This is a genomic window from Corallococcus terminator (genome assembly GCF_049194865.1).
GTDB classification, from domain to species: Bacteria; Myxococcota; Myxococcia; order Myxococcales; family Myxococcaceae; genus Myxococcus; species Myxococcus terminator_A.
This window is the reverse complement of record NZ_JBLZWL010000029.1, coordinates 1-57671: the sequence shown is the minus strand read 5'-3', so window position 1 is coordinate 57671 and position 57671 is coordinate 1. Positions and strand designations below refer to the sequence as shown.

The 57671-nt window shown below is 69.5% G+C and carries 47 protein-coding genes and 1 pseudogene (2 of these 48 only partly in view); 20 read left to right on the top strand and 28 right to left on the bottom strand.

The window, feature by feature from the left end; all coding sequences use genetic code 11:
• A protein-coding gene (locus ACN469_RS11500; protein ID WP_498767293.1) for a FecR domain-containing protein crosses the window boundary here: on the top strand, position 1 shows a 1-nt sliver of it. Its footprint begins 449 nt before the window's first position; a 1-nt sliver of its 450-nt coding sequence is all that appears in the window; the start codon falls outside the window, past its left edge; its stop codon straddles the left edge of the window (only 1 of its three bases is visible, at position 1).
• A protein-coding gene (locus ACN469_RS11495) for a peptidoglycan-binding protein LysM (RefSeq protein ID WP_498767097.1) crosses the window boundary here: on the top strand, positions 1–897 show its 3' portion. It extends 3 nt beyond the left edge of the window; only the last 897 of its 900 coding nucleotides appear in the window; its start codon lies beyond the left edge, outside the window; it ends in the stop codon at positions 895–897. Before ACN469_RS11500 ends, ACN469_RS11495 begins: the two co-directional genes overlap by 4 nt.
• A 19-nt stretch (positions 898–916) precedes the next feature.
• Positions 917–2623: an HD domain-containing phosphohydrolase gene (locus ACN469_RS11490; protein ID WP_498767095.1), complete on the top strand. Its 1707-nt coding sequence runs from the start codon at positions 917–919 to the stop codon at positions 2621–2623.
• Positions 2624–2692: 69 nt separating this feature from the next.
• Complete coding sequence (locus tag ACN469_RS11485) at positions 2693–3034, top strand: DUF971 domain-containing protein (protein ID WP_498767093.1); 342 nt, start codon at positions 2693–2695, stop codon at positions 3032–3034.
• Positions 3035–3060: 26 nt separating this feature from the next.
• Positions 3061–4923 carry a serine/threonine-protein kinase gene (locus ACN469_RS11480; RefSeq protein WP_498767091.1) on the top strand — a complete coding sequence of 621 codons (1863 nt, stop codon included), beginning with the start codon at positions 3061–3063 and terminating at the stop codon, positions 4921–4923.
• Between the two features lie 43 nt (positions 4924–4966).
• On the opposite strand, the gene ACN469_RS11475 is transcribed toward ACN469_RS11480, so the two are convergent.
• The 5 genes from ACN469_RS11475 to ACN469_RS11455 all read right to left on the bottom strand — a co-directional run bounded on the left by ACN469_RS11475 (position 4967) and on the right by ACN469_RS11455 (position 8635).
• Entirely contained in the window at positions 4967–5500 is a 534-nt protein-coding gene (locus tag ACN469_RS11475) for a ClpXP protease specificity-enhancing factor SspB (protein ID WP_498767089.1), read from the bottom strand.
• Positions 5501–5533: 33 nt separating this feature from the next.
• The gene (gene smpB, locus ACN469_RS11470) at positions 5534–6025 is read right to left on the bottom strand and encodes an SsrA-binding protein SmpB (RefSeq protein ID WP_498767087.1); all 492 of its coding nucleotides are present in this window, start codon (positions 6023–6025) and stop codon (positions 5534–5536) included.
• A 16-nt stretch (positions 6026–6041) separates the two neighbouring features.
• Positions 6042–6896 carry a pantoate--beta-alanine ligase gene (gene panC, locus ACN469_RS11465; RefSeq protein WP_498767085.1) on the bottom strand — a complete coding sequence of 285 codons (855 nt, stop codon included), beginning with the start codon at positions 6894–6896 and terminating at the stop codon, positions 6042–6044.
• Positions 6897–6898: 2 nt separating this feature from the next.
• On the bottom strand, positions 6899–7825 hold the full coding sequence (gene panB / locus ACN469_RS11460) for a 3-methyl-2-oxobutanoate hydroxymethyltransferase (RefSeq protein ID WP_498767083.1): 927 nt from the start codon (positions 7823–7825) through the stop codon (positions 6899–6901).
• Between the two features lie 165 nt (positions 7826–7990).
• Positions 7991–8635: a deoxynucleoside kinase gene (locus tag ACN469_RS11455; RefSeq protein WP_141647302.1), complete on the bottom strand. Its 645-nt coding sequence runs from the start codon at positions 8633–8635 to the stop codon at positions 7991–7993.
• 227 nt (positions 8636–8862) lie between these two features.
• Here ACN469_RS11455 and ACN469_RS11450 point away from each other — a divergent pair, with 227 nt between their 5' ends.
• Positions 8863–9144: a hypothetical protein gene (locus ACN469_RS11450; RefSeq protein WP_498767080.1), complete on the top strand. Its 282-nt coding sequence runs from the start codon at positions 8863–8865 to the stop codon at positions 9142–9144.
• A 36-nt stretch (positions 9145–9180) separates the two neighbouring features.
• On the opposite strand, the gene rsmA is transcribed toward ACN469_RS11450, so the two are convergent.
• From rsmA to ACN469_RS11425, 5 genes are all read right to left on the bottom strand, one after another.
• Positions 9181–10062: a 16S rRNA (adenine(1518)-N(6)/adenine(1519)-N(6))-dimethyltransferase RsmA gene (rsmA, locus tag ACN469_RS11445; protein WP_498767078.1), complete on the bottom strand. Its 882-nt coding sequence runs from the start codon at positions 10060–10062 to the stop codon at positions 9181–9183.
• 14 nt (positions 10063–10076) lie between these two features.
• Entirely contained in the window at positions 10077–11072 is a 996-nt protein-coding gene (gene tsaD / locus ACN469_RS11440; protein WP_498767076.1) for a tRNA (adenosine(37)-N6)-threonylcarbamoyltransferase complex transferase subunit TsaD, read from the bottom strand.
• Positions 11073–11129: 57 nt separating this feature from the next.
• Positions 11130–13805, bottom strand: coding sequence for a response regulator (locus ACN469_RS11435; protein ID WP_498767074.1), 2676 nt, complete (start codon positions 13803–13805; stop codon positions 11130–11132).
• Positions 13806–14023: 218 nt separating this feature from the next.
• The gene (locus tag ACN469_RS11430; RefSeq protein ID WP_498767072.1) at positions 14024–20002 is read right to left on the bottom strand and encodes a J domain-containing protein; all 5979 of its coding nucleotides are present in this window, start codon (positions 20000–20002) and stop codon (positions 14024–14026) included.
• A 33-nt stretch (positions 20003–20035) separates the two neighbouring features.
• Positions 20036–20539, bottom strand: a complete 504-nt coding sequence (locus tag ACN469_RS11425) for a tRNA (cytidine(34)-2'-O)-methyltransferase (protein WP_163866861.1) — start codon at positions 20537–20539, stop codon at positions 20036–20038.
• Positions 20540–20556: 17 nt separating this feature from the next.
• Between ACN469_RS11425 and ACN469_RS11420 the strand changes: the two genes are divergently transcribed.
• Together ACN469_RS11420 and ACN469_RS11415 are read left to right on the top strand one after the other, a co-directional pair.
• Positions 20557–20934 carry a DUF192 domain-containing protein gene (locus ACN469_RS11420; RefSeq protein WP_498767070.1) on the top strand — a complete coding sequence of 126 codons (378 nt, stop codon included), beginning with the start codon at positions 20557–20559 and terminating at the stop codon, positions 20932–20934.
• A 90-nt stretch (positions 20935–21024) separates the two neighbouring features.
• Complete coding sequence (locus tag ACN469_RS11415; RefSeq protein ID WP_498767069.1) at positions 21025–21789, top strand: Stp1/IreP family PP2C-type Ser/Thr phosphatase; 765 nt, start codon at positions 21025–21027, stop codon at positions 21787–21789.
• 9 nt (positions 21790–21798) lie between these two features.
• Here the strand turns inward: ACN469_RS11415 and ACN469_RS11410 are convergent, their stop codons facing one another.
• The 4 genes from ACN469_RS11410 to ACN469_RS11395 form a co-directional block, all read right to left on the bottom strand.
• Positions 21799–23817, bottom strand: a complete 2019-nt coding sequence (locus ACN469_RS11410; protein ID WP_498767067.1) for an amylo-alpha-1,6-glucosidase — start codon at positions 23815–23817, stop codon at positions 21799–21801.
• Positions 23814–25718, bottom strand: coding sequence for a malto-oligosyltrehalose trehalohydrolase (gene treZ, locus ACN469_RS11405; protein ID WP_498767065.1), 1905 nt, complete (start codon positions 25716–25718; stop codon positions 23814–23816). Before treZ ends, ACN469_RS11410 begins: the two co-directional genes overlap by 4 nt.
• Before the next feature lie 180 nt (positions 25719–25898).
• Entirely contained in the window at positions 25899–26930 is a 1032-nt protein-coding gene (locus tag ACN469_RS11400; protein ID WP_498767063.1) for a nucleotidyltransferase family protein, read from the bottom strand.
• Positions 26931–26961: 31 nt separating this feature from the next.
• A complete protein-coding gene (locus ACN469_RS11395; RefSeq protein WP_498767061.1) occupies positions 26962–28002 on the bottom strand; it encodes an aminoglycoside phosphotransferase family protein in 1041 nt (346 codons plus the stop codon).
• A gap of 363 nt (positions 28003–28365) precedes the next feature.
• Between ACN469_RS11395 and ACN469_RS11390 the strand changes: the two genes are divergently transcribed.
• Positions 28366–29733, top strand: coding sequence for a pyridoxal-phosphate dependent enzyme (locus ACN469_RS11390; RefSeq protein WP_498767059.1), 1368 nt, complete (start codon positions 28366–28368; stop codon positions 29731–29733).
• Positions 29734–29854: 121 nt separating this feature from the next.
• Here ACN469_RS11390 and ACN469_RS11385 read toward each other — a convergent pair whose 3' ends face one another.
• Both ACN469_RS11385 and ACN469_RS11380 read right to left on the bottom strand, forming a co-directional pair.
• Complete coding sequence (locus tag ACN469_RS11385; protein ID WP_498767057.1) at positions 29855–30613, bottom strand: DUF5953 family protein; 759 nt, start codon at positions 30611–30613, stop codon at positions 29855–29857.
• Positions 30610–31146: a DUF6310 domain-containing protein gene (locus ACN469_RS11380; protein ID WP_498767291.1), complete on the bottom strand. Its 537-nt coding sequence runs from the start codon at positions 31144–31146 to the stop codon at positions 30610–30612. The genes ACN469_RS11385 and ACN469_RS11380 overlap by 4 nt, the downstream gene beginning before the upstream one ends.
• A gap of 595 nt (positions 31147–31741) precedes the next feature.
• Here ACN469_RS11380 and ACN469_RS11375 point away from each other — a divergent pair.
• The 3 genes from ACN469_RS11375 to ACN469_RS11365 are packed head-to-tail and all read left to right on the top strand — an operon-like array spanning position 31742 to position 34651.
• Positions 31742–33250: an AlkA N-terminal domain-containing protein gene (locus tag ACN469_RS11375; RefSeq protein WP_498767055.1), complete on the top strand. Its 1509-nt coding sequence runs from the start codon at positions 31742–31744 to the stop codon at positions 33248–33250.
• Complete coding sequence (gene ogt, locus ACN469_RS11370) at positions 33243–33779, top strand: methylated-DNA--[protein]-cysteine S-methyltransferase (RefSeq protein ID WP_498767053.1); 537 nt, start codon at positions 33243–33245, stop codon at positions 33777–33779. The genes ACN469_RS11375 and ogt overlap by 8 nt, the downstream gene beginning before the upstream one ends.
• Positions 33780–33835: 56 nt before the next feature.
• Positions 33836–34651: an isocitrate lyase/PEP mutase family protein gene (locus ACN469_RS11365; protein WP_498767051.1), complete on the top strand. Its 816-nt coding sequence runs from the start codon at positions 33836–33838 to the stop codon at positions 34649–34651.
• A gap of 57 nt (positions 34652–34708) precedes the next feature.
• On the opposite strand, the gene ACN469_RS11360 is transcribed toward ACN469_RS11365, so the two are convergent.
• Positions 34709–35167, bottom strand: coding sequence for a MaoC family dehydratase (locus ACN469_RS11360; RefSeq protein WP_498767049.1), 459 nt, complete (start codon positions 35165–35167; stop codon positions 34709–34711).
• A gap of 189 nt (positions 35168–35356) precedes the next feature.
• Between ACN469_RS11360 and ACN469_RS11355 the strand changes: the two genes are divergently transcribed.
• Complete coding sequence (locus ACN469_RS11355) at positions 35357–35620, top strand: hypothetical protein (protein WP_498767047.1); 264 nt, start codon at positions 35357–35359, stop codon at positions 35618–35620.
• 314 nt (positions 35621–35934) lie between these two features.
• Here ACN469_RS11355 and ACN469_RS11350 read toward each other — a convergent pair whose 3' ends face one another.
• The 4 genes from ACN469_RS11350 to ACN469_RS11335 all read right to left on the bottom strand — a co-directional run bounded on the left by ACN469_RS11350 (position 35935) and on the right by ACN469_RS11335 (position 40025).
• A complete protein-coding gene (locus ACN469_RS11350) occupies positions 35935–36954 on the bottom strand; it encodes a hypothetical protein (protein ID WP_498767045.1) in 1020 nt (339 codons plus the stop codon).
• 160 nt (positions 36955–37114) lie between these two features.
• Entirely contained in the window at positions 37115–38710 is a 1596-nt protein-coding gene (locus ACN469_RS11345) for a caspase family protein (protein ID WP_498767043.1), read from the bottom strand.
• Positions 38707–39477: a hypothetical protein gene (locus ACN469_RS11340; RefSeq protein WP_498767041.1), complete on the bottom strand. Its 771-nt coding sequence runs from the start codon at positions 39475–39477 to the stop codon at positions 38707–38709. The genes ACN469_RS11345 and ACN469_RS11340 overlap by 4 nt, the downstream gene beginning before the upstream one ends.
• Entirely contained in the window at positions 39474–40025 is a 552-nt protein-coding gene (locus ACN469_RS11335; protein ID WP_498767039.1) for an RNA polymerase sigma factor, read from the bottom strand. The genes ACN469_RS11340 and ACN469_RS11335 overlap by 4 nt, the downstream gene beginning before the upstream one ends.
• A 343-nt stretch (positions 40026–40368) precedes the next feature.
• Here ACN469_RS11335 and ACN469_RS11330 point away from each other — a divergent pair, with 343 nt between their 5' ends.
• Both ACN469_RS11330 and ACN469_RS11325 read left to right on the top strand, forming a co-directional pair.
• Complete coding sequence (locus ACN469_RS11330; protein ID WP_498767037.1) at positions 40369–41562, top strand: nucleoside phosphorylase-I family protein; 1194 nt, start codon at positions 40369–40371, stop codon at positions 41560–41562.
• Positions 41563–41636: 74 nt separating this feature from the next.
• Positions 41637–43151, top strand: coding sequence for a tail fiber domain-containing protein (locus ACN469_RS11325; protein WP_498767035.1), 1515 nt, complete (start codon positions 41637–41639; stop codon positions 43149–43151).
• Positions 43152–43225: 74 nt separating this feature from the next.
• Here ACN469_RS11325 and ACN469_RS11320 read toward each other — a convergent pair whose 3' ends face one another.
• The 3 genes from ACN469_RS11320 to ACN469_RS11310 form a co-directional block, all read right to left on the bottom strand.
• Positions 43226–45091 carry a metallophosphoesterase gene (locus tag ACN469_RS11320; RefSeq protein ID WP_498767033.1) on the bottom strand — a complete coding sequence of 622 codons (1866 nt, stop codon included), beginning with the start codon at positions 45089–45091 and terminating at the stop codon, positions 43226–43228.
• Between the two features lie 191 nt (positions 45092–45282).
• A complete protein-coding gene (locus tag ACN469_RS11315; protein WP_498767031.1) occupies positions 45283–46428 on the bottom strand; it encodes a cystathionine gamma-synthase in 1146 nt (381 codons plus the stop codon).
• 47 nt (positions 46429–46475) lie between these two features.
• The gene (locus tag ACN469_RS11310; RefSeq protein ID WP_498767030.1) at positions 46476–47237 is read right to left on the bottom strand and encodes a crotonase/enoyl-CoA hydratase family protein; all 762 of its coding nucleotides are present in this window, start codon (positions 47235–47237) and stop codon (positions 46476–46478) included.
• Positions 47238–47369: 132 nt separating this feature from the next.
• On the opposite strand from ACN469_RS11310, the gene ACN469_RS11305 reads away from it, so the two are divergent.
• Positions 47370–48362, top strand: a complete 993-nt coding sequence (locus ACN469_RS11305; RefSeq protein WP_498767028.1) for a class I SAM-dependent methyltransferase — start codon at positions 47370–47372, stop codon at positions 48360–48362.
• A 30-nt stretch (positions 48363–48392) separates the two neighbouring features.
• Here ACN469_RS11305 and ACN469_RS11300 read toward each other — a convergent pair whose 3' ends face one another.
• Positions 48393–49583 carry a DUF7107 domain-containing protein gene (locus ACN469_RS11300; RefSeq protein ID WP_498767026.1) on the bottom strand — a complete coding sequence of 397 codons (1191 nt, stop codon included), beginning with the start codon at positions 49581–49583 and terminating at the stop codon, positions 48393–48395.
• Positions 49584–49818: 235 nt separating this feature from the next.
• Between ACN469_RS11300 and ACN469_RS11295 the strand changes: the two genes are divergently transcribed.
• Positions 49819–50487 carry an RNA polymerase sigma factor gene (locus tag ACN469_RS11295; RefSeq protein ID WP_498767024.1) on the top strand — a complete coding sequence of 223 codons (669 nt, stop codon included), beginning with the start codon at positions 49819–49821 and terminating at the stop codon, positions 50485–50487.
• Positions 50474–52180, top strand: a complete 1707-nt coding sequence (locus ACN469_RS11290) for a FecR domain-containing protein (protein ID WP_498767022.1) — start codon at positions 50474–50476, stop codon at positions 52178–52180. The genes ACN469_RS11295 and ACN469_RS11290 overlap by 14 nt, the downstream gene beginning before the upstream one ends.
• Positions 52181–52214: 34 nt before the next feature.
• On the opposite strand, the gene ACN469_RS11285 is transcribed toward ACN469_RS11290, so the two are convergent.
• Complete coding sequence (locus ACN469_RS11285; protein ID WP_498767020.1) at positions 52215–53408, bottom strand: tRNA-uridine aminocarboxypropyltransferase; 1194 nt, start codon at positions 53406–53408, stop codon at positions 52215–52217.
• Positions 53409–53555: 147 nt separating this feature from the next.
• Between ACN469_RS11285 and ACN469_RS11280 the strand changes: the two genes are divergently transcribed.
• Entirely contained in the window at positions 53556–54320 is a 765-nt protein-coding gene (locus ACN469_RS11280) for a 16S rRNA (uracil(1498)-N(3))-methyltransferase (RefSeq protein ID WP_498767018.1), read from the top strand.
• A gap of 33 nt (positions 54321–54353) precedes the next feature.
• Complete coding sequence (locus tag ACN469_RS11275; protein ID WP_498767016.1) at positions 54354–55970, top strand: aminopeptidase P family protein; 1617 nt, start codon at positions 54354–54356, stop codon at positions 55968–55970.
• A 65-nt stretch (positions 55971–56035) separates the two neighbouring features.
• On the opposite strand, the gene ACN469_RS11270 is transcribed toward ACN469_RS11275, so the two are convergent.
• Both ACN469_RS11270 and ACN469_RS11265 read right to left on the bottom strand, forming a co-directional pair.
• Complete coding sequence (locus tag ACN469_RS11270) at positions 56036–57343, bottom strand: winged helix DNA-binding domain-containing protein (RefSeq protein ID WP_498767014.1); 1308 nt, start codon at positions 57341–57343, stop codon at positions 56036–56038.
• A gap of 139 nt (positions 57344–57482) precedes the next feature.
• Positions 57483–57671: pseudogene (locus ACN469_RS11265) on the bottom strand (hypothetical protein); the annotation flags it as partial.

The following is a 57671-nucleotide window of genomic DNA, read 5'->3' as shown; positions in this document are numbered from 1 at the left end:
AGGATGGCCCTGTTCCTGCTCGCGTGGTTGAGCGCATCCCCCCCGGACACCACGGTGGTGGGCCCCCGGGAGTCCCTGCGGGAAGTGGCGGAGCGCGTCCTCGGAGACGCGAGCGCCACGGCCGAGCTGCGCGCGCTCAATGACCTGCCCTCGGATGCCGTCGCCCCCGGCACGCGCCTGAAGCTGCCGGGGCAGGAGCGGGCCCTTGCGCTCAAGGCGCTCGAGACGGCGCGCACCCTCGTCGCCCAGGCGAAGGGCGCGGGAGTCCTCCCGGAAGCCGAGGCACGGCTGAGCGAGGCGGAGGTCCACTTCCGCACCGCGCGTTATGCGCAGGCGTCCGAGGCGGCCAACGCGGCCGGGACGCTGGTGTCCGCCGGACGCGCCCCCCACCCCTCCTCATTCAGCGTGCACGTGGAGCCGGACGCGGGCACCACCACCGTCAGCGTCACCCGAGGCCCCCCCGTGCGCGTGGAGGCCGAGGGCGTCACGCGGCCCGTCGCCCCTGGAGAAACCGTCCTCGTGGAGAAGGGCCGACCTCCCGTCGCGCCCCCCCCGCCCCTGGCGGTGCCCCAGCCCGAGCAGCCTAGAAACGGCGCGGTGCTGAAGCTGCGCGCGGACAAGCATGACCAACTGGGGCCGGTGAAGTTGACCTGGGCGGCGGTGCCCGGAGTGGAGCGTTATGAAGTCGAGGTCGCCCGGGATTCGGCGGGCGCGACCGTCGTCACGCAGACGACCACGACGCCCGAGGTGACGCTGCCCGTGCTGCCCGCCGGACGTTACTGGTGGACGGTGCGAGCGGTGGGCGCGTCGGGTCGCTCCGAGCCGTCGGCCGTCCGCCGGTTCGAGCTCGTCCCCGCGCGACTCTCAATCAACGTCAAGAAGGGCCCGTGGCAGTAGTCCATGGAGGAGCCGCCCCGTGCGCCTGTTCAAAGCCATCCTCCTGTTGATGCTCGTCGTCAGCATCGTCCCCACGCTGATGGTGGGGTGGTTGTCCGTCTCCCACACGCGAGAGCTCCTGGTGCGCGACGCGCAGGAGCTGGCACAGGAGCGGGTGAAGCAGCTTCGGCTCAAGGCCGAAATCTTCCTGGGTGAGCCCACCGAGGCCGTCCTGAGCCTGGCCCGCGTGCCGAACTTCTTCGCCCTGCCCATTGAGGCGCAGCAGACGCATCTGGCGTCGGTGCTCTCACAGCGCCGCGAGGTGCTGGCCATCACCGTCTTCGGTCCGGACGGCAAGCGCCTCCCCGGGCTCCAGGCCTTCTCGCGTCACGATGTGCCCCCCACCGCGCTCGCGTCGCATGAGGAGCGCGGTCGCGCGTTGCTCGATGGCCGCAGGGAAGGTCGGCTCTACTCCGACGTGGTCGCCACCGGAAACGGTGGACCGGTGCTGACGATGGCCTTCCCCGTGGGCGAGCCCGTGAAGGGCTTCATCGCCGCGGACCTGTCGCTGGCGGGCCTGCGGCAGATGCTGGAGCAGGAGCGCGTGGGCAGCACCGGCTTCGCGTACCTGTCGGACAACCGGGGTCACCTCGTCGTCGGAGGCGGCGGCGTGGCGGCGCTGGGCGGGGACGTCTCGCAGCGCAGCCCGGTGGCGCACCTGCTGCGGCAGCTGGCCAGCACGCCCGACGCGGAGTTGTTCCACGTCGGCAACTTCGGCGATGGCCGCGACGCGGTGGTGGCCGCGTACACGGTGCTGCCCGAGACAGGTTGGGCCATCGTCTCCGAGCAGCCGGTGGAGCACGCCTATCGCCAGGTGGAGACGATGGAGCGACGCATCCTCATGGGCCTGGGCGCGGCCATCCTCGTCGCGCTGGTGCTGGCGGCCCTCTTCTCGCGCAACCTCACCCGCCCCCTCAAGGTCTTCACCGACGGGGCCCTGGAGCTGGCACGCGGGAAGTTCGGCGTGGAGGTGAAGATTCCGCAGAAGAACGAAGTGGGCGAGCTGGCCCAGACGTTCAACTACATGAGCAAGCAACTGCTCGCATACGACATGGAGAACCGCGGCCTCTACGAGAGCCTGGAGAAGGGATATCTGGAGACCATCGTCGCGCTGGCCAACTCCATCGACTCCAAGGACGCGTACACGCGCGGTCACAGCCAGCGGGTGGGCGACTTGTCGGTGGAGATTGGCCGGGAGCTGAACCTCACCGAGCGCGAGCTGCGCCAGCTCCAGTACGGCGGCATCCTCCACGACATCGGCAAGATTGGCATCGTCGAGTCCATCCTCTGCAAGCAGACGAAGCTGACGGACCAGGAGATGGCCATCATGCGCGAGCACCCGGCCATCGGTGACGCCATCATCGGCCCGGTGAGCTTCCTGGGCGCGGTGCGCGCGTGCGTGCGCCACCACCACGAGCGGTGGGACGGCACCGGCTATCCCGACAAGCTCCGGGGCGAGGACATCCCCATGCTGGCCCGCATCGTCGGGTGCGCGGACACCTTCGACGCCTGCACCTCCACGCGCCCGTACCAGAAGGCCATGCCGCTGGAGAAGGCGATGGAGATTCTCGACAGCCTCACTGGCGCGCAGTTGGACCCTCAGGTGGTGGCGGCCCTGCGCCGGGTGGTGGCCAAGAAGGGCGTGCGGCTGGAAGGCCACCGGCTGCCCGTCAAGCTGGCCTCGTGAGGCGCGCGCCCCCGCCCGGAAGGATGCTAGGGAGGGCGCATCGCTGTTGAGCTTTCGAAAGGTGCAACGTTGAGCTTCTGGGACCGCATCAAGCCCTCGACTCCCTCCGCCACCGCGACGGATGCCCGCCTGTCCCCCGACGGTTCCCAACTGGAGCTGACGTGGGATGACGGTCTGAAGTCGGGCGCCTCCGCGCAGGCGCTCCGCCAGCAGTGCCCCTGCGCAGGCTGCGTGGACGAGTGGACGAACCAGCGCACGCTGGACCAGACGAAGGTGCCCGCGGACCTGCGCGTCAAGCAGGTCCACCCGGTGGGCAACTACGCGCTGACCTTCGCCTTCAGCGACGGCCACACCACCGGCATCTATCCCTGGAAGCTGCTGCGCGACATCACCCAGTCCCCCACCGCCTGAAGAACAGCTGCCCGGAGGGCCCCACCTTGAACGAACGCTATCGGCTCGTCAGGCCCCTGGCCTCCGGAGGCATGGCGGAGCTGTTCCTCGGCGTGGCCCGGGGCGCGGAGGGCTTCGAGCGCACCGTCGCCATCAAGCGCATCCTCCCGCACCTGGCCCAGGAGCCTGAAATCGCGAGGATGTTCCTGGCCGAGGCCCGGCTGGCCACGCAGCTCCAGCACCAGAACATCGCCACCGTGTTCGACGTGGGCGAGAGCCCCTCGGGCCTCTTCCTGGTCATGGAGCTGGTGGACGGGTGGGACCTGGGCGTGCTGCTGCGCCTGGCCGCGAAGCATCGTCAGCGCTTTCCTCCACACCTGGCCGCGTTCGTCACGCTCCAGGCGCTCGCGGGCCTTCACCACGCCTACCGCAAGCTCCACGAGGGACGTCCGCTGCTCGTGGCCCACCGGGACGTGTCTCCGTCCAACATCCTCGTGTCCCGTGAGGGCGAGGTGAAGGTGACGGACTTCGGCATCGCGCTGCTGAGCGGTGCGTCCTTCACCGCGCCGGGACTCTTCAAGGGCAAGGAAGCCTACAGCGCCCCCGAGGTCCTCCAGGGCGCTCCCGCCACCGCGCTGAGCGACCAGTTCTCCCTGGGCATCGTCTTCCACGAGCTGCTCACCGGCGCACATCCCTTCGCGTCCACGATGCAACCGGGCTCTCTCGCCGTGGCCATCGTCTCGCGAGATGTCCCGCCGCTGCCTCCGGAGGTGCCCGCGCCCCTCGCCGCCGTGGTTCAGCGCATGCTGGCTCGCGCGCCCGAAGCTCGCTTCGCTTCACCGGAAGCCGTCGCCGAGGTGCTCGCGCGGTGGCTTGCCCAGTCAGGTGAACCCGCGAGCGCGCACGCCCTCACCGCCTTCCTGACGACGCTCTCCCTGCCTCCCACGCTGAAGGAGCAGGGCGAGACGGTGAGCGGCGCGACTGCGGGAGGAAGCAACCCGTCGGCCCCCGCGTCGTCGTCGGCACTCTCCTTCTCGCCAGGCATGGACGAGCCCGCGGAGGTGGCGGGCATCGAGATGAGCTCGAGTGGACGGCTCATCCACCGCTGCGTTCGCTGCGGCTCGCCGTTGTCCGCGCCTCGCGCGCCCTGCTCCGTCTGTGCCGCCCAGCTCGCGCCTCCGGCCCCGGGGGCCTTCGCGGCGTCGGAGGAGCATGCGTCCCCGTTCCTCGCGGCGGGTGCGTTCCCTTCTTTCGAGGACGACTCCTCGTTCCAGGGAGCGCCCGTCGGGAACGGTGCCTCGACTTCTTCCGGGACGCCCCACGCACCGAAGACGAAGCCCTTCGGTGCGACACCTCCTGGCCCTCAGCGCGGCGCGCCGGCCATCGCACGTCGTCCTCCAGCGATGGAGGCGGCGACGTCCGCCACCCAGTCCATCGCCGACAGCATCGAAGGCACACCGCGCAGGCCCTCGGCGCCGAGCGTGTCTCTCGCGGGCCCCGAGGCCCTCGAGTTGGAGGAACGCGCCCCTCATCCGGAGAGCACCTTCGACCAGGTTCCCGCCTCGCGTGCCCCCAGACGATGGGGCCGACGCATCATCGCGCTCCTGGGTGTCGCGGCGGCGGCGGGCGGCAGCGTGTGGCTCTGGCCTCAACGCGACCAGGTCTCCGGGCGACTCATGGCCAGCATGGATAAACCCATGGCCGCGCCCGTGCTCATGCTCATGAGCGAGCCCTCGGGCGCGACGGTGCTCGTGGACGACAAGCCCGTGGGGACGACGCCGCTGGCGCTCGACAACGTGTATCCGGAAGGCCCTGTCTCCGTGCAGGTGCGCCGCAAGGGCTACCGCACGTGGAAGGGCACCTTCCCGGGAGCCAAGGCGGCCCAGCTCGAAGTGAAGCTCCAGCGCTGAGCACCGAGCGGCGAGGCCACGGCTTCGTGGTCCTCGCGCTTCGTCACTTCACCAGACGCAGGTGCCCCCGACGCGGCGGAGGCGAGTCATCCTTCGGCCCTTCGGGCGGCGGGATTTCCGGAGGAGGCGGTGGCGCCACCTCTTCCAGGGGCTCGGTGGGCACTTCGCGCAGGAAGGTGCGCGGACGCTCGGCGGCAACGGGCACGGGCGCCGGGAGCGGCTGCGGCGGAGGACGCGCCACGGCGGACTGCTGCAGCAGCTCCGGCGGCATGTCCTCCATGAACATCCACGACTCCTTCGTCACATGACTGGCGATGGCGAACAGCGCCGACCACGGCACCGCCACCGTGAAGCGTGAGCCCGAGAAGCTCAGCGTGCAGCGCACCCCCCACTCGGTCACCGTGAGGTCCGGTGGGTCGAAGCGGTACGACAGGTTGAGGCGCAGATGGGCCTCTCCCCGGAGTGCTGCGGGAACGAGCACGCCCGGCCTTCGCGCGTCCAGGTGGATCATCACCATCCCCTGGTCCAGCGAGGCGAGCAGCCGCTCCTTCTTGTCCAAATCCTTCGTGTCTTCCATCCGGTGGTACGGCGGTAAGAACTGCGGTCGCGCTCAACGGCGGCGCACGGCCCGGTCCATCTCCCGCTTCGTCTCCCGTTCCTTGATGTCGTGGCGCCTGTCTTCGTGTGTCTTGCCCCGACAGAGCCCCAGCTCCACCTTGGCGCGCCCCTGCTTGAAATACAGCACAAGCGGGATGATGGAATAACCACGCTCCCGCACCTTGGTGGTCCAACGGTCAATCTCGGTCCGGTGCATCAGCAGCTTCCGACCGCGCGTGGGAAAATGGTCGAACACGCTGGCGGACTTGTAGGAACCGATGTGCGCATTGAGCAAGAACAGCTCACTGCCCTTGGGCAGGGCGTACGCGTCCGAGAGGTTCGCCTCCCCTTGTCGCAGTGACTTCACCTCGCTTCCCGTCAGCTCCAGGCCGGCTTCCACCTTTTCGTCCACGGTGTAGTCGAAGCGCGCACGCCGGTTCTCGGCGACGACCTTGATGCCCTGCTCGCCGCCTACCGGCCCCTTCGACTTTCCACCCGATGCCATACGTGTCCTGGGTCTCCTAACCGCCAAGCGCCATGTTGTCGATGAGGCGTGTATTGCCGCTGAAGGCCGCCACGAGCAAGCGGGCGGCCTGTCCGGGTACCACCGAGGTGAGCGACGTGAGGCGCTCGGCGTCCACCAGCTCCACGTAGTCCTCCCGCAGCCCCGCGGAGGTCAATTCGTGCCGGACGGCGCCCGTCAGCGCCTGGGCGTCCCGCGTGCCGCCCTGCAGCAGCGTCAGCGCGGCCCGGAGTCCTCGCGACAGGGACAGCGCTCGCTGCCGCTCCTCGGAGGACAGGTAGGCATTTCGGCTGCTCATCGCCAGCCCGTCGGTCTCACGAACCGTCGGCATCCCGACGATGTCCGCGCCCAGGTGCAGGTCCCGGTTGAGCGCCCGGATGACCTGGAGTTGCTGGTAGTCCTTCTCCCCGAAGAGGGCCACGTCGGGCCGGAAGAGGGACAGCAACTGGGTGACGATGGTGGCCACGCCCCGGAAATGTCCCGGACGGCGGGCGCCACACAGCCCCTGGCTCACCTCCGTCACCTCGACGTAGGTCTCATAGCCGGGCGGATACATGGCCTCGGGCACCGGCGCGAAGACGACGTCGGCGCCTGCTTCGCCACACCTGGCCAGGTCGCCCTCGAAGTCGCGCGGATAGCGCGAGAGGTCCTCGCGGGGACCGAACTGGGTGGGATTGACGAAGATGGAGACGGCCACCACGTCGGCCCGACGGCGCCCCTCGCGGATGAGCGAGAGGTGCCCTTCGTGCAAGAAGCCCATGGTGGGCACCAGCGCGAGCCGGCGCCCCTCACGGCGCAGCCCCGCCGCCCACGTCTTCACTTCAGCCACGGTGCGTAGGACGGCGGGCGCCATGGCTAGACCGGAATCCCGTAGACGGGGCCGACCTTCTCCTCACCCTCGGCGGGAGCAGCGACTTCGCCCTCCGGAAGCAAGCCCGCGCCCACGGCCGCGGGGGCCACGAGGCGGATGCTCTTGGTCGCCTTGAACGAGTGGTCCTCGTCCGGGAACGCGCCCTGCCGGACCTCCGTGAAGAACGCGCCCGCGGCCTCGGTGATGGAGCCGTGCAGGTTCGCGTAGCGCTTGACGAACTTGGGCTTGAAGTCCGGATTCATTCCCAAGAGGTCGTAACAGACGAGCACCTGTCCGTCGCAATAACGTCCCGCGCCGATGCCGATGGTGGGGATGGACAGGCTCTGCGTAATCGTGCGCGCCAGCTCCAGCGGCACGCCCTCCAGCACCAGCGCGTAGGCACCGGCGGCCTCCAGGGCGAGCGCGTCGTCGAGAATCTTGCGCGCCTGCTCCTCGTCGCGGCCCTGGACGACATAGCCGCCCATCTTGTGGACCGACTGCGGCGTCAGCCCCAGGTGCCCCATGACGGGGATGCTGGCGCGGACGATGGCGCGGACGGTGTCGGCGAATTCGACGCCACCCTCGAGCTTCACGCTGCCCACGCCGCCTTCCGTCACCAGCCGGCCCGCGTTGCGGACCGCCTCGTGCGCGGAGACCTGGTAGCTCAAGAAGGGCATGTCTCCCACCACGTGCGCCCGCTTCGCGCCCCGGGTGACGGCCGCCGAGTGGTAGACCATCTGGTCCATCGTCACGGGCAGCGTGGAGTCATGGCCCTGGATGACCATGCCCAGCGAGTCACCGACGAGCAATACGTCCGCACCCGATTGGTCCAGGATGTGGGCGAACGTGGCGTCATAAGCGGTGACCATGCAGATCTTCTGGCCGATCTGCTTGAAGCGCTTCAGCGAATGGATGGTGACCTTGTCCTTCACGGTTCACCTCCTGATGGGTGAGGGTGGATACGGCTGAAGCCGCCTCGCTGCCCCTCGCCGTCCCAACATGGGATCGCCGGAGGCCGCGAAGTCGGCCCCAGCAGTCTAACGCCCCCTGGGCGCCCGTGGGACTTCATCAGCGGCCAACCCGACAGGAGCCCGGAATCAGGGCCGCCGGGAGGCCTTGGGGAGGTAATGCTGCGTCCCCGGCTTCGCCTTCCGGATGGCGGCGAGCAAGTCTTCCCGGTCCGCCTCGTTATTCACGAAATCAATATCCGAGGTGTCCACCACGAGGAGCGGAGTCTCCGTGTAGTGGAAGAAGAAGTTGTTGTACGCGTGGACCAGGCCCTCCAGGTAGGTGGAGTCGAACTTGCGCTCGAACTCGCGGCCCCGCTTCTTGATGCGCTGGAGCAGCACGTCGAGGCGGGCCTGGAGGTAGACGACGACGTCGGGCTTGGTGACGCGGGGCCCGAGCGCCTCGAAGACGCGCTCGTAGAGGGCCAGCTCGTGCGCATCCAGGTTGAGGTGCGCGAAGATGCGGTCCTTGGCGAACAGGTAGTCGCTGACCGTGACGGAGCGGAAGAGGTCCTGCTGGAACAGCTCCTGCTGCTGCCGGAAGCGCGACAGGAGGAAGAAGATCTGCGTCTGGAAGCCGAACTTCTGCCGGTCCGTGTAGAAGTTGGAGAGGAAGGGGTTCTCCTCCACCACTTCGAGCACGCGCCGCGCGCTCAGCCGCTCCGAGAGGATGTTGGAGAGGCTCGTCTTTCCGACGCCAATGGGCCCCTCGACCACGATGTATCTGTAGTCCATCCGCCGAGGCCTCCCGACCCGGAATGCGCGGTGCGGCCCATGCCCGCCTCTGACGAGGACGCGGGGCCTCGCGTGGGGGCGCGGATAACACAACATGGCCGTATGGATCGGCAATTTTCCACGACCCGGGGGATGACGGGAACCCCCAGGGCTCGCTTGACGCTGTGGGGGGCATCCCCTACGGTCCGCACCGATTCCATGGTGTGTGCGCGGGGTGCCCTTCAGTCATGAGTGGAAGGCAGCGGGCGAAGACGGTGGTGCGGCTCGAAGAGGCCCGCCAGAGCACCGCGCCCAAGGCACCGGACGAGCAACCTCCCGTGGAAGCAGACCCGCTCTACGGCGTGGTGCTGCTGAAGACGGCCCTCGAGTTGAAGCGACGCAAGGACGGCACCGTGGAGGAGATCCTCCGTGATGTGCTGGCCCGCATGCGCATCCCCGAGGCGGAGTTCCGCGCGTTCCTGGAGCAACAGGGCGGACTGCTCCAGGCCCTCGGCACGCGCTGCCGGTAGCAAGGCGAACAGGCGAGCGGGCGCTCGCCCCCTCCCCTACTCCTCCGCGCCGCCCTCGTCCGACAGGTCGACCTTGGGCGTCACCGTGCCCGGAGCCACGGGGCCGAGCGCGCGCTCTATCGCGGCGAACTCCTCCGGCGCGAGCGTCTCCGCGCGGCGCATCGGGTCGATGCCCGCCGTCTCCAGCGCGGCCAGCATCACTGCGGGCGTGGCCAGCGCCTTGTCGGACTTCAGCGAGTTGAGCAGCGTCTTGCGGCGCTGGGCGAACGACGCCTTCACCACGCGGGTGAAGCGCGCCTCGTCGATGATGGGCGCGCGCGGCGTCTTGCGGCGCGTGAGCGACAGCACCGCGGAGTCCACCTTCGGTGGCGGATGGAAGCGCCAGGCCTCCAGCGTGAGGACGTTCTCCGCGTCGAAGTGCAGCCCGAGCAGCACGGTGAGCAGGCCGTACTCGCGCGTGCCGGGCTCGGCGGCGAGCCGCTCCACCACTTCCTTCTGCAGCGTGAAGACGGCGCGCGAGACGCGGGCGCGCTGCTCCAGCACGCGAAAGAGGATGCTGCTGGAGAGGTGATACGGGAGGTTGCCGACGACGGCGACCTCGGGCGCACCAGCCACCTCGGCGAAGTCCACGGTGGCGGCGTTGCCCGCCACCACGCGCACCCCGGGGATGGCCTCCTTCTCCAGCACCGTCACCATGTCCCTGTCCCGCTCCACGGCGGTGACGAGCGCGCCGGTGGCGGCGAGGAAGCGGGTGAGGTGGCCCAGGCCGGGCCCCAGCTCGACGACGGGCTCACCCGCGCGCAGGTGCAGCGCGTCCGCGATGGCCTCGAGGGCCTCCTCGTCTCCGAGGAAGTTCTGGCCCCAGCTGTACTTCGGGCGCAGGCCATGGCGCTTGAGAATGTCTCTGGGCGATTCCAACCGGGTGTCCTTGCTCACATGCGCCAGGCGGGGTCAGCCGCCAGACGGAAGTCTCCGCGCAGACCGCGGCGCCACGCCTCATACCCCGCGACGGCGATCATCGCGCCATTGTCCGTGCACAACCGCACCGGCGGCAGGAACATGCGCAGCCCCCGCTCCTCGGCGCGCTGCTGACACAGCGCCCGCAGCCGCGAGTTGGCGGCCACGCCTCCACACAACACGAGATTCTTGTGGCCCAGCCTGCGCGCGGCGGCCACCAGCTTCTTCGACAGCACGTCCGCCACCGCCTCCTGGAACGAGGCGCACAAGTCGTTCAGCGCCTGCCCCTGGGGCACGCCGTGCTTCTGCACGTGGTGGAGCACCGCCGTCTTCAACCCGGAGAAGGACACGTCGAAGTTGTCCCCCGGCAGCGCGCGCGGGAAGCGGATGGCCGCCGGGTCACCCTTCTTCGCGAGCTCGTCGATTGGCTGTCCACCCGGGTACGGCAACCCGAGGATGCGCGCCGTCTTGTCGTACGCCTCGCCCGCGGCGTCATCGCGCGTGCTGCCCACCAGCTGGTAATGGCCGAAGGCCTTCACGTCGTAGAGGCTGGTGTGCCCACCCGAGACGACGAGCCCGAGGAACGGCGGCTCCGGAGCGTCCTCCAGCAACCGGATGGCCAAGAGGTGACCCTCCAGGTGGTTGGCGCCCACGAAGGGCTTGCCGGTGGCGAGGCTCAACCCCTTGGCCACCTGGAGCCCCACCAGCAGCGCACCGATGAGGCCGGGGCCGGAGGTGACGGCGATGAGGTCCACGTCGTCGAGCGTCTTCCCCGCGCGCGTCAGGGCCTCGTGGATGACGGGCATCACCTGGACGATGTGGTTGCGCGAGGCCAGCTCCGGCACCACGCCGCCCCAGCGCCGGTGGATGTCCACCTGGGTGGAGACGACGTCCGACAGCACCCGCCGCCCATCCTCCACGACGGCGGCGGCGGTCTCATCACAGGAGGTTTCCAGGCCGAGGACGAGCAAGGCGACTCACTTCACTTCCAGCAGGGCGGGGAGAGCACCGCGAGGTCCGCCGCCCACTCAGTTGCCGAGCGTCTTGAGCATCGTGCGGACCTCGTTGGCGGATGCCCCCGAGGGTTCCAGCATCAAATACTTCTTGTAGGCGTCGGCCGCCTGGGAATTCTTGCCGATGGACTGGTAGGCCATGCCCAGCGACAGCCAGGCCCGTGAGTTCTTCTCTTCGTCGCGCACCACGTCCGCGAGCAGCTTCGTGGCCTCACGGAAGGCCGCCTCGGACTCGAAGCCGTTGACCAGGGCGATGCCCAGCCCCGCCTTCGCTTCGGTGGAGCCCGGCTTGAAGATCAGCGCCTTGCGATAGAACGCCGCAGCGGACTTGTAGCGACTGCCGACAGTGGCCGTCCTCGCCTGCTTGATGAGCCCCGCGTACTCGACCTCCGGGTCCACCGGAGCCTGAACGGTGCCGGAGTCAGCAGCCGCGGGCGGCGCCTCCACCACGGAGGTGCCCGCATCGGGCTCGGCGGCCACGGGCGTCTCGACGACGGCGGTGCCCGAGTCCGTCGCGGCGGGCACCTCGACGACGGCGGTGCCCGAGTCGACCTCGGCGGGCACGGGTACGACGACGTCCGGGGGCGTCGGAGGAGGCGTCTGGACGGCCTCCACCTTCGGCGGCTCGGGAGGCGGCGGGTCCTTCGGCTTCTCGCCTCCGCCTCCGATGACGACCACCGCCGCCACCGCGCCGATGAGGGCCAGCGCCCCCGCGATGTAGAGCCTCGTCCGCTTGGGGCGGACAGGGGCCACCTCGGAGTCGGAGGAAGCCGGACTCGACGGCGTCACCACGGGCGAGGGGGACGTGAGGACGGGCGTCGGCGCCACTACCGGCGTCGGCGTCACCGGAGTGACGAGCGACGGAGGCGGCGCGGACGGCGTCGGGGGCTCCTCGGGGATGGAGGGCGCGACGAAGGGACGCTCGGGAACGCCATGCCCTGGATACGGAGGCAGCGCGAGCTGCTGCGGCGGCGACGCGGGGACCTCTTCGACCTCCGCGATGGTATCGACGTCGGCGGCGGACTCGTTGCCGCTCACCAGCGTCACCTCGGAAGACGGAGGCGCGGGAGTCGGAGGCGGCACGGGCGGGAAGGGATTGGGCCCCACCGCCGCGCCCCCGAAGATGGGCGCACGGGGAGGCGTCGCGGGCTCGGCGGCGGGCGAGTTCGAGGCCAAGGCCTGTGCCGAAGACCCTCCGTTCGACCCGCGTCCACGCGGCCCCGGCGACCACACCGAGCCCGGGCCCCACGTCGTGGGCGCACTGATGCCCTCCGTGTCCACGCGGCTCCAGTCGAGCAGCAGGCTGCGGTGCGCGTGCTCCACCGCGCGATGGGCCGGAGGTGGCTCCACGAGGAAGGACGAGCCCTCCGCCACCGCGGGCGGCAACGTGGGCGCATCACCATCCGCATCCGCCGGGTCCTCGGCCACCGGGCCCTGACGCTTGGGGCGCGCGTGGAAGACGACAACTTCGGCGGGCATCGCCGGCGCGGGAGCGAAGTGCTCCTCGGGCGGCGCCGTGACGGGCTCCTCCTCCACCCCCGCGGGCGGCGCGAGCACGCTGGGCGGCATGACGCGCACCGCGGGCGGCTCCGGCGCCACGGGCTCGACGGCGACGGGCGGCTCCGGCTCCACGTGCGGGGCAACCGGGACGGCCTGCGGCGCGGGCTCCACGGGAGCGCTCGGCGGCGGGGCCGCGTTGAGCCACTGCTCGATGCCGGGCTTGCTGCTCTGCACCGGCTCCAGCGGCGCGTTGCCCAGCTCGCGGATGAGGCCCTCGAAGTACAGCTTGCTGATGATGCCCAGCGCGGCCAGGTCCTCGAAGTCCGAGTCCTCCACCACGCGGCTCAGCGCGCGCTTGCCGTCGAACAGGCGCAGCAGCCCGTTCACTTCGTCCGGAATCTCGGAGAGGCGGTCGGCGAGCTGGTGGTAGTCGATCTCGAACACCGTCTCCAGCGGAGGCAGCTGCTCGAGCATGCGCCCCCACTCGTCCAGGCGCCGCATGCCCTCCATCAACAGGCCCTGCGTGGAGATTTCGATGCGCTCGGGCCTGTCCAGCGAGGTGAACTGGACGTCGAACTGGCCCTCGAACGTGTTGAGCAGCCGGTAGAAGGCGTTCTCGCCCTTGAGCCGGCCCAGCTCCGCGTCGATGACGCGACCTTCCTTGAAGTAGACGGTGCCGGTGCGCTCGCCCTGGATGGAGATGACGCCCGTCTTGCGGCCAATCTCGAACGTCTGGACCAGGTCCACCACGCCCATGTCGGCGAGGCTGCCGGCGAAGCCACCCTTCGTCGTCTCCCGCTTTTCGATCCTCTCCTTCTCCGCCTTCTGGAGGATCATCTTCACGCGGGTGACGATCTCTTTGATGTAGATCGGCTTGGTCAGGTAGTCGTCGCCGCCGAGCTCCAGGCCGCGCACCTTGAACTCGACCGACTTCTGGCTCGTCAGGAAGACGAACGGGATGAACTTGAAGCGCTCATCCGACTTGAGCGTCTTGCACAGCTCGAAGCCATCCATCTCCGGCATCTTGGTGTCCGCGAGCACCAGATCCGGCGGGCTGATCTGCACCTTCTCGATGGCGTCCTTGCCGTGGATGGCCGTCGTCACGGAGAAGCCGGCCTTCTTGAGGCTGACCTCCATCACGCGAAGACTCTTCGCGTCCCCATCCACCAGGAGCAGGTGCTGCTTGGCCACGTTACTTGCCTTTCATCACGGAGGACGATTCGCGGAAGAGCCCGGCGCGGGGGAGCATCCTGCCCGCTTTCCAGGCATGTCAATGGGTTGGAGCGGCGGGGAAGCTGTCTGCCCTCCGATCAACCAGGGGGTGCGAGCAGGCCCCGGAGGGTAGAGCGAACCCCCGGCCGAGGCTCCCATCCGCCGGGGTACGACTCGGTGGGGCGCCGGAGGCGGCCTCAGCGGAAGAATCCCCCCTTCTTGGGTGGGTTCTTCTTCCGCATGTCGATCAGCCGCAGCTCCTGGTTCGCCTCCAGGTGCTTGGAGTTGGAGCGCACCGCGTCGCGGAAGTGGCGCTCGGCCCGGTCCATGTCGCCCTCCACCCGGGCGATGACGCCGAGTTGGTAGTGGGCCCTGTCACAGTTCGGGTCGGTGCGGACCGCATCCGCCATCATCTGCTTGGCCTTGGCCATGTCCGCCTTGCGCGCGGGGTCCATGTAGATGGCCCAGGCGCGCGCGGACAGGTAGGTCGCCTTGGGGTCCAGCGCGTAGGCGCGCTCGTAGTGGTCCGACGCGGTGATGAAGTCGCGCTTGCGGAAGTAGACCTCGCCCATCTTGTAGAGGTCGTCGGGGCTGCTCTCGGGCCGGCCTGCTGCGGGGCGGGACGACGACATGCCCTGGGACGAGGGGGCCTTGGGGAGCGACTGCTGGGCCTGGAGGGTCTGGATGTAGGCCTTGCGGCGGGCGTCGTCGTAGAGGACCTCGTAGGCCTCGCGGATGCCCTCGAAGACGGAGGTGATCTTCTGCGCCAGGTGCGGCAGCGTCGGCGGCAGGCGGTCCGGGTGGAAGACCTTGGCCAGGCTCAGGAACGCGGCCTTGACCTGATCCCTCGTGGCGTCCTGGGGCACGCCGAGCACGTAGAAGTGGTCCTTGCGGGCCTGGATGTCGGCGAAGCGCTGCTCGATCTGCTGGGCGTGGCGCGCCTCGTCCGGCTTGGGGGGCCCGGTGGGCGCGGCTGGGGCGGCGGGGATCGGCTCGGCCCCGGGCGTTGCGCTGGCGGTGGCCGTGGGGGGACCCCGGTTCCCGAGGACGCCCATGTTCTCCATCGCACGGCGCAGCAGGCGCTGGCGCCGCAGCTTCGCTGCCTCGTCGGGGTTGGAGGGATCCGCTGCCACGTCGTCCTCGTCGAAATCCCAGTCGTCCAGATCACCGGACGGCTCGGACCACGCAGTCTCGCCAGTTGGGCCGGTGTTGTCACCGGGGAAGGTCTCGAAGTCGGATTCAATGGTCGCTTCGACGATGCCTTCGACTGGAGGCTCGTCGACGTTCGCCTGATTGACATCCGAGCGGACGAGCGTCTCCAGGTGGGCATCCACCTGCTGGAGCGCGGCCTCGAAGGAGGCGGTCAGCGTCTCGGCGGCCTCGTCCTTGTCGAAGGAGACGATGCGCCAGAGGTCGTCCTCGGTGGCCTTCCGAGCCGGAGTGGGGCCCAGGCGCAGCGGCGGCGGCGCGGCGACGGGTGAGGGGCGCGTGGCCCACAGGCTGTCGTCGGCCTCTGGTTCGAGGGGCGCTTCCTCCGGCCCCTCGTCGGGTGCCACGGGCATGAGGACGGGAGGGCCGTCCTTGGCGACGGGGGTGAGGACCGGGGGGCCCGCGACGGGGCGCCGCGGCAGGGCGGGCGGTGTGGGGAGCGGATCTCCCGCGGGGACCGCGTCGGCCCAGAGCTCCGGCTCGACCTCGAGCAGGGGCAGGTCGGCCTCCGACTCGGACGGGGGAGTGAGGACGGTCTCCCTCGCGCGCCAGGACTCGTCCTGGACGGGGACCCTGTCGCGCGTCCGCGTGGGGGGGACGGTGCCGGGGGGCTCGTCCGCGAGCCAAGGCTCGAGCGGCTGCGCCTTCGAGCGACGCAGGGCCTCCTCCATGTCGTGGAGGAGTTCCGCCTGGGCACGCTCCCTGGCGGAGCGAAGGGCCTCGCGGCTCTCGGCGTGGAGGGGGAGGTCCGCTTGAGCTGAAGACGCCGCGAGCGGCGGGACGTTGGAGGCGCGGGGGAACGGGTTCGGGGGCGGCGCCTCCTCGGGGTCCGCCGGGATGATGTCCCCGACGTCGAGGGTCAGGGCATCGATGTCGTCCGACGCATCATCGGCGGCGGGAGTCGACGGGGCGGGGAGTTCGAGGGGCGGGGCCTGAAGGGCCTCTTCGGCGAGGCGCTGTTCTTCCGCGAGCCGGGTGTGTTCAGCCTGACGCGCCTCCTTCGCGCGACGTACCGCATCCGCGCGACGACGCTCGACTTCGAGACGGACCTCCTCGGCGTGACGCTCCTCTTCGGCGATCCGTGCTTCCTCGGCGAGTCGCTCGTCTTCGGCACGGAGCTGGGCCTCTTCGGCGATCCGAATCTCTTCGGCGATCCGTGCTTCCTCGGCGAGTCGCTCGTCTTCGGCACGAAGCTGAGCCTCTTCGGCGATCCGAATCTCTTCGGCGATCCGTGCTTCCTCGGCGAGTCGCTCTTCCTCGGCACGGAGCTGGGCTTCTTCGGCGAGTCGCGCTTCCTCGGCGCGGAGCTGGGCTTCTTCCGCGAGGCGGGCCTCTTCCGCGCGATGCTCTGCCTCAGCACGGACCCGAACTGCTTCGGCGAGTCGGGCCTCTTCAGCCAGCCGGGCTTCTTCCGCGAGGCGGGCCTCTTCGGCCAGCCGGGCTTCTTCCGCGAGGCGGGCCTCTTCGGCCAGCCGAGCCTCTTCGGCGCGACGCTCTTCCTCGGCACGGACCCGGGCTTCTTCCGCGAGGCGGGCCTCTTCCGCGAGTCGCTGTTCTTCGGCGCGAACTCGAGCTTCTTCGGCGAGTCGGACCTCCTCCGCGAGTCGCGCCGCTTCCGCGCGACGCTCTTCCTCGGCACGGACCTGGGCTTCTTCCGCCAGCCGGGCTTCTTCCGCGAGTCGAGCCTCTTCCGCGCGATGCTCTGCCTCGGCACGGACGCGAGCTTCTTCGGCGAGTCGAGCTTCTTCGGCGAGTCGAGCTTCTTCGGCGAGTCGAGCCTCTTCGGCCAGCCGGGCTTCTTCCGCGAGGCGTGCCTCTTCAGCCAGCCGAGCCTCTTCCGCGAGGCGTGCCTCTTCAGCCAGCCGAGCCTCTTCGGCCAGCCGGGCTTCTTCCGCGAGGCGTGCCTCTTCAGCCAGCCGAGCCTCTTCGGCCAGCCGGGCTTCTTCCGCGAGGCGTGCCTCTTCAGCCAGCCGGGCTTCTTCCGCCAGGCGCGCCTCTTCAGCCAGGCGTGCCTCTTCCGCAAGGCGAGCCTCTTCCGCCAGGCGTGCCTCTTCAGCCAGCCGAGCCTCTTCGGCAAGGCGTGCCTCTTCGGCGCGACGCTCTTCCTCCGCAAGGACCCGAGCCTCTTCGACGAGGCGGGCCTCCTCCGCGAGTCGAGCCTCCTCCGCGCGACGCTCTTCCTCCGCAAGGACCCGAGCCTCTTCGGCCAGTCGCGCCTCTTCCGCGCGACGCTCTTCCTCGGCACGAACCCGAGCCTCTTCGGCAAGGCGGGCTTCTTCCGCGAGGTGGGCCTCTTCGGCGCGACGCTCTTCCTCGGCACGGACCCGAGCCTCTTCGGCAAGGCGTGCCTCTTCCGAGCGACGCTCTTCCTCGGCACGGACCCGAGCCTCTTCGGCAAGGCGTGCCTCTTCCGAGCGACGCTCTTCCTCGGCACGGACCCGAGCCTCTTCGGCTAGTCGCACCTCTTCGGCCAGCCGGGCTTCTTCCGCGATGCGGGCCTCTTCGGCCAGTCGAGCCTCTTCGGCGCGACGCTCTTCCTCGGCACGGACCCGAGCCTCTTCGACCAGCCGGGCTTCTTCCGCGAGTCGAGCCTCTTCCGCGAGTCGCGCCTCTTCCGCGAGTCGAGCCTCTTCGGCCAGTCGCGCCTCTTCCGCGCGACGCTCTTCCTCGGCACGGACACGGGCTTCTTCGGCGAGTCGAGCCTCTTCGGCCAGTCGGGCTTCTTCGGCGAGTCGAGCCTCTTCCGCGCGACGCTCTTCTTCGGCAAGAACCCGAGCCTCTTCGGCAAGGCGGGCCTCCTCCGCGAGTCGAGCCTCTTCGGCGAGTCGCTCTTCCTCAGCACGGACCCGAGCCTCTTCAGCGAGGCGGGCCTCCTCTGCGAGTCGAGCCTCTTCGGCGAGTCGCTCTTCCTCGGCGCGGACCCGAGCCTCTTCGGCAAGGCGGGCCTCCTCCGCGAGTCGAGCCTCTTCGGCGAGTCGCTCTTCTTCAGCACGGACCCGAACCTCTTCGGCGAGGCGGGCCTCCTCCGCGAGTCGAGCCTCTTCGACGCGACGCTCTTCCTCGGCACGGACCCGAGCCTCTTCAGCAAGGCGGGCCTCCTCCGCGAGTCGTGCCTCTTCGGCGAGTCGCTCTTCCTCGGCACGGACCCGAGCCTCTTCAGCGAGGCGGGCCTCTTCGGCGAGTCGCTCTTCCTCAGCGAGAACCCGAGCTTCTTCGGCGAGTCGAGCCTCTTCGGCCAACCGGGCTTCTTCTGCGAGTCGAGCCTCTTCGGCCAACCGCGCCTCTTCCGCGCGACGCTCTTCCTCGGCAAGGACCCGAGCCTCTTCGGCAAGGCGGGCCTCTTCCGCGAGTCGAGCCTCTTCAGCCAGTCGTGCCTCTTCGACGCGACGCTCTTCCTCGGCACGGACCCGAGCCTCTTCGGCGAGTCGCGCCTCTTCCGCGCGACGCTCTTCTTCGGCGCGAACCCGGGCTTCTTCCGCGAGTCGAGACTCTTCGGCAAGACGTGCCTCTTCCGCGCGACGCTCTTCCTCGGCACGGACCCGAGCTTCTTCAGCGAGTCGCGCCTCTTCGGCCAGCCGGGCTTCTTCCGCGAGTCGAGACTCTTCGGCCAGTCTCGCCTCTTCCGCGCGACGCTCTTCCTCGACACGGACCCGAGCTTCTTCGGCGAGTCGCGCCTCTTCGGCGAGTCGAGACTCTTCGGCCAGTCGGGCTTCTTCCGCGAGTCGAGACTCTTCCGCGCGACGCTCTTCCTCGGCACGGACCCGAGCCTCTTCCGCGAGGCGGGCCTCTTCCGCGAGGCGTGCCTCTTCGGCGAGTCGCTCTTCCTCGGCACGGACCCGAGCCTCTTCCGCGAGGCGGGCCTCTTCCGCGAGGCGGGCCTCTTCGGCGAGTCGCTCTTCCTCGGCACGGACCCGAGCCTCTTCCGCGAGGCGGGCCTCCTCCGCGAGTCGAGCCTCCTCCGCGCGACGCTCTTGCTCGACACGGACCCGAGCCTCTTCAGCGAGCCGAGCCTCTTCAGTGAGCCGAGCCTCTTCCGCGAGCCGAGCCTCTTCCGCGAGCCGAGCCTCTTCAGCCAGCCGGGCTTCTTCCGCCAGGCGCGCCTCTTCAGCCAGCCGAGCCTCTTCAGCCAGCCGCGCTGCCTCAGCGAGAAGCCGTGCCTCCTCCGCCAGCCGCGCCTCTTCAATCGCGCGGAGCCTCGCCTCCTCCGCCAGCCGCGCCTCTTCAATCGCGCGAAGCCGCTCCTCCTCCGCCCGCCGAGCTTCCTCCTCGGCACGGAGGCGCTCCTCCTCCGCCCGCTTGCGCGCCTCCTCTTCCTCCTGCCTCCGCGCCTCCTCTCTCGCCTCCCACTCCTCCACCGACAGCGCCTCGACCCCACCCTCGCGCTCCAGCACGAGCAGCAGCGCCTCGCGCGCGGGCGTCAGCGACTCCGGCTCCCGAAACTCCCCGAGCGTCTCCAGCAGCTCCCGCTCGGACGCATCCGTCAGCCACGGCTCGCACGCTGCCACATCCGCGCACCGGAACACCCTCCCCTTCGCCCCTCCCGCTCCCGGCCGCTCCAGCGCCGCCCGCACCACCCTCACCCCGGAGATGGGCTGGAACTCCGCCTCCACGCTCCCAGGCTCGAACGCCGCGCGCTCCGCCAGCTCACTCAACCGCCGCACGTGGGCCAGAACCTGCTGCTCCACCACCGCGGCCTGCTCCAGGCCGTGCTCCTCCAACAACTCCTCGTCCGCCTCCCCCGCCCCACCCCGCGCCCAGAGCGCATCCAACGCCTCCGCGCTCAACAACCCGCTCTGCAACAGCGCCTGCGCCGGACTCTGATACCCGAACCCCAGCCGAGTCCCCACGAGGTCACCCTCGCGCAACGTCAGCCGCGACTCACGCCCTCCCGCGGACAGCGTCAGCCAGCCCGTGGCTCGGGATTTGTGGGCGGAATACAGCGCTTCGGCGGCCTGCGACGGAGTCATCCTCGCCGCAGTGTAGTCCCTCCTCACCGCCCCTCAACTTGCCGAGGGTGCACGCCTGCCCGCCCCGGTGAAACACACCTGTCGCAGCGCCTCGTACGTCCCCACCCCCACCGCCGTGGACAGGTTCATGCTCCGCCGCCCCTCCAACATCGGAATCGTCAGCGCCGTCCCCGTCCCCCCCTCCATCACCTCCGGCAACAGCCCCGTCACCTCCGAGCCGAACACCAGGTGGTCCCCCTCCTCGAACCGCGCCTCGAACAACGTCTGCTCCGCCCGCGCCGAGAACAGCCACCGCCGCGCCTCCGGATACGCCTCCACGTACGCCCCATAAGTCGGGTACAGCCGTAGAAATACCTTGTCCCAGTAGTCCAACCCGGCCCGCTTCAGGTTCCGGTCATCGATGGAGAAGCCCAGGGGCTCCACCAGGATGAGGCGGCAGCCAGTCACCGCGCAGAGGCGGGCGACGTTGCCGGTGTTGGGGGGAATCTGGGGGGAGACCAGAACCAGATGCAGAGGACGCGCCAGGGGCTCGAGCATGGGGTAGAACGCGCTACATGCGCTGGAAGGTGACCAACGAGACGCGGCAGAAGCCGCTGGCGGACCGGGCGGAGAAGGCCACCTCCTTCGCCCAGCGCTTCAAGGGACTGATGGGGCGCGAGCAGCTCGCCGTGGGCGAGGGCCTCCACATCCAGCCCTGCAACTCCATCCACACGTTCTTCATGCGCATCCCCATTGACGTCGCCTTCCTGGACGCCCAGGGGCGTATCGTCAAGCAGATGATGGCGCTGCCCCCCTGGAGGACGACCTCCGTGTACTTCCAGGCCCGCTCCGTGCTGGAGCTTCCCGCGGGCGTCCTGGCCGCGAGCGGCACCCAGGAAGGTGACCGCTTGAGCTTCGAGCCTGCCTCCCCTGCCCCGCTGTCCCCTGTCTGACCGCACCAAGAGCACGTCTTTTGACCGTTTTCCGAGCGCTTTGTTAACGTGCGCCGCCAGTTTCTCGTCCCCTTAGAAGAGTCCCCGAGCATGCGCATCGAGGTAGCCGGCAGCACCCACGTCGGGATGAAGCGGAACCACAACGAGGACAACTTCCTCATGCTGCCCGATGAGCACCTCTTCGTCGTCGCGGACGGGATGGGCGGACACTCCTCAGGAGAGATCGCCAGTCGCATCGCCGTGGACGAGTTGGGTGAGTTCTACAAGATGACGTCCAAGGACCAGGACAGCACCTGGCCCTTCAAGATGGATAAACAGCGCAACTATGACGAGAACCGGTTGGCCACCGGCATCAAGCTCGCCAATGCGCGCATCTTCGAGAAGGCCAGCAGCGAGTCGAAATACAAGGGCATGGGGACGACCATCGTCAGCCTGCACTTCGCCAGCGACGTCGCGTACGTCGGGCACGTGGGCGACAGCCGCGTGTACTTCTTCCGCGCCGGAGTCCTCAAGCAGATCACCGAGGACCACTCCCTGCTCAACGACTACCTCAAGGCGAAGAAGCTCTCGCCGGAGGAAGTGGAGAACTTCCCGCACAAGAACGTCATCGTCCGAGCCCTCGGCATGAAGGAGAACGTCCAGGTGGACGTCTCCCGCGTGGAGCCGCAGCCGGGCGACGTCTTCCTGCTGTGCTCGGACGGCCTGAGCGGCATGGTGACGGACCCGCAGATGCAGGAGATCCTGGGCCGCACGCCGGAGCTGGAGAAGGCGTGCTCCCAGCTCATCGACATGGCGAACGCCGCGGGCGGCAACGACAACGTCACCTGCGTGCTCGCCCGCTACCACCCCGCCTGACCCACGTCGTCAGGCGGTGCGCAGGAAGACCCGCAGCGCCTCGGCCACTCCCCAGGCCTGGGCGATGCACCCCCTGGGTCTGAAGGGGGGCGTGGCGTCGAAGATTTCGCTGACCTGCCCGACGCCCGCCTGTCTCAGGTGGGTCTCCAGGCCGTCCATGACGTCGCGCAGGTGGGCGCGGTCCGGCTGAACCCGGAGCGCCGCGTCCACGTAGTGGCCAATCAGCCAGCTCCACACCGTGCCCTGGTGGTAGGCCGCGTCGCGCGCGCGCAGGTCTCCGTCATACGTGGCCTTGTAGTCGTCGTGGTCCGACGCCAGTGAGCGCAGCCCCACCGGGGTGAGCAGCTCCGCCTCCACCTTGTGCAGCACGTCCGGCCACCGCTCCGGGCTCAACACCGGGTACTTGAGCGACAGGGCGAAAATCTGGTTGGGCCGCACGGCGACGTCATTGCCGCCGCCTTCCGCGTCCACCACGTCGTACAGGCACCGCTCCTCCGGATTCCAGAAGCGCTGGTTGAAGGAGTCCTGGGCCCGCTGCGCGGCCTGCGCGTAGGGCGTCGCGTCCAGGCCCTGGAGCGCGGCCCACTCCGCCATCAACCGCATGGCGTTGAACCACAGCGCGTTGAGCTCCACCGCCTTGCCGCGCCGGGGCGTCACCACCCAGCCGTCCACCTTCGCGTCCATCCAGGTGAGCTGGTAGCCCTCCTCGCCCTGCGTCAGCAGCCCATCCTTCGGGTCGATGCGGATGTTGTGGCGCGTGCCCTGCTGGTGCTTGCGGACGATGTCCTCGAACGTCGGAAAGAACTCGCGCAGGAGCTCCATGTCCCCGGAGGCCGTGACGTAGCGGTCCACCGCGTGGAAGAACCAGAGCGTCGCGTCGGCCGTGTGGTACAGCCCGTCCGCCTCGCCCTCCGGGAAGAGGTTGGGCAACAGCCCGTCCTTCACGTGGTGCCGGAACGTCCGCAGAATCGCCGCCGCCTCGCGGAAGCGCCCCGAGCACACCGTCAGCCCCTCCAACGAAATCATCGTGTCGCGGCCCCAGTCGGTGAACCAGGGGTAGCCGGCGATGACGCTGCGGGCATCCTCGCCAATGGCCCGGGCCCACGCATCGTCGCGCGGGCGCATGGGGTCGACGATGAACTGGTCCCCCGCGAGCACGAGGCGCGCTGGAGTGCCCGTCCTCGCCGCCACGGGCGCGCGCTCCAAGAGGCGCCACTCGCGCTCGCGCTCCATGTCGAAGCTCATGGCCGGGTCGCGGTCGAGCAGCGTCCAGTCATCCACCGTGGCCCCGAGCGACAGCCGGCTGCCCGGCCGCACCGTGCACTCGAAGTAGCCGGGGCTCGCCTGCGTCTCGATGTGGGGCATCCCCCGGGCGCGCTCCGTCCGGTAGAGCTGGGGCGAGGAAATCTCTGGCAGCGCCACGAAGGGCACCGTGCCGTCGGCGTACAGCCGCAACTTCAGCGCCGGCGCGTCCTTCTCCGCCAGCATCTCGATGCGCTCCCCCTGGAGGATGACCTTCGGCTGGCAGTAGCCATGCGGGAAGTCGTGCTCGTGCACGCGGAACACCGGGAAGGGCCGCAGCCGGAGCTTCACCGGAGGCCCGGACAGGTGCGCCCACTCGATGAAGAGCGTGTTCTCGCCATGCACCAGCACCAGCCTGCGGCGCAGGCGCGTGGAGCCCAGGACGTACTCCCACTCGGGGATGAGGCCATCCAGCCGGAAGGAGTGCAGCAGGGAGGTATCTCCCATCAGCGTGCCGTCGGCCCGCACCTCCCCTTCCAGCCGATAGTTCTGCCCCTCCACCCGGGCCGTCTCCACCAGACGCGACAGCATCACGGTGCGGCCCCGGTCAGGCAGCGTGGGGATGAAGAGGCCGTGGTAGCGGCGCGCGTTCACCCCCGCCAAGGTGCTGGACGCGTAGCCCCCCAGGCCATTGGTCACCAGCCACTCCCGGCCGAGCACCTCGATGGCCGGCGCTCCCACCGGCCAGGCGAACTTCAGCTCCGGCAAGCCCCGCACCCGGCTCATCCTCCCGTCCGCGTGTCGCGGTCCGTGGGGCTCCTTCCCGTGCTCGTCATCCACAGCGCGGTCATCCCCGGTACGCGCCATGACGTCGCGACCCTCAGTGAGTCCAGTGAGCAAGAGCCTGCACCTCCGAATCGAACCTCTTCACTCGACAGTCCAACACGCCACCCTTCATCCCGAGGTGGTGCGAGTAAGGGCTCGGGGCACGGAGAGAGTTCCAGCTCGCTCCCCAGGTTGACGAGCACCAGCCGGTCGCCTTCCTGCTCGCTGCCCGAGTAGCGCAGCACGAAAGCGTTGGGTGACAAGACGGCCCCCGTGAGCTGTCCGCCATCCTGCCGGGCGAGCACGGGGTCCTCGCGACGCAGGCGGAGCAGCTCACGGTGGAGGGTGAGCGGCCCCTCGTTGCGCTCGCGCTCGCTCCAGTCGAGCCGGGAGCGGTGGAAGGCCTTCTCGTCCACGTGCTCCACGTAGCCCTCGTGCTCCAGCGCGTGGCGGGCGCTCTCGAACTGGCCGAGGTAGTGCTCCCGGCCCCTGCTCACCAGCGGCTGGAGCTCCGGCTTGTGGTCCACGAAGTAGAAGAAGGGCGTGTTCGCGAACCACTCCTGTCCCATGAAGAGCAGCGGCGTCTGGGGCAGCAGCAGCCACAGCGTGGTGAGCGCGCGCGCCTGTCGCTCCCCGCAGAGGCGGTGCAGCCGCTGGCCCTGGAGCATGTTGGCGAGCTGGTCATGGTTCTGGAGGTAGAAGATGCACGCGCTCGACGGCACGCGCAGCAGCGGACTGCCCCGGGCCTTCTTCTGCCAGCGGTAGTACTGCCCCTGATAGAGCGAGTTGCGCAGCGAGCACGACAGCAGCTCCTGCGCGGTGCCGCGATAGTCCTGGAGGTACGCCTCCGCCCTTCCCGTGGCGGCGACGCGGGCGGAGTGGTGGAAGTCGTCCACCCAGAGGGCATCCATCCCCCAGCCGCCCCGCTCCACCGCCCTCACGCACAGCTCGTCCTGGGGTTCGTTCTCCGCGATGACCAGGATGCCGCGCCCGCCGCCCGCCTCACGCACGGCCTGGGTCAGCTCCTGGACGATGTGGCGCGGCCCGTCGTCATACAGGGCCTGCGTCGCATCCACGCGAAGCCCGTCGAAGTGATACTCGGCGACCCAGGCGCACGCGTTCTGGATGAAGAAGTCGCGGCTGGGCCCCGCGGCCGGGCCGTCGTCGAAGTTGGTCGGCTCGCCCCACTCGTTCTCGTACTTGCGAGTGAAGTAGTCGGGCGAGTACTGCGCCAGGTAGTTCCCGTCCGGCCCCAGGTGGTTGTAGACGACGTCCAGCAGCACGCCGAGCCCCAGCGCGTGCGCGGTGTCCACGAAGGCGCGCAGCTGTTCCGGTCGTCCGTACTGAAAGCTGGGCGCGAAGAGCTGCGCGCCGTCGTAGCCCCAGTTGAAGCGCCCGGGGAACGTGTGTAGCGGCATCAACTCCAGGCAGGTGACGCCCAGCTCCTTGAGCAGCGGCAGCTTGGTGAGGGCCGCCGCGTACGTCCCCTCGGGCGTGAAGGTGCCCAGGTGCAGCTCGTAGAACACCTGGCCCCGGATGCTGGACAGCCCCGTCCAGTCGCCGTCCGTCCACGGATGCCCGTGCGGGTCCACCACCTCGCTGAAGCCATGCGGGCCCTCGGGTTGGAAGCGCGAGGCGGGGTCGGGGAACTCGTCACTCGAGTCCAGGCGGTACTTGTACAGCGCCCCCACGGGCACCGGATGCACGGCCTCGAAATAGCCCCGGTCATCCCCCGTCAGGGGAAGCGGCTGCGACGCGCCTTGAACCACCACCTCGACACTGCGCCTGCACGGTGCCCACACACGAAAGTGAGTGCTGTCTCCACCCGCTGGCCTGGCCCCCAGAGAACCTCGCCACTTCATGCCCCGGACCTCCCCTTGTTCCCGCGCCGAACTCCCCCGGCCCAGGCAGGCTGTCCGTGGCCAAAGGTAGGGCCCATTGTCCGAAACGGCGACCTTCGCGCGGAGGACAGAGCTCGCTCGCACGCCGTGCGGTAGCCGACCCTTTTCGAGCCGGCTCCGTGCGCGCGGAGACAGGTGCGGTCAGCGGCCCGACAGCGGCGCGGGAATCCGGTGCTCCCGCCACGCGAGCACCTCCGTGAGCGTCTCACCCGGCGCAATCGCCGTCTGCTCGAAGACAGCGGTGCTCTGGAGCCGAGCCCCCGCGTCCACCTTCACCCCGGCGCCCAGCGACACGGACTCGCCCACGACGGCGCCCTCCGCCACCGTGACGCCGCGACCGAACCAGGCGGGGCCATCCACCTTCGCTCCACACACGTGCGCGTCCGGATGCGCCCACGAGGAGCCCGGCCCGCGCACCGTGCCGGCGAGCGGTGAGTCCGCCCCCAGCCACTCCAGCCTCACACGGCCGGCGAGCACGTCTCGCACCGTGGCCAGATAACGCGACGGCGTGCCCAAATCCGACCAGTAGCCATCCACTCGCACGCCGCGCACCACCTGCCCCTGGGCCATGGCGCGCGCGTAGACCTCGCGGTTGATGTCCTCGGGCCCCTCCGCGCTCATGAAGTCGAAGACGCGCGGGGACATGACGTGCACGCCCGTGAAGTGCCACGGCTTCAGGCCCTCGCCTCCAGGCCCGTGCCCCGCGATGCGCCGCACGCGCCCGGACGCATCCAGCTCCACCGCCGCGTACTGCTCCCCCTCCGGCATCGGCAGCAGCACCATGGTCGCCAGCGCACCGGACGCCTGGTGCATCGCCACCACGGGACGCAGGTCCACCGGGTAGAGGATGTCGCCGTTGAAGACGAGGAAGTCTCCGTCGGAGAGGAAGTCGCGCAGGCCTCGGATGCCGCCGCCGGTGCCCTGGATGACGGGCTCGCGCACCACGTGCAGCGGCAGCTTCGCGCGCTCACACTCCTCGCGAGCCACCTCCTCCATGGTGTCCGGCAGGTGGTGGGTGTTGATGCCCACCGCCGTGACGCCCGCGGCCTTGAGCACCGCCAGGTGGTAGCGCAAGAGCGGCTGTCCCAGGAACGGGAGCGCCGGCTTGGGCCAGCGCTCCGTCAACGGACGCAGGCGGGTTCCCAGCCCCGCGCAGAGGACCATCGCCTTCATTGTCGACTCCCCTCTTCGCCGAGCGACTGGCTCAGGCCGCCAGCTCGGGCACGTACTTCGCCACCAGCTCCTGCAACTCTCGCAGCTCCGGCCGCTGACGGAACGCCTCGCGCACGTAGCGCAGCGACGCGGGGATGGAGACGAGGAAGCCCGGGTTGCCCTTCACGCGGTTGATGAACTCGAAGCGGCCCGCGTCCTTCAGCTTGCGCTGCACGGTGAGCAAATCGAAGAACGCCTTGAACTCCACCGCGTCGATGCGCTCGCCGCTCGCCTCCTGGAAGGTGGCGATGTAGCGGTCCAGCATCGCGTCCACGAAGGCGCGGTCCAGCTCCACGTAGCTGTCGCGCAGGAGCGCCACCAGGTCGTACTGGCGCGGGCCCTGGAGCGCGTCCTGGAAGTCGATGACGACCAGCTCGCCCTCCTTCACCATGATGTTGCGGCTCTGGTAGTCGCGGTGCGTGAAGCCCCGGGGCGCGGCGGCGAGCTGCTTCGCGATGTCGCGGAACGTGGCGTCCAGCCAGGTGCGCTCGGCGTCCGTGGGCTTCTTGCCGCTCCACGCCTCCAGGCCCCACTCGCGGAAGTGGTGAAGCTCCCAGTCGTACAGGTCCTCGTCGAACGAGCGCGTGAAGGCCAGGCAGTCCGGGTCCTGGTGCTTCTCCGCCTGCACCCGCAGCCGCGCGAGCAGGTCCACCGCGCGGGTGTAGAGCGCGTGGTTGTGCTTGCCGCCTTCCAGCGCGGACTCGAAGGTGATGTCGCTCAGGTCTTCAATCACCATCATCCCCGCCGGCTCGTCGTAGCGGAGGATGGCGGGCACGCGCACGCCGAGCTTGTTCAGGTAGCGGTGCACATTGACGAAGGGCAGCTCTTTCGGAGGCTCACCCTTGGTGGCCTCCTCGCTCTTCTTCGTCGCGTCCAGCGGCATCACCATCACCACCCAGCTCTCCGGGGGCGCGCCGACGCGGTAATACGAGCGATTGCTCGCGTCTCCCTTCAGCTTCTTGATGGGAGCATGGGGAACGGGACGGCCAATGGCCTGTCCCACCTGGTCGCGCAGGGCGGCCTCGAGTTCCATATCGACGGGGTTCTCCAATGGGGGTTGGGAGAGGCTCCCGAGTATGGGAGGGGCGACTTTCCGCGTCAAAGCCCCAGCGTGGCGATTGCCCCCTGGCCCTTCGGGCTGTCACGTAAGCGACGCCGATACCCGAGACACCACGCGGCGCGTCGCGAGCCCGGCCGCTCCCTGGAGAAGCAGGCTCCTTCCTCCTGGCATGGCGTCAGGAGACACACAAGGTCCTGGTGCCCGCGGGACACGGGGGAAGTCCCCGGGGAGGGGCTCTGTTACTTCCCGACCGGGGAGATGGACTCCCGCTGTCGACCGGGCCCCTCGGGCGGCATATAAGACGCGCCGCGAACCCCCCTTTTTCTGGAAGCCGCGATGGACATCCACGACACCATTCTCACCGCCATTGGCAACACGCCCCTGGTCAAGCTCAACAAGCTCGTCGGACCGAACGACGCGACCGTGCTCGTGAAGTGCGAGTTCATGAACCCGGGCGCGTCCATCAAGGACCGCATGGCGCTGTACATCATCGAGAAGGCCGAGCGGGAGGGGAAGCTCAAGCCCGGCGGCACGATTGTGGAGAACACGTCCGGCAACACCGGCATGGGCGTGGCGCTGGCGGCGGCGGTGAAGGGCTACAAGTGCATCTTCACGATGCCGGACAAGATGTCGCTGGAGAAGATCAACCGCCTGAAGGCGCTGGGCGCGCACGTGGTGGTGACGCCGACGAACGTCGCGGCCGAGGACCCCCGCAGCTACTACGAGACGGCCAAGCGGCTGCACCGTGAGACGCCGGGCGCGTTCATGCTGAACCAGTACCACAACCCCGACAACATCGAGGCGCACTACAAGCTCACCGGCCCGGAGATTCTGGAGCAGACGGGCGGCAAGATGGACTACTTCGTCTCCGGCCTGGGCACGGGCGGGACGATGAGCGGCGCGGGCAAGTTCCTCAAGGAGAAGATCCCCGGCCTGAAGAACGTGGGCGTGGACCCGGAGGGCTCCGTCTACGAGGGCTACTTCAAGACGGGCAAGCTGACCGAGCCGCACGTGTACAAGGTCGAAGGTATCGGCGAGGACATGCTGTGCGGCGCCATGGACTTCAAGGTCGTGGACGACGTGCGGCAGGTGGATGACCGCCAGTGCTTCGCGGCGGCGCGGCGGCTGGCGCGCGAGGAGGGCATCTTCGCGGGTGGCTCCTCCGGCGCGGCGGTGCACGTGGCCGTGCAGCTGGCGAAGGAAGTGGGCAAGGGCAAGACGATTGTCGTCGTGCTCCCCGACTCCGGCAGCAGCTACATCAGCAAGTTCCACTCGGACGAGTGGATGCGCGACAACGGGTTCGCCGAGGAGAAGGGCACCGGCACGGTGCGCGACATCATCGGGAGCAAGCAGCGCGACGTGAAGACGGCGCGCAAGGGCGACCGGGTGGACCAGGTGGTGGAGACGATGCGCAGCCACGGCATCAGCCAGATGCCGGTGGTGTCCGAGGATGGACGCGCGGTCGGCATGGTTCACGAGTACGACCTGCTCAACGCGCTCGTCGCCGGGAAGGCGAAGTTCGCGGACACCATCGACGCCATCGTCGCGCCGCTCCAGGGCGCGCTGTCGCTGGACACGAGCATCTCGCGGCTGCGTGAGGTCTTCGCGCAGGACCACGTGGCCGTCGTGAAGGAGGGCGAGAAGGTCGTCGCCATCGTCACGAAGATCGACCTCATCGACTTCCTGCACCGCACGGCGGCCTAGTCGGCCTCCAGGCAGTCGCGATTCCAGAGGGCCTCTCACCAGCAACGGTGGGAGGCCCTTCGCGCGTCCGGGGCACGGGGCATCGATGTCCGGTGGTGGGTTCGTCAGCGTCCGCGCGACATCAGCGCGAAGCGATGCGCCCGCCTATTTCAGGGAAGCGCTCATAGGCGCGCAGGAGTGCATCGAGGTGCTCGGGGTTGTCGAGGTCCAGCGGCGCATCCGTGAGTTGCACGACCCATCCACCCGCCGTGCGCCGCGCCCGTGAGAGCAACTCCGCATCGCGCGAGGTGTCCGGAAAGCCGACGACCCGCGCGGCGGCATCCGACCAGTAGTTCAACCACCCCAGGTGAAAGGGAATCTCGGGAGAGCGGAGGTGATCGAAGAGCTTGAGGGCGGGAAGTCCTCGGGATGGGGACGGCGGCCCTTCCAGCGTGGGTGCTATCTGCTCGGCGATGGCCAGCGCGGCGGCGTCAGGCGTCGCATGCCCCCAGAACGCTCGTGCGCCCTCCGCGACGTGCTCCAACATCTTCCCTGCCGCAGCCACGATGGTCGCGTCGAGCGGCAACTCCGAGCGGACGTTGAACAGCGGTTGGCCGCCCGGTGACAGTATCCCGGGCCTTTTCGACCCGGAGAGCGTCACGGGATAGCTTTCGTCACCGTTGCACAGGAGGGGAATCTTTCCGCGGGTTGCCGCCGCCTCGGCGAGCCAGACATCTCTTTGCGGTAGTTCGATGAGACGTCCTCCCTTCCCCACTTCCCACTCCAGGCGCAAACCGGGTAGCGCCCGTTCCATGCCACGGACGACAGCAAGTGGGCGACTGTCCTGCCCCACGAGAGCGGGGGCATAGACAGCCAAATCGAGGCTCTTTCGCGATGTCATCGGTTGCATCCCGTGACGACGATTTTGAGGGTGAAGTCTTCTCGCAGCAGCGCTTCTCGATGCGCGGCACCGCTCACCCCCACGATGAAATCATATCCACACGCCACCGCGATGGCGCGCGACTCCTGAAACTCTTCGGCCTGGTCTTCGGCCACTTGATTCCGGAGGAACTCCGTGTACGTCTCGAAGCGATGGGTTTTGATTTCCCACAGTACTCGCGCGCCAACTTGCAGCGCATCAAAGCGCTTGCCGCCAACGAGCACGTCCATGCCGGGATATCGATTGGGGGGAACCCTGTCGGCACACTCGTTGTGCGGATCATCCTCTCCTGCATGCGGAACCGGGACGGGCTCGCAACCAGGGTGGTGCTCCGCCGTATCGGAGGAGGTGGGTGGGAACCAGTCCCGGCCCTGGCCCCTTTGCGTGGGCTCCCCGTTCGCCGAGGGTTCCTGCTCAAGAGAGGGCAGTGTCCGAGTCGTAGGTCCTGCACGCTCGCGGGATGCGTTCCGTTCGTAGGCATCCAGGCCCGCCATGATGGCGACACCCACGACGACAGCGCCTGTGATGATCACCGCTCCAACGAGGACCTCAGGTGCCACGAAGACGCAGAGTGCCACTGTCGCGACGCCCATGCCCGCGGAGGCGACAGCGCATCTCCCCGTGACATCGCGAAATCTGACCCGCTCATGTTCAAGAGCGTGAAAGCACCGCTCCGCCAGGACGGGCCATTCATTGGAAGCCTCGCGCACCGCACATCGCCCGTCGTCCGCCCAGGGGTACAACGCCGCCCGCTGGAGATTGGCGTAACTCGGGTCCAAGCCCTCCCCTTTCCCTCGGTCTGGCGCCGTCGTGGCGCAGGCCGGGAGCAGGAGGAGGAACAAAAGTGCGATGCGTGCTTTGAATCGCATGGCGACATCCTTCCGAGCGGTGTGCCGCGATTCGCAGGCTGCGCGGGTTCTCAGTCAGAGCGTACTCGCACGGCGGCCTGGCCAGCCCCCAAGCAGTCGCATCTTGGAAGGACCTCTCGCCGGCAACGGTGGGAGGCCCCCTTCGCCTGTCCGGAGGGCACGGGTCATCGATGTCCGAAAACCGCGAGCGTGGCCAGGCCCTGGGTGACACTGTCCGGGCATGGACCTGCTCGACTCCGACGCCTGCTACCGCGCGCTCCAGACGCGCGATGCCCGCTTCGACGGCCGCCTCTTCGTCGCGGTGACGTCGACCGGCATCTACTGCCGGCCCATCTGCCCCGCACGCACGCCGAAGCGGGAGAACTGCCGCTTCTTCGCCTCCGCCGCCGCGTCCCAGGAGGAGGGCTTCCGGCCCTGCCTGCGCTGCCGACCCGAGACGGCCCCGGACCTCGCGTCCTGGCGCGGCACCTCCAACACCGTGTCGCGCGCGCTGGCCCTCATCGCGGAGGGCGCGCTGGACGGCGGCGAGGCCGGCGTGGACGCGCTCGCGGAACGCCTCGGCGTGGGAGGACGACAGCTCCGCCGCCTCTTCAAGCAACACCTCGGCGCCACGCCCGTGGCCGTCGCGCAGACGCGGCGCGTGCTCTTCGCCAAGCAGCTCATCCAGGAGACGCGGATGCCGCTGGCCGAAGTCGCGCTCGCCGCGGGCTTCGGCAGCATCCGGCGCTTCAACGAGACGTTCCAGGGCCTCTACCAGCGGCCCCCGGGCGCCCTTCGCCGCAAGCAGGCCGTGGAGACGACGGCCAGCGCGGTGGCGGACGCGGGCGTGACGCTGCGCCTGCGCTACCGGCCACCGTATGACTGGGCCGCCATGCTCTCGTATCTGTCCGCGCGCGCCATCCAGGGCGTGGAGCAGGTCTCCGACACGCGCTACCTGCGCACCGTGGCCCAGGACGGCGCCGTGGGCACCGTGGAGGTGACGCACGAGCCCGCGCGCGACAACCTCGTGGTGAAGATTCGCTTCCCCCGCGTCCAGGCGCTCCCGGCCATCATCGCGCGCGTGCGCAGGGTGTTCGACGTGGGCGCGGACATCGAGGTCATTGGCGCGCACCTCTCCAAGGACCCCTTCCTGGCGCCCCTCGTGGCGCTGCGGCCCGGGCTGCGCGCCCCCGGTGCGTGGGATGGCTTCGAGCTCGCGGTGCGCGCCATCCTCGGTCAGCAGGTGACGGTGGAGGCCGCGCGCAGGCTCGCGAATCAACTCGTGGTGCTGTGCGGCGAAGCCCCACCGGAAGGACTCCCCTCCGGCCTGTCACGGGCCTTCCCCTCTCCCGAACGCGTCGTGGCGACGGACCTGAGTGCGCTGGGGATGCCCTCCGCGCGGAAGGCGTCGCTGAAGGCCCTGGCGGAAGCGGCGCTCGCGGACCCGCTGCTGTTCCATCCCTTCGGCACGGTGGAGGAAGGCATCACCCGGCTGCGCTCCATCCGGGGCGTGGGCGAGTGGACCGCGCAGTACATCGCCCTGCGAGCGCTGCGCGAGACGGACGCGTTCCCCGCCAGCGACGTGGCGCTCTTGCGGAGCGCGGCGACGGACGCGGGCGCGCGCCCCACTCCCGAGGACCTGCTTCAACGCGCGGAGCCCTGGAGGCCCTGGCGGGCCTACGCCGCGCAACACCTGTGGGCCGCCGACCCGGGCCTGCGTCCCCGACTCCAAGAGGCGCGTCATGGCTGAGCCGCTCCACTTCCTCATCGACAAGACGGACACACCCATCGGCGAGCTGGTCCTCATCGCCGACCGCGAGGGACACCTGCGCGCCGTCGACTGGACGGAGCACGAAGGCCGGATGCGCAACCTGCTGCGCCTGCACTACGGAGACGGCGGCTTCCACCTGGAGGCCGCGCGCAATCCAGGCGGCCTCACCGACACGCTGCGGACGTACTTCTCGGGACGGCTCGACGCCATCGACGCCCTGGCCGTCCGCACCGAGGGCACCCCCTTCCAGCGCGAGGTCTGGACCGCGCTGCGCGACATCCCGTGCGGCGCGACGGTGTCCTATTCGGAGCTGGCCAGGCGCATCGGTAGGCCCGCGGCCGTGCGCGCCGTGGGCCTGGCGAATGGCGCCAATCCCGTGGGCATCGTCGTGCCGTGTCATCGCGTGGTGGGGGCCAATGGCTCCCTCACCGGCTATGGAGGTGGCATCGAGCGCAAGCGCTGGTTACTCGACCACGAGTCGAGGGTGCGACGGACATCCACTGCCTGAAGCGTCCGCCCTATCCTCCCGCCGCTCCACACCCCTGCTGGAAAGGACCGCTGACCATGCCTGTCGCTCCTCCGAACTCCGCCCGAGACTTCCGTCAGTTGCACGAAGCGGGCTTGCTGCTGCTCGTGAATGCGTGGGACGCCGGAAGCGCGCGCGTCATGGAGAGCCTGGGGGCCAAGGCGCTCGCCACGACGAGCGCGGGCGTGGCCTGGGCCCAGGGATATCCGGACGGAGACAAGCTCCCGGTGAGCCGGCTCCTCGACACCGTCTCCGCCATCGCCCGAGTGGTGAAGGTGCCGCTGACGGTGGACATCGAAGGGGGGTATTCGGACGACCCGAAGGCGGTGGCCGAAGTCGCCTCGGGCGTGTTGGAGGCGGGCGGCGTCGGCATCAACCTGGAGGACGGCGGGGGCTCGGTGGACCTGCTGTGCGCCAAGATTGAGGCCGTGAAGCGCGCCGCCACGGCCAAGGGCGCTGACCTGTTCGTGAACGCACGCACGGATGTGTTCCTGCGAGGCATCGGCCCCGCGGAGCGCCGCGTCGAGGAGACGCTGGCCCGGGCCCGTCGCTACCGTGCCGCGGGCGCGGATGGCCTCTTCGTTCCGGGCTTGAAGACCCCCGTGGACATCAAGGCCATCGTGACGGAGGCGGGCCTGCCGCTGAACCTGATGGCGATTCCCGGCCTGCCGCCCGCGTCCGAGCTGGCGTCGCTCGGCGTCCGCCGCGTCAGCGCCGGAGCAGGCATGGCCACGGCCATCTTCGGCCGCATCGCCGCGCTCACCACGGACTTCCTGCGGGACGGCTGTTCTGCCCCCGCGCCCGAGGCGGGCATCTCCTATCCCACGCTCAACGCCCTGATGGCCCCGCGCTGAGAGCGTGAACCCGGTCGCGCCCATGGAAACGGCGCGACCGGAGTCCCTCGATAGGACTTACGTCGCCGCGCCACCCTCGGGCTTCCGGGCGAACAGCGCGTTGGCGATCTCCGTCATCACCACCTCGCCATTCTGGTTGCGGACCTCGAAGCGGAACTTGATGGCGCCCCGGTCCGGCTTGCTGCGCGATGGCGTGGTGGAGATGACCTCGAAGCGCGCGGTGAGCGTATCTCCGGGACGCACCGGCCGCAGCCAGCGCAGCTCGTCCAGTCCCGGGGAGCCCAGGCTCGCCGTCTTGCTCAATAGATTTTCCACCGCGAGCTTGTGGCAGATGGAAGCGGTGTGCCAACCACTGGCGATGAGGCCGCCGAAGATGCCTTCCCGACCTCCCTCGTCACTCAGGTGGAAGGGCTGCGGATCAAACTGCTTCGCGAAGGCGATGATCTCCTCCCGGGAGACCACGTACGGCCCGGCCTCACTCGCCTCGCCAGGTTGGAAGTCGTCGAAGTAACGCATGGGACTCCTCGGATATGGGTGACTCGTGCTGCGTGGCCCCCTGACGCATTGCATAGGCCGCTCGCCGGGCCAGGGCAACGCATTGCATCGCCCATGTGTCGCTGCTCACCATGTATCCACATCTTCCTGGCTAAGTCGGATTCATGACAGACTGACGCTGCCTCGTCAGGCACTGCCAAGGAGACACCGATGTTCGCGAAGCTGCTCAAGAGCCAGTGGTCCATGGTGCTGTCCATGTTGCTCGTGATGGGACTCGCCGCCCTGTCCATGGGTGAGCCCCAGGCCGTGCTCGTCGAAGAAGAGGGAGACGCGACGTGTGACATGGCGGTGAGCACGCCGCCGGAGAGCATGCTGCTCGCCGACAGTGAATACTCCAACGCGGCCTGTCGCCCCGGCTGCGTGGGCCCGTGCTGGTTCTGCTTGATGGGTGTCTGCGAAAACCGCTGTATGTAGACAGCCGACGAAGCGTTGAGATGCCAGGCCACCGCCGGGAAACCTTTCGGGCTCACGGCGGTGCGCTCCCCACTTCAAGCATTGACTCCAGGTCCGCCAATCCCGACACACGGAGTCGATGCTCCTGGATTTCACATCTCGTGTATTTCGACTGTCATTCACCCGGGGCACCCTGACGAGCGGGACGGGGCCCCGGTTCATGGGCAGGCGGCGTGAGTCAGCCAGATGGCACCCGCACGCTGGACCACCACTTCGACCAATTCCCCACGCCGTAAGGAGGCAGCGAACCTGCCTGCCCCCTCGCGGTCCTCACCTCAGGGTGCGGTCACCGTGCACGGCCACCAGGAGGGCGGCGAGGACCGGTCATCCCAGGTGCCGTTCCAGTAGTCGCGCAGCGAGTACACCACCTGGTTCGGAGTGGTGCAGAAGCGCTCCGGATGGAGGTTCACCACGAGCACCTGCTCGAAGCCCGACACGGTGTGCATATACGTGCGGCAGACCTGGCTGCTGCCGGCCGGGGGGAGACTCGCGGTGGTGGCGCGCACCATGTCCGCGAGGAACAACTGGTTGGCCTGATGGCAGGCGAGCCGTTGGAACGCCAGGTTCGCCTCGAGGATGATGTCCACGTCAACCTTGCGCGTCATCAAGAAGCACCCATCGTAGATGGGGTCGCCGTCTGGATTGCTGGGGTCTGGATGGTAGCGGTACTCCACCACGGAGTACCCCTGGGGGACCACGGGGCAGTCGGAGAACAGCTTGGTGTAGAGGGGGTGCAGCGCGCCCTCCCGGTACACGATGGTGGCCATCTTCAGCGCGTTGAGCTGGACGCCTTCCTGGTGTCCCACGACGATGTCGACACTGGTCGTGGCCTCGCTGTCGACGCGGTCCAGCGTGCGGTTGCCGTTGCCATCCACGTAGGCCACGATGGAGGCAAGGCCGAGACGAGAGCCCGCCCCTCCCATCAGCCCCTCGGGGCCCGGAAGCCGGTTCAGGGACATGCTGAAGGAGTTGGGGAAGCGACCGTTCACCTGCACATCCACGTCGGGGTGATGGAACGACGACCGAGGGCTCACCCGCTGGCACTTCGACAGCGCGTCGCGGACGGAGCTCTGGAGCATGCAGTCCACGACAGCCTGCGGCCACGTCTGCCACAGCAGCGACGCCCGCATCTGGGCGGAGCTTCCCGCCTCGAAAGACTCGGAGGCACGGAGCGAGCCCTCCAGCGTGAGCAGCGTTTCGTCCTCGGCTTCGTCCCCCAGGACACCTCCGCAACCCGTCAGCGCCAGCGTGAGCAGGCTCCACTTCCAGAAACCACGACCCCTCGTCATCGTCATATGGTCTTCCTCTCGGTCCATGGGACAACCCCCATGTCGCGTGGTGGGCACACGACGGGTGACGCGCGCTCTCGTTTCGGAGCGCTCTCGGAGCGCGGTCAACCTGCCGGTGCGACAAGGAGACGTCCGAGGCGCTCACCGTGGGACACGGCCCCGAGGCTCACAGTCCCCAGGTGCAACCGAGTAGCAGGTGTGGCGAGAGTTGCGTGCGGAGCTTTTCATCCTCGCGCATCAACGCGACGTGGCCGCCCAGCCGGGCGAAGAGGCCCGTGCTCGCGCCCACCGGCACCTCCGCGGAGAGCGTGGCGAAGGTGGCCGCTCCCGCGCCCGTGCGTGTCCGCCACGCGGGCAGGCCCAGCTCCCGGCGCCGCTCCGCATCCGGGCTCGTCGCGCGTTGAGTCAGCCCCAGCACGCCGACGCCCGCATGGGCTCCGGCCCAGACACGTCCCACCGAGCCCGCCAGGCCCAGGCCACTCCACAGCCCCAGCTCCACCTGCTCCAGGCGCTGCTCGAGCGTGGAGCCCCGGGTGGCCCCCAGCGTGAGCCCGCCGAGGAAGGACAGCCCCAGCCCTCCGGTGCTCTCGCGCGCGAGCAGCACGGCCACCTGGGGTCCCCAGCCTCCCAGCTGCGTCGAGGAGCGGCCCGCGCCCAGCGCCGCTTGAAGCCGCCAGGTGCTGGCCTCCAGGAGCGCGCCCTTGCGCTGGTGCAGGGCCAGCGTGCGCACCTCCAGGGCCTCGGGATTCAAGCGCTGCTTCTCGCCCCAGGGCAGGTACACCTTGCCGTAGAGCACCTGGGCGCCACGCCGCACCTGCACGCGGTAGCGCCCCGAAGGCAAGGCGACGCGCACCGACTCCTCGGCCCGAGGCTCCACTTCCGCCATGACCTGCAGCGTGCGCTCGTCCACCAGCACGACGCTGTCACCCACCGAAGGAGGAAGCTCGAGCTGCGCATGGGCTCGCGAGAGCGTGGTGAGGAACAAGTCCCCTTCTCCCGCGAGCTGGCTGGACAGCTCCGGGTGCTGCACCGCCGCCGTGGAGGCGTGCGAGCCCGCGAGCGTGCGGTGGTAGACGTGGCCATACGCCTCCGTGAGCGAGACACGGCCGTCGGCGTCCACGTCCGCCGCGCCCCGCAGGCCTGAAATCAGGTGGTGCGTGAAGAACGAGCCCCGGAGGCTGTCCGACTCCTGCGCCACCTCGTGAGCCCCCGCGGAGGCGATGAACACGCGGCCCTCCGGCCCCACCTGTCGGAGGAAGGAGATATCGAAGGCGGGCGCGGACTTGAGGCCCTTGGAGCGGCCGCGCACGAGCGCGCCACTGTGACAGGCATCCAGCACGGCGACCGTGACGGTGGTGGGGACTTCGGCCAGCATCCGCTGCAGCTCCGCGAGCGGGAGGGCCTCGCCTCCCAGGCGCAGCGCGGCCTCGTCGCCGTGTCCCGAGTAGAAGAAGAACAGCAGCGTGCGCTCTCCGGCGCGCCGTGCCTCCTCGATGCGGCCTCGCATCCGCGCGAGTCCGAGTCGGAGGTTGGAGACGGACTCTCCGCGCAAGAGGATGCGACGGTCCTCGGGAACACCGCCAAGCTGGCCGAAGACCGCGTCCATGCGCTCGGCGTCCTGCTGGGCCCAGCGGAGGGGCTCGTCCGTGTCCCGGCCCAGGTTGTGTCCCACGCTGATGGAGAACCGGCTCTCCGCGCTCGCGACGGAGGTGGCGAGGAGGACGAGCAGGACACCGAGGACCCGCGAGCTTCTGTCACTCAAGGCAGCTCCTTCGGGAGAGCGCGCACGGCGTGGCGAGTGCCGGGAAGCGGAGTGAGTGACGGTGGGAAGTCCGCCTCTCGCGCCGACTGCTCCAACCAGCGCTGGACGGCGTCGGGCGACGGTGCATTCCAGGCGTCGGACGCGAGCACCACCACCAGCGCCTCCTGTTCGGGGGCGGCATCCAGCTCCAGGCTCCCGGGCAACACCCACCGCCCCGCAGCCATGGACAGCGCGCCGCCGGTGGCCGGAAAGCCCTGGAGCGGCGTGACGCGTCCATGCTCGCTCAGCGCCAGCAGGTAGAGCGCGCCGCCGTCCACGTCCTCCACCTCCACGCGCACCCGGTCTCCCGGGCGCAGCACCGCGCCGGGCCCCTGCTCGAAGACGACGTCGCCTCGCTTGACGAGCACCCGCGCGGTGAGTCCGCCGCGCACGCGCACCTTCTCCACCTCCTCGAGCGAGAGGATTCGTGGCAGCACCGCCGCGAGCACCACGCCGAGCACCAGCACGGGCTGGCTCCAACGCCAGAGCATCCTCCAGCGACTTGGACGCGGCGCCTCCAGCCGTGCCCGCATCGGACCGAAGGGACGCACGAGGGCGAAGGCTGCCTTCTCGGCCCGTCGCTCGCGCAGGTGCGCCGCGAGCGCGGGCGAGGCGTGCGCCGCCTCCTCCACGCGACGAGCCTCTTCCGGAGAGAGCTCGTCACACAGGTAGCGCTCCAACAGGAGGTCCGGCACGCCCGGGAAGTGAGGAATGGAGGAGGTGCTCATGCGGAGGCCGTTCCCTTTCGGGGCGCAGGACGGGGGGCGACTTCCAGGAGTCGCCTTGCGGTGTCGAAGAACGTCTGGAGCTTGCGCTGCACGGTCTTGCGCGAGACGTCGAGCAGCGTGGCGATCTGCTCCTGCTCCAGTTCGTCGATGAAGCGGTGGGCCACGATGCGCTGGACGTCCTCCGCGCAGTGGGCGAGGACGCGTCTCACCAGGTCCGCATCCACCAGCAGTCGCTCCAGCGCGGCCTCCGGTGAAGCACTGTCCTCCGGAAGCGGTGCCAGTCGCAGCAGCGCATAGGTGGCCTCGGTGCGACGGCGACGCAGCACCGAGAAGCACTGTCGGTCCGCCACGGTGAGCAGCCACGACAACGGAGAGCCCGCGGCGCGAAGCGGCTTCAGGTTCGCATGGACGCGCAGAAACACCTCCTGCGTCGAGTCCCAGGCCAGCGCTTCGTCGCCGAGCAATCGCAGACAACGCCGATGCACGGCCTCACCGTAGCGACGGTAGTAGCCCTCGGTCTGCTCGACCTCGTTCACCGGCTCGCGCACGGACGGACCTCACCCTGGGCCGATACCCGCCCCCACCGTCAGTCTCGCCCGGTACGGGCGTCGGGGGAGGCTCGCCCCGCGAAGCGAGACGCATGACCTTCAATCCGTGGGACATTTCCCGGGCCCTTTCTTCTCGGCTTGACGGAAAGCAGTCGACTCGTTCCCGGCGGGCGTGCCCCACCGGCGGACCTCGATGGGCGCCCCTCCGAGATGGCGCGGTCGACCCTGGACGTCTGGCTCCAGACGTGTCCCGCCTGTGGCTACTGCGCGACTGAGCAGGCGGGGCACCGGGCCTCGGCCCTCCGTCGCTCCTAGCTTCAAGGGGAGACGCTGGAGGTGCGTCATGCCCAATCCCCACACCCTGTTGAGCAGCCCGGAGCTGATTGCCCGGCACATCATCGAATACGGCGCCACGGTGGACGAAGACCCCCTGGAGGCGACCGCCCTGCCACGAGGACCCCTGCCCGCCGAGGTGGCCCTCGGGCTGACGTGGCCCGCGGGTCTGGCGCCTCGGCCCCATCCCCGACTGGCCACCCCGCCCCAGCCCGGCGCCGCGCTCCCGCAGGCCGACTACCTGGTCGTCACGTGGACCGTGGCTGAAGTCGAGGCCCTGGCGGACACCCTCACGCCGGGCGTCCGGCGCACCGCCTGGTACCCGTACGACAGGGACTTCCAGAGCCACTACCAGCCGCTCATCCGCAAGTCGGCGCCCGCCCAGCGGGTGCAGCGCCTGGGAAGCTGGTTCCTCACCGACATCGGCGGCCGGAGCGTGCTGTGCTTCAAGTCGGAGCTGCACCTCAACCAGGACGGCGTGCGCACCGGCGTCGGCACCGCGACGCTGCCGGTGAAGGACCTGTTCCACCAGCTGCTGCGCGAGGTGAAGCCTCGCATGGTCATCACCGTGGGCACCGCGGGGGCGACGTTCCCGGACCACGAGCTGGGCGACGTCATCGTCACCCGCGCCGCCCGCTTCCGCCTGTCACAGGAGTTCCGCAACGAGCCCTTCAATGACAAGACATACCGCTGCGAGATGGACGTCCCCACCCGCTACTTCGACGACGCGGAGCGGCTGATGGCCCAGCACGCGCCGCAGCTCGGCGAGCCGGACTTCGGGCCACCCACCAAGCGCTACGCCTTCAACGGCCCCCTGCTCCCGGGTCCGCGCAACACGCCCGACATCAAGCTCGACGGCAGGGACCTGCCCGACTTCCACCCCATCCTCACCACCGACTTCTTCGAGTTCGGCACCTCGCGCAACGGCCTGGAAGCCGTGGGCGCGGGCGTGGAGATGGGCGACGCGGTGCTCGGACTGGTGGCGGAGGAGCTGGGTAACACCGCCCCCCTGTGGCTCGTCATCCGCAACGCCTCGGACCCTCAAATCAACGGAGACCTGCCAGCGGAGCCCAGCCGGCTCGACATGCAGGCGCACTGGGCCGTCTGGTACTACGAGGCCTACGGGTACTGGACCAGCGTCAACAGCGCGCTCGCCACCTGGGCGGTCATCGCCGGGCAGCCAGCCCCAGGGGTACGACACTGAAGGTGGCCCAACTCCCGAGAAGACCTGGCGCGTAGGGCGCTATGCTCCGTGCCCTATCCGCCAGGAGGAATCGAATGAAGGTCGGGACGTGGCTGGCCGCGCTGGGAGTCGTCTTCTCCGGCCTGGGCTGTGGTGGGTCCGATGGAGCCAACGGCGCGCAGGGAGGCCAGGGACTCCAGGGGCCTCAAGGCGCCGCAGGGCCTCAAGGCTCCACCGGGCCACAAGGCGCCGCTGGGCCGCAGGGCCCCGTGGGACCACAAGGCCCCGTGGGACCTTCCTGGCAGGTGGGGACGGGGCTGGAGTTGAAGGACAATGTGCTGAACCTCCTGTACGGGGGCGGTGCCAACGCGCCGGTGCCGAGCAGCGACCCGCGCCTCAGCGATGCGCGCCAGCCCCTGCCGGGCAGCGGCAACTACATCCAGAATGGCGTGCTCGCGCAGGAGGCCTCGTTCTCGCTGGCGGGGACGGGCACCACGCGCGGACGGATGACGACCCGCTCCGACGTGCTCGTCGACGCGACGACGCCCATCGCCACGCCCACCGCCCTGCTGAAGCTCCAGAACACGGCGTCGGACGGAGTGAGCTGGACGGCGTTCCCGCTGCTCACCGTGGACTCGGCGGGCGGACTGCTGGCGCGAGGCGAGCAGGGCCACGGCGCGCTCCCGATGACCGGCACGGGAACACGCCTCATGTGGGTGCCCCACAAGGCGGCCTTCCGCGCGGGCCATGCGGACACACAGTGGAACGAGAGCAGTGTCGGGTTGTTCTCCTGGGCGGGCGGCAACCTGTCCACCGCCAGCGGGAGGGGGGCGTTCGCCATGGGGGATGGCTGCACGGCGAGCGGCGAGTCCTCGGTGTGCATGGGCATCGGCAATCTCGCCAGCGGGCAAGGCAGCGTGGCGATGGGTCTCTCGAGTTCCGCGACGGGCTTCTCCGCCACCGCCCTGGGCGCCTCCAGCTTCGCCACCGGCCTGTACTCCGTGGCGATGGGGTCTCGCGTCACGGCGAACGCCGACTACAGCATGGCGCTGGGACAACGGGTGTCGTCGGACGGACGCACCGGCTCGTTCATCTGGGGGGACCAGTCGGCGAGCGGCTCCACCTCCACCTCCAACACCGCCAACAACCAGTTCATGGTGCGCGCCGCGGGCGGCATCCGCCTGCGCACCAGCACGGACACCACCACGGGGTGCGACCTGCCGGCGAACAGTGGCGTGTTCTCCTGCACGTCGGACCGCAACCAGAAGGAGGGCTTCCGGAACGTCGACGGCGAGCTGCTGCTGACGAAGGTCGCGGCGCTGCCCATCTCCACCTGGCGCTACAAGAAAGAGGAGGCCGGAGTGCACCACATGGGGCCCATGGCGCAGGACTTCAGAGCGGCCTTCGGCCTGGGCTCGGGCGACACGAGCATCGGCATGCTCGACATCGACGGGGTGAACCTGGCCGCCATCAAGGCGCTGGAGGTCCGCACGCGGGAGCTGCGTGAGAAGACCGCGGAGGTCGACACGCTCAAGGCCGAGATGGCCGAGCTCAAGCGAGGCCTGTCCCGTCTGGAGGCCGCCGTCAACGCGAAGGCCGCACGGCCGTAGTCCCGAGCTGAACGACGAAGGGCCCCCGATGTCCCGGGAGGCCCTGTCGAAGCCGGATGACGCGACGGCTGTGCCTACTCGGCCTGGAGCGTCGCGGGAGGCTCTGGCGCGTCGGCCACGTCCTCCAGCCGGTCCGCGGGAGGCAGCGGAGGCCGGGCCCGTAGGATATCGGGCATGCGGGCCGGGTCATCCACGGGTCCGGGCACCGTCTCCAGCGGCGCCAGCTTCTGCGACGACGCGCGCACCGTCGGCAGCGACTTGGACAGCGTGAGGGTGTCGCGCACCGTGCCCGTGGAGGTGATGAGCCGCGCCGTCAGCGTGCCGCCATCCACCACCACGTCCATGAAGCCATACACCTGGTTGTCGCGCAGCGCCGTCCAGGAGGGCTGGCTGCCCGCGAAGGGCCTCAGCGTCGCGCCACCGCTGCCCACCACGACATAGGGAATGCCGCGCGTGCCCGACGGCGCCACGGCGTCACCCTTCATCGGCTTGCTGCGCTCGTAGTTGTGGTCATGCCCGGTGAGCACCAGGTCCACGCCGTACTTCTCGAAGAGGGGGCCGTACGTGCGGCGCATGGTGAGCTGCGAGCCGTGCTCCCCGCTGGACCAGGGCGGGTGGTGGAAGAAGACGACCTTCCACGGCAGCGCGCTGGCCGCCAGGTCCTGCTCCGCCCACGCCTTCTGCGCCGCCGCGGTGCACCGGTCCGCCGACGCCATGCCGATGGCGCAGTTGGAGTCGAGCGCGGTGAAGTGCACGTTGCCCCAGTCGAACGAGTAGTAGCGCTCGCTCTTCGCCGGGTTGTTGGCGGGCAGGTAGAAGTTGTCCAGGTACGGCTGCCCCTGGTTCGTCACGTACTCGTGATTGCCCAGCGAGGGGAACACCGGCACCTCGCGGAGCAGCGTCCCCATGGGCTTGAACATGCGGTCCTGGAACTCCTGCTCGGTGCCGTCGGAGTAGGCGTTGTCCCCCAGCGCGACGAGGAACTCCCCGCGCCACTCGGGCTTGTTCATCATCGCCATCACCTTCGACTGCGCGGAGCCGCCCGTGCCGAAGTCTCCCATCGTGGTGAAGCGCACCCGCTGCGTCCCCGGCGCGGACGCCGTGCGGAACGTCCGCAGGCCCGTGACGGAGCCACACGCCTCCACGCTGTAGCCATACGCGCGGCCCGGCTGCAGGCCGGTCAGCACCACCGCGTGACGCCAGCCCGCGACGGTGGCCACCGCCGTGCGCGCCAACAACGAGCCCTCGCCGAAGCGGACGAAGGGCGTGCAGGACGCGCTGGAGCGGAACGCGACGATGGCGCTCGTGGGCCCCACGCTCTGGAGGTACGGCAGGCGCGGCAACACCGGCCCGGAGTCCGCGGTGGGCGCGGGCGGCGCGGTCTGCTCGCCACACGCGCGGGCCTCGGCGACGGAGGCCCAGTCATTCACCGTGTTGCCATTCACGGTGATGCGCACATAGCGGGCCTTGCGCGCGCTGAACGCATACGTCTGCGCCAGGTTGTTCAACGCGCTGTCGGCCGCGTACGCCTGGGTGAAGGTGGTGCCGTTCTCGGACGTGGAGAGGACGAAGTGGTTCTGTCGCTCGTTGCCCCGGTGCCACGCCACGGTGGTGCCCACCAACGTCTGCGAGGCGCCCAGATCCAGCGTGAGGAACGCGCCCACGCCCGGGCCGCTCCAGCGCGTGTTCAGGTTGTCGTCCTGCGAGTTGGCCGCGACGCTGCCATCTCCGTCGTCACCGCTGGCCACCACCGAGGCGGTGGTGAGCATGCGGCAGTCGGGCGCCGTCAGCGCGGCCTCGGAGTCCTGGAGCTCCGTCGTGGGGATTTCGGGTGGAACAACGTCCTGGTCCGCGGGTGTGAGCGGCTGCTCGTCGCAGCCAGCAACGGCAGCGAGCAGCACGCCCATGAAGCATGTGGTGAGAATCCTTCGGTCGCTCATGATGGGAGCCCAAACGGAACCCATCCGGCGACATTCCAGTAGTGGACATTCACGCTCGCCTCCAGGCAGCAGGGCAGCCGAGCGCGAGCCACGTCTGGCAGGGCGTGGACAGACGAAGGGCCTCCGCGCGTCCCAGTGCGAGGGAGCGGGGAGGCCCTTGGAAGCCAGCCTGGCTTCAGACGACGCGCGGCCTACTTCGCCGCGTCGAGCGCCTGGGACAAGTCATCGATGAGGTCCCTGGAGTCCTCGATGCCGACGGACAAGCGGATGAAGCCATCGGCGATGCCGAGCTTCTCGCGCGTCTCCTTGGGCACGGAGGCGTGGGTCATGATGGCCGGGTGCTCGATGAGGGACTCGACGCCGCCGAGCGACTCCGCGCAGGCGAAGACCTTCACCGTCTTGAGGAAGGTGCGCGCCGCCTCCAGGCCGCCGTGGATGTCGAACGTCACCATGCCGCCGAAGCCCGTCATCTGCTGACGCGCGAGCGCGTGCTGCGGATGCGTCTCCAGACCCGGGTAGGTGACCTTCTTCACCTTGGGGTGCGTGGCGAGGAAGTGGGACACCTTCATCGCGTTCTCCGCGTGGCGGTCCATGCGGACATGGAGCGTCTTCACGCCGCGCAGCACGAGGAAGCTGTCGAAGGCGCCGGACACGCCGCCCACCGCGTTCTGGAGGAAGTACATCCGCTCGGCCACGTCATCGCGGCTGGTGCAGACGAAGCCGCCCACCACGTCGCTGTGTCCGTTGAGGTACTTGGTGGTGGAGTGCGCCACCACATCGAAGCCGAGGTCCAGCGGGCGCTGGAAGTACGGCGTCATGAAGGTGTTGTCGGCGACAGCCAGGATGTTGTGCTTCTTGGCGACCTTGGCGATGGCTGCCAGGTCGATGAGCTTGAGCATCGGGTTGGTGGGGGTCTCCACCCACACCATCTTCGTCTTGGGCGTAATCGCCGCCTCGAAGGCACCCGGGGAGGACAGGTCGACGAAGGAGAAGTTCAGGCCGCAGCGCTTGTAGACCTTGTCGAAGAGGCGGAAGGTGCCTCCGTAGACGTCGTCGGAGACGATGACGTGGTCACCGTGATCCAACATGTGCATCAGCATGTCCGTGCCCGCGAGGCCGGAGGCGAAGGCGGCGCCGTACTTCGCGCCCTCGAGCGCGGCCAGACAGTCCTGGAGCGCCTTGCGGGTGGGGTTCTGCGTCCGGCTGTACTCGTAGCCCTTGTGCTCCCCGGGCCCGTCCTGGACGTAGGTGGAGGTCAGGTAGACGGGGGTCATGATGGCGCCCGTCGTGGGGTCCGGCTCCTGACCGGCATGGATGGCGAGAGTGTCGAAGCGCATGGGCGGGGGAGTAACACAGCCCCCCGGGCCGCGCATCAGCCTCTGCCCTACTCGAACGTCCCGTGCCGCCCCGCCCCCTTCGCGAAGCGGGTGGCCCCGGCGATGGACTCCGACTCCAGCACCTTCACGCCGCCCACGAACTCCTGACGCAGCGCTTCCTCCAGGCGCAGGCCCCCCTGGGCGTAGGCCGAGGCGCGGTCCGCGTTCATGCAAGCCTGCGGAAACGCGGCGACTTCCCGGGCGAGCGCCTCGGCCGCCTCGCGAGCCTGCCCCCGAGGCACCACGCGGTTGACCAGTCCCATGGCCAGCGCCTCCTGGGCCGACACGGGGCGTCCGGTGAGGATGAGGTCCATGGCCCGGGACAGGCCGATGAGCCGGGGCAGCCGCACGGTGCCGCCGTCAATGAGCGGCACGCCCCAGCGCCGGCAGAAGACGCCCAGCACCGCGTCCTCCTCCGCCACGCGCAGGTCACACCACAGCGCCAGCTCCAGCCCACCCGCCACGGCGTGGCCCGAAATGGCCGCGATGACGGGCTTGCTCAACACCATGCGCGACGGGCCCATGGGGCCATCTCCATCGACCTGGAGGCGCGGCATGCGGCCCTCGGAGACGGCCTTGAGGTCCGCGCCCGCGCAGAAGGTGCCGCCGTCGCCGTGGAGCACGCCCACGCGCGCATCGGAGTCGGCGTCGAAGGCTCGGAAGGCTTCGGCGAGGAGCTGGGCGGTGGCGCCGTCCACCGCGTTGCGCACCTCGGGCCGCTGGAGGATGACGGTGGTGATGGGGCCGCTCTTCTCGACGCGCACGCTCATGGCGCTGAGTCTTCCTGCCCCGGGCGCGTGCCGCAATGCCCGCGCGGGTGCGGGCGCTTCGTCACTTGAAAGCCCCGGGTGGCCTCACGGCGCTTGTCGTCCGTCCGCGAGTCAGGGATGAGTGGGCCCGAGATGGCTGACCCAAAAGAGAGTCACGACAAGGACGCCCCCAAGACGACCGAGGCGGTCATGTTCGCCAACCGGCTGCGCAAGGGCGCGAAGCACTTTCGCAAGTGGGCCCAGGCCCGGGGGCTGACGTCCTTCCGCGTCTACGACAGGGACATCCCCGAGTACCCCTTCGCGGTGGACGTCTACGGCGACTGCGTCCACATCACCGAGTACCCGCACCGCCGCGCGCTCAAGTCCGGCTCGGCGGAGACGCAGCGCACGGAGGTCCTCGCGGCTGTGACGGAGGTGCTGGAGGTCCCCGCCGAGCGAGTCTTCGTGAAGACACACACGCCCCAGCCGTGGGGCCGCGCGCAGTACGGCCGCGTGGGTCAAGGCAGCGGACGGCTCGTCGTCGAGGAGCGGGGCCTGAAGTTCTGGGTCAACCTGGGCGACTACCTGGACACGGGCCTCTTCATGGACCACCGCGACACCCGTCAGCGCGTGCGCGAGGAGGCCAAGGGCAAGCGCTTCCTCAACCTCTTCGCGTACACCGGCGCGTTCACCGTGTACGCCGCCGCCGGTGGCGCCGCGAGCACGGTGACGGTGGACCTGTCCAACTCCTATCTGGACTGGGCCGAGGACAACCTGGACCTGAATGGACTGGCAAACTCGCGCCACGAGCTGGTCCGCGCGGACGCGAAGGCGTGGGTGGAGGCCCAGGCCCGAGGCCCCGAGCGCTATGACCTCATCGTCTGCGACCCGCCCTCCTTCTCCACCTCGAAGAAGATGACGGGCTCGTTCAACGTACAGCGAGACCACCCGCGTCTGATGGACGCACTCCGGACACTGTTGTCACCCGGAGGCGTCCTCTACTTCTCCAACAACTTCCTCGGCTTCCAGCTCGACGACAAGGCGACGCGCGGCTGGAAGTCCGTGGAGGAGCTCACACCGGCCTCCATCCCCGAGGACTTCCAGCGCAAGGACATCCACCGCTGCTGGCGGATGGTGGCGCCCTGAGTACTTCCGGGCGCCACCAGACGTGACGGACTACAGCCAGCAGACGTTGTCCTGGCAGCGCTCTCCGGCGGGGCACTCGCAGTTGGCCACGCACGACTTGCCGCTGCCCTGGTTCACCGGCTTGCACGCGCCGTCCTTGCAAATCTGTCCGCCGGGGCACTCGCAGTTGGCGCGGCACACCGTGGTGGTGCCCGCGTCCACCGGCGTCGGAGGCGGAGGCGCGCGGCAGTAGCCACTGGTGCACACCTGACCGGAGGGGCAGTCGCAGTTGGCGGCGCAGGTGGTGCCCGAGCCCGCGTCCGGAGGCGGAGGCGGCGGCGCGGGAGGACGGCAGTAGCCGCCGTTGCAGACCTGACCGGAGGGGCAGTCGCAGTTGGCCATGCACGTCTGGCCCGGGTCCGGCTCCGTGGAGCGGCACTGGCCGTTGGCGCAGACCTGGCCCGAGGGGCACTCGCAGTTGGCGCGGCACTCACCGCCGTGGGGAATGGGCAGGCAGTAGCCAATCTGGCAGGACTGGTCCGCGGGGCACTGCGTGGTGGACTCGCACTGCGCACGGCACTGGCCGTTCACGCAGTCCTTGCCGCCCGAGCAGTCTCCGGCCGTGCGGCACGCGTTCGGATCCGGCGGACGCGGGCGGCACACGCCGAAGACGCACGACTCGGTGTTGGAGCACTGTCCATCCGTCGCGCAGCCACGGTGGCACTGGTTGTTGATGCAGTAGTTCCCCGTGCCGCAGTCCACATTCACGCGGCACACGGGCCCAGGACCCGCATCCGTCGGAGGAGGACCTGCGTCGGGAGTGCCGGCGTCCCACGACGGGCCGCCGTCCGGGCGCGTGCCACCACCGTCGGGCCTCGGGCCTGAGTCGGGCGTGCCACCGTCACGAGGAGGCTGGGTGGAGCCAGGGGAGCAGAAGCCGTCCTCGCACCTGCCACCGGGGGCGCAATCCGCGGTGCGGGCGCAGGGCTGGTTGCAGACGGAGTTGATGCAGATCTGCGTGTTGGGGCATTCGAGCGCGCTGGTACACCGGTCCGCGTTCGGCCCCAGGTCGCGACAGTAACCAGCGCGGCAGTACTGGTCGGAGTCGCAGTCGGCGTTGGTCTCGCAGAAGCAGAGGTCCTCGTCGTCCAGCCAACTGTCATCGTTCTCGCGGATGATGCAGCCTGAGAAAGCGAACAACAGCAGGAGCGGCGCCAGCAGGCCGCGTGCGGGGTGGTTCATGAGCGGGGACTCCGTGCTGCGGGGAACCGGTCCGGCCACCGGGTGGGTTGTCCGGTTTCACCCGCGTTCGTCTCCGCGCCGCTGACGGCTGATCAAAAATCTTTTTTGATCGGCGCACGTCGCTGCGGCGACCCAGGGGCACGGAGGTAGTGTGCTGGCCTGGACCTTTCACATGGACGGTGGGGCGCTCCTACAGGGGGGGACCTCATGGCGCGTCCCGGAGGGAGAGCGTCCGGTGAGTTTCCGCGAAGCCCAGGCATTGGCACCGGCCGCCTCGCCCGAGGAGCGCCCAGGACAGGGCCCCTCCTCACCTCCCACGTCCTCTGACGAGCCCCAGCTCCACCTGCTGGTGCGCCGGCTCCAGGAAGGCGACCGCACCGCCTTCGAGCGCCTCTATGAGCTGACCCGGGTGGACGCCGCGCGCACCTTGCGGCACCTGGTGGGCAATCGCGTGGACGTGGAGGACCTGCTCCAGGAGGTGTACCTGCGGCTGCTGACGGCGGTGAAGGGCTTCCGGGGCGAGTCGCGCTTCAAGACGTTCTTCTATCGGGTGTGCTCGAACGTGGCGCTATCGCATCTGCGCTGGAAGCGGCGCAGGCCGGAGGACTCCGTCGCGGAGCCGCCCGAGTGCGAGTCCCCGGACGAAGACCCAGAGCGTGCCGCATCGCGGCGCCAGGCGGCTCGGCTGGTGGAGGCCGCGCTGGAGAAGCTCAAGCCGAAGAAGCGAATCGTCTTCGTGTACTACGAGCTGTGCGGAATGAGCCCGGACGAAATCGCCGAGGCCGTGGGAAGCTCGCCCAACACCGTCCGCAGCCGCCTGCACCACGCGCGATTGGAGTTCAACGAGGCCATGCAGCGACTGCTCGCCACCCGCCGCCCCGGAGGCCCTCATGGCGCACCCTGAGGCACGGGCGCTGTGGGCGCTGGCGGCGAACGAACTGAGCGTCGAGGAGACGGCGAGCACGCGCGCGCACCTGTCGAGCTGCGCCACCTGCTCCGTCGAGTTGGAGCGGGTTCAGACGAGCCGCGCCATGCTTCATGAGGTCAGGAGCGCGGAGCCCCAGGTGAACTGGGACGCGGTGGGCGCGAAGCTGCGCGCCGAGGCCGCCTCGCGACTGGAAGCGAAGTCCTCGCGGATGCGGTGGCCGTGGGCAGTCGCGCTCGCTGGCACCTGTGCCGTGGTGCTCGCGCTCTGGGTGGCCCGACCGACGGTGTCACCGATGAGCACCCCACCTCCTGAAGCCGTGCTCGCGGAGCAGACGGCTCCGGCGCCGGAGACCGCGGTGGCGCTGGGCACGCCCACGACCACCGCCGAGCAGGAGTCGACGCGAGCGGAGAGCACGACGGGCGCGGTGATTCGTGAGCGCGGCGGCGCGGAGCAAGCACTGACGGCCGGAATGCGACTGCGCTCTGGGACGGCGGTGAAGACTCCTTCGCGCGCCTCCGCGATGCTGCGGCTGCCGGACGCGAGCCGCGTGAAGTTGTCCGCGGACTCGGAAGTCGAGCTGTCTCGCGCGGAGGCGAGCGACGTGCACCTCACGGTGCGCCAGGGCCGGCTGTCGGTGAAGGCTTCGCACGCGGAGCGGCGTGGCTTCCGCGTGGACGTCGCGGGCCTGCGCGTGTCCGTGGTGGGCACGGTGTTCACGGTGGAGCGCACGCCCCTGGGGGCCTCGGTGGCGGTGTCCGAGGGGCGCGTGCGAGTGGAGCTGGAGGGCCAGCCCGCGCGGATGGTGGGCGCGGGCGAGCGCGTGGAGCTGTTCGAGCAGCAGGGCGCCTTGAAGCAGGAGCCCCTGTCCGAGCCGGACCGTGAGGCACTCGACTCGATGGACCTGCCCACGGAGTCCTCCACGCAGGAGGTGGGCCCGACAGTGCCCACGGGCGCGAGCACTCCCGAGGCAGCCCCGACCGTGATGCCAGCGGTGGCCCATGTGCCGCAGACGTCGGGCAGCGTGAAGCCCGCCCTCGCGAAGGGGCCTTCCGACAAGGTGGAGCGAAAGTCGAAGGTGGTGGTCGCGTCGATGAAGTCGCGCCAGGAGAAGACCGAGACTCCGCCCAAGGCCGAGGAGCAGACTCCGGCCGAATCCGCGTCACCGCCGCCGAGCGTCGTCGCCATGGCCACGCCTCCGGCCGCCACCAAGGCACGCAACCCCGCGGACCCCAGCCAGGAGTTCGCGCCCTACCCCGCGCCGTCGGTGACGGAGAAGCTGCCCGCGCCTCCCCTTCCGGCGCCAATGGTGACAGCCCCGTCTCCCGCGCCAACGCAGCCGGTGCAGGTGGCGGAGCGTCCCGAGCCCAAGAAGAAGAAGGAGGGACTCATCCCCATGTCCCTCTTGTCGAAGGACGCGGACGAGCGGTTCCTCGGCTATGCGCGAATCCAACAGGGCCCACGGACGTGTGAGAACTTCCTCACGGGCCTGGAGGAGATCGCGGCCAAGAGCCCGCGCACGGACCACCGAGAGCAGGCGCGCTACCTGCGCGCACGCTGCTTCGAGTCACGGCTCCAGGGCCAGGATGCGAAGACGGAGTATCGCCAGTACCTGAACGACTTCCCGCGAGGTCGCTACGTGCGAGAGGCCGGCGCCGCGCTGTTGCCCTGAGCCCTTCGCGACACCCAAGGCCAGCGCCGCCGAGTCAGCCCTCGGTCCCCGTGCGCTGCTGCTTCACCCGCTTCATGGGCTCCTGCGCTCGGCCACGCTCCACCAGCACGCGCAGCACGGACTCCAGCGCGCGGATGCGAGTGCCCGCGCGACCGGGCGCCCACTGGGGCACATCCGGGCCGCCCAGCAACTCCATCGCGTGCTCCACGCCCCCGGCCTTGCCCTCCAGCGCACGCGCCGTGGCCAGTCGCACGTTCCTCGCGGGCCTGCGCTTCACGCCGCCCTCCCACAGCAAATCCAACGCGAACGTCGTCCACACCGCCAGCTCGTCATCGGGACGCAGGAACCGCTCGAACCGCTCCAGCGCCTGGGCCCGAGGCTCGCCCGCGCGCAGCACGTCCTCCGGCAACTCCACGTGCAGCGTCGTGCTGCGCGCCAACGGCTGCTCGGGCGCCATGACGGCCTCGAAGCGCTCGCCCGTGGCCGGACGACAGGCCACCACGTGCACCAGCTCCGGGGGAAAGTCCGTGCCCGTCGGGTGCGCGTTCGCCTCGCCATAGAAGGCGACGAGGTTCTCGAAGCCCTCCGACAGCGAGCGCAGCTCCTGCGGCGGACGCCACGGGCCAAAGTGGAGGCGGCGCCGGTTCGGCGACGTCCGCGTCGACTGTCGCCCCAGCTGCGTGTCCACCATGTACTCGAACGCCTTCAACATCGTGTCGAAGCGCTCCGGCTCTCCCTCCAGCAACCCCAGAATCTCCACCACCGCCTCGATGGTGGAGACGCAGTGGTCCGCGGGCTCCGCGCGAATGCGGTAGTTGCTCGGGCGGCGAGGCACGAAGCCGATGCGCGGCAGTCCGGCGAGCAGCGGGTTCCGGGAGACGACCTTCTTCGCCTGCGGCCAGGTGCCATCCACCACGATGAGCGTCTTCGGCGGATGCGCGCGCGCCTGCTCCACGGAGATGGCGTCCTCACCGGGAAAGAGGACGGCGACGGACCCGGGGTCCGCGGCCAGCTCCTCCAGCCGGGTGTGCCCGGTGAAGTCGACGCCGTGGTGAAGCTCCGAGTTGGCCAGCGCCAGGTGCGCCATGCGCGCGGTGCCAATGGCCACTCGTCGTTCGCGGGGATGCTGGAGGAAGACGACGCGGGTGCGAGTGTCCAGCCGAGGTGGCAGTTGCGAGCAGTAGCAGGTGCTCTCGGGGCGATGGCAGCGAAGACAAAGGGAACGCACAGCCCGGCTTTACGGCACGGCCCGGGGCCGGGCAAGCACTGCCGGTGGGAGGGCAACTCCACCAGCCAGGGAGCCGGGCGCTCCAGGGCCGTCCTGGAGGGAAGAAGGCCCCCACGGCGCCCTCCGGCCGGGGTACAGAAGGCCCCCGTGAACCTGCTGCTGCTCTTCGACGAGGACTTCCTTCCGGACGGCACCGCGCGCCTCACCGGGCGACGGGCCCAGCATGCGCGAGAGGTGCTCCGCGCCGAGCCCGGTGAATCCCTGCGCGTCGGCCTCCTGGGTGGGCTCATCGGCACCGGCGAAGTGCTGGAGAACAGCCCCGGCGTCCTCCACCTGCGCACCACCCTCACGGAAGCCCCTCCTCCCCGCGCGGGCATCGACCTGCTGCTCGCCATCCCCCGGCCCAAGGCGCTCAAGAAGGTCCTCCCCGCCGTGGCCTCGCTGGGCGTGGACCGCATCGTCCTGGTCAACGCGGCCCGGGTGGAGAAGAGCTACTTCGACTCCAAGGTGCTCGACGGCGCCTTCGTGAAGGACCTGCTCCTCCAAGGCCTGGAGCAGGCCCGAGACACCCGCCTGCCAGAAGTCCTCGTCCGAGAGCGCTTCCGCCCCTTCGTCGAGGACGAGCTCGACTCCGTCTTCCCCCCGGACGCCGTCCGCCTGCTCCCCCACCCGCCGGCGACGCAGCCACTGCGCGCCGTGTCAGCGGCCCCCGGCCAGCGCTCCGTCCTCGCCATCGGCCCCGATGGGGGCTGGGTATCGTTCGAGGCCCAATTGTTGGAATCCCACGGCTTTCGCCCCTTCTCCCTGGGCCCCCGAATCCTGCGGGTGGAGACGGCGGTTCCCGTGCTCGTCGGGCAAGTAGCCCTTCTCGCGGAAGACACTGCTCCGCGTCAGGATGCATCTCGGGCTTGAGGAGCGCGGGGCGGTGTTGAAGAGTCCCCCGCCATGGCCACGTCCATCCCTTCGTCCCCGGTCGCCTCCGACAGCTCGCAGCCCGCGGTCGGTGAGCAGCAGCCCCTCGTCACGTCCGAGCCGCAGGCGCCAGCCGCGAAGCCCGCCAGCCATGACTCGGTGCCGCCGCAAGCGCTGCTGGACTTCATGCTGAAGCAGTGGAAGCCCGCCTCGGGGAAGCTGCCTCCGAAAATCAAGTACGCGGAGTCCTTCAAGGCCCGCCGCAAGGCGCTGTCGCAGGCGTTCCCCGGCGAGACGATTGTCGTCCCCACCGGCCACGAGAAGGTGCGCGCCAACGACACGCACTACCGCTTCCGCCCGGGCACGGACTTCTACTACCTCACCGGCAACCTGGAGCCGGACTGCGTGCTGGTGTTGGAGCCGAAGGAAGGCGGCGGCCACACGGACCTCCTCTTCGTGGAGCCCAACCCGGGCCGCTCCGATTCGACGTTCTTCACGGACCGGGTGAAGGGCGAGCTGTGGGTCGGCCCGCGCCTGGGCGTGCCGGAGAGCCGCGCGCGCCATGACGTCGACGAGGCGCGTGGACTGGACACGCTGGGCGCCTACCTCAAGGGCCTGAAGGGCGCGGCGACGAAGCCCACGCGAGTGCTGCGCGGGCACTCGGCCAAGGTGGACACCGAGGTGACCGAGGGCGGCGAGCGCGACAAGGCGCTGGCCACCTTCCTGTCCGAGCTGCGGCTCATCAAGGACGCCCAGGAGCTGCGCGAGCTGCAGATTTCCATCGACGCCACGCAGCGCGGCTTCGAGGACGTCATCCGCAGCCTGAAGGTGGCGAAGACGGAGCGCTACGTGGAGGGCATCTTCAACCTGCGCGCGCGCGTGGAAGGCAACGACACGGGCTACAACAGCATCGTCGCCAGCGGCACGCACGCGTGCGTGCTGCACTGGAACCGCAATGACGGTCCGCTGGTGTCCGGGGACTTGCTGCTGCTGGACGCGGGCGTGGAGGGCCACACGCTCTACACGGCGGACATCACCCGCACGCTGCCCATCTCCGGGCGCTTCACGCCGGAGCAGAAGGCCATCTACGAGCTCGTCTATGCGTCGCAGGAGGCGGCCTTCGCGGCGGTGAAGCCGGGCAACGACTTCATGGAGCCCAACCGCGCCGCCATGCGCGTACTGGCCGAAGGGCTGGAGAAGCTGGGCATCCTCGAGAGCGCGACCGAGGCGCTCAAGGACGAGCACCAGTTCTACAAGCGCTACTCGTTGCACAACGTCAGCCACATGCTCGGCCTGGACGTGCACGACTGCGCGCAGGCGCGGCAGGAGGCGTACAAGTACGGCAAGCTCCAGGCGGGCATGGTGCTCACGGTGGAGCCGGGCCTGTACTTCCAGAAGGACGACCTCACGGTCCCCGCGCGCTACCGAGGCATCGGCGTGCGCATCGAGGACGACCTCGTCGTCACCGCCCGGGGCTGCAAGGTGCTCTCCGCCAACATCCCGCGCACGGTGAAGGACATCGAGGCGTGGATGGGCGGCCTGTGGAACGCCGACAAGGCCCCCGCGAAGAAGGCCGCCTCGAAGAAGCCCCAGGCCCGCACCGCCAAGAAGGCCCCCGCGAAGAAGGCGAAGGCCGGCAAGCGCAAGTAGCTCGAAGGGGCGTGAGTCGGGCCACCGAGGTCCGACTCACGCCGCCGCACCGCGACGCACGTGCGTCAGGACACCGGCGCGAAGTGGATGTCGCGGGACGCGCTGTCCGGAGCCGCGAAGGCGAGGAGTCGCTCCCCCTCCTCCGTGAGCGCCGCGCGGTCCTCACGAGCCAGCCGCTCGAACGGCTCGATGCGCAACGTGACGCGCTCCTTCGCGCGCTCCAGCTTCCACATCCCACGCACGAAGCCATCCACCAGCACCGTCGGGCGGATGATGCCGTTGACGGTGAAGACGCGCTTGCGATGGGGCTCGGAGATGATGCGCGTACGGTCCGCGTGCGACAGCAGCACGTTGTCGAACTCGGCCACGAAGCGCACCGGGGCAGGCGTGTCCCCCGAGGGGCGGGGCGCGTCCGGCACGTCGAACAGCTCGACGCCCTGCTCGTCACGGAACGTGCGCAGCCGAGGACGGAGCTGCTCGACGGTGTCCGAGAGTCGAACCAGCCCGGACCACATCTGCATGTCCTTCACGCTCGCGGGCCCGAAGGCGCCCAGGTAGCGCAGCACCACGTCCTCCAGTGGCAGCGCGGGGTCCACCGGCTCGCCGAGCCACGACTTCGACGTGGCGAACTCCACCTCGCCCCCCACGCACCACGTCGCGAAGGGAGGCACGGTGACGAGCGACTCCGCGACACGCACCACCATGCTGAGCGATGAAGCATCCCGCTCCGGCCAGCGCTCCTGGAGTCGACGGCCCAGCTCCACCGCGCTCAGGGGCGCCTCGGCGAACAGCCTGCGTCCCTCGGCAATCACCAGGTCCACGTCCAGCCCCGCCAGCTCGCGCGGGTAGGCGCTGTGTTTCAGCATCCGGTCCAACACCGGCTGCAGCGTGGGCCGCAGGCGCTGGAAGTCGCGCGCCGTGACGAGGTGCTGCGTGGACCGCATCATCGTCGCCCGCACCACTTCGCGCGCGTGGTACCGGCGCGTCAGGTCGTCGAGCTGGAAGTCCTTCATCCGCGTCCAGAGCCCCAGGTACGGCGCGTTGCCCGCCTGCGCCTGAAGCCCCACCAGGTGCTCAATCACCTCGGGGACCGAGCGGCTCGTGCGACGCAGCAGGAACTGCCGCTGGAGCAGGGCCCGGTTCAGCTCCCGCGAGGTCAGCACCGGAGCCAGCCCACCCTTCCCGCTCCGGCGCGCGGTGATGGCGGCTGACGGGCTCTTGCGTCGTGACGGCACGGTGACCTCCTTCACGGTGCGTGGCGCTGACACCACACGAGGGCGACGTCCCGGGTTCTTCGCACCGCCGGCCCTGGAGCGCTTCTCCTCGGGAGGGGTGAAGGGAAAAGGCAGGAACATCAAGGGGATGGGAATCATGGGGCCTGGGGTGTCAGGGGCGGGGTCCGGCAAAGCTGGACGACTTCGTGAGACGCACCATGACGGGCAGGAGTGACAGCTATATGTCAGGTATCAGGACAGGCTCCCGAACGCTCTGGAACACCGGGGGGAGGCCAGCTCAGGCGGCGACGGTGTCGGCCAGGAGCGGCACCCGCTCGAGCACGAGCTCCTCGTCGCGCAGCGAGAAGCGCAGCAGCATCGAGCCATCCTCGTCCTCCATCAGGAACGAGCGGATGGGGCCGAAGACGAACCGCAGCTCCTCGGCGTTGCACGTGGGCAGGTATGTCCGGAGGACGCGTGGGTCGTA

Bases quoted from the DNA above. Each gene is read 5' to 3' on its own strand.
- ACN469_RS11270 (WP_498767014.1), bottom strand. From the start codon at position 57,343: ATGATTCCCATCCCCTTGATGTTCCTGCCTTTTCCCTTCACCCCTCCC.
- ACN469_RS11275 (WP_498767016.1), top strand. From the start codon at position 54,354: ATGGCCACGTCCATCCCTTCGTCCCCGGTCGCCTCCGACAGCTCGCAG.
- ACN469_RS11380 (WP_498767291.1), bottom strand. From the start codon at position 31,146: ATGGCGGGCCTGGATGCCTACGAACGGAACGCATCCCGCGAGCGTGCA.
- ACN469_RS11450 (WP_498767080.1), top strand. From the start codon at position 8,863: ATGAGTGGAAGGCAGCGGGCGAAGACGGTGGTGCGGCTCGAAGAGGCC.
- ACN469_RS11315 (WP_498767031.1), bottom strand. From the start codon at position 46,428: ATGCGCTTCGACACTCTCGCCATCCATGCCGGTCAGGAGCCGGACCCC.
- ogt (WP_498767053.1), top strand. From the start codon at position 33,243: ATGGCTGAGCCGCTCCACTTCCTCATCGACAAGACGGACACACCCATC.
- ACN469_RS11365 (WP_498767051.1), top strand. From the start codon at position 33,836: ATGCCTGTCGCTCCTCCGAACTCCGCCCGAGACTTCCGTCAGTTGCAC.
- ACN469_RS11400 (WP_498767063.1), bottom strand. From the start codon at position 26,930: ATGAAGGCGATGGTCCTCTGCGCGGGGCTGGGAACCCGCCTGCGTCCG.
- ACN469_RS11305 (WP_498767028.1), top strand. From the start codon at position 47,370: ATGGCTGACCCAAAAGAGAGTCACGACAAGGACGCCCCCAAGACGACC.
- ACN469_RS11415 (WP_498767069.1), top strand. From the start codon at position 21,025: ATGCGCATCGAGGTAGCCGGCAGCACCCACGTCGGGATGAAGCGGAAC.
- ACN469_RS11430 (WP_498767072.1), bottom strand. From the start codon at position 20,002: ATGACTCCGTCGCAGGCCGCCGAAGCGCTGTATTCCGCCCACAAATCC.
- ACN469_RS11475 (WP_498767089.1), bottom strand. From the start codon at position 5,500: ATGGAAGACACGAAGGATTTGGACAAGAAGGAGCGGCTGCTCGCCTCG.
- ACN469_RS11355 (WP_498767047.1), top strand. From the start codon at position 35,357: ATGTTCGCGAAGCTGCTCAAGAGCCAGTGGTCCATGGTGCTGTCCATG.
- ACN469_RS11395 (WP_498767061.1), bottom strand. From the start codon at position 28,002: ATGGAACTCGAGGCCGCCCTGCGCGACCAGGTGGGACAGGCCATTGGC.
- ACN469_RS11325 (WP_498767035.1), top strand. From the start codon at position 41,637: ATGAAGGTCGGGACGTGGCTGGCCGCGCTGGGAGTCGTCTTCTCCGGC.
- ACN469_RS11425 (WP_163866861.1), bottom strand. From the start codon at position 20,539: ATGCTCGAGCCCCTGGCGCGTCCTCTGCATCTGGTTCTGGTCTCCCCC.
- ACN469_RS11320 (WP_498767033.1), bottom strand. From the start codon at position 45,091: ATGAGCGACCGAAGGATTCTCACCACATGCTTCATGGGCGTGCTGCTC.
- treZ (WP_498767065.1), bottom strand. From the start codon at position 25,718: ATGAAGTGGCGAGGTTCTCTGGGGGCCAGGCCAGCGGGTGGAGACAGC.
- panC (WP_498767085.1), bottom strand. From the start codon at position 6,896: ATGGCGCCCGCCGTCCTACGCACCGTGGCTGAAGTGAAGACGTGGGCG.
- ACN469_RS11385 (WP_498767057.1), bottom strand. From the start codon at position 30,613: ATGACATCGCGAAAGAGCCTCGATTTGGCTGTCTATGCCCCCGCTCTC.
- ACN469_RS11455 (WP_141647302.1), bottom strand. From the start codon at position 8,635: ATGGACTACAGATACATCGTGGTCGAGGGGCCCATTGGCGTCGGAAAG.
- smpB (WP_498767087.1), bottom strand. From the start codon at position 6,025: ATGGCATCGGGTGGAAAGTCGAAGGGGCCGGTAGGCGGCGAGCAGGGC.
- ACN469_RS11340 (WP_498767041.1), bottom strand. From the start codon at position 39,477: ATGAGCACCTCCTCCATTCCTCACTTCCCGGGCGTGCCGGACCTCCTG.
- ACN469_RS11410 (WP_498767067.1), bottom strand. From the start codon at position 23,817: ATGAGCCGGGTGCGGGGCTTGCCGGAGCTGAAGTTCGCCTGGCCGGTG.
- ACN469_RS11350 (WP_498767045.1), bottom strand. From the start codon at position 36,954: ATGACGATGACGAGGGGTCGTGGTTTCTGGAAGTGGAGCCTGCTCACG.
- ACN469_RS11390 (WP_498767059.1), top strand. From the start codon at position 28,366: ATGGACATCCACGACACCATTCTCACCGCCATTGGCAACACGCCCCTG.
- ACN469_RS11310 (WP_498767030.1), bottom strand. From the start codon at position 47,237: ATGAGCGTGCGCGTCGAGAAGAGCGGCCCCATCACCACCGTCATCCTC.
- ACN469_RS11330 (WP_498767037.1), top strand. From the start codon at position 40,369: ATGCCCAATCCCCACACCCTGTTGAGCAGCCCGGAGCTGATTGCCCGG.
- ACN469_RS11290 (WP_498767022.1), top strand. From the start codon at position 50,474: ATGGCGCACCCTGAGGCACGGGCGCTGTGGGCGCTGGCGGCGAACGAA.
- ACN469_RS11300 (WP_498767026.1), bottom strand. From the start codon at position 49,583: ATGAACCACCCCGCACGCGGCCTGCTGGCGCCGCTCCTGCTGTTGTTC.
- ACN469_RS11360 (WP_498767049.1), bottom strand. From the start codon at position 35,167: ATGCGTTACTTCGACGACTTCCAACCTGGCGAGGCGAGTGAGGCCGGG.
- ACN469_RS11375 (WP_498767055.1), top strand. From the start codon at position 31,742: ATGGACCTGCTCGACTCCGACGCCTGCTACCGCGCGCTCCAGACGCGC.
- ACN469_RS11420 (WP_498767070.1), top strand. From the start codon at position 20,557: ATGCGCTGGAAGGTGACCAACGAGACGCGGCAGAAGCCGCTGGCGGAC.